The organism is Ruegeria sp. YTSA226 (genome assembly GCF_059609905.1).
In genome coordinates, this window is sequence record NZ_JBXWMQ010000008.1 from 53,658 (window position 1) to 110,836 (window position 57,179).

General features: G+C 57.4%; 54 protein-coding genes (2 of these 54 cut by a window edge). 25 read left to right on the forward strand and 29 right to left on the reverse strand.

Annotated features, from left to right (window positions below; all coding sequences use genetic code 11):
- On the reverse strand, positions 1 to 276 hold the 5' end (the start) of the coding sequence (locus AC2FFF_RS12375) for a T6SS phospholipase effector Tle1-like catalytic domain-containing protein (RefSeq protein ID WP_142638056.1). 801 nt of this gene lie to the left of the window's left edge; 276 of the gene's 1,077 nt are visible here — the first part of the coding sequence; its start codon is at positions 274 to 276; the stop codon falls past the left edge of the window.
- Entirely contained in the window at positions 254 to 2,545 is a 2,292-nt protein-coding gene (locus tag AC2FFF_RS12380) for a xanthine dehydrogenase family protein molybdopterin-binding subunit (RefSeq protein WP_281973256.1), read from the reverse strand. The genes AC2FFF_RS12375 and AC2FFF_RS12380 overlap by 23 nt, the downstream gene beginning before the upstream one ends.
- Positions 2,546 to 2,687: 142 nt before the next feature.
- Between AC2FFF_RS12380 and AC2FFF_RS12385 the strand changes: the two genes are divergently transcribed.
- A complete protein-coding gene (locus tag AC2FFF_RS12385; protein WP_496710593.1) occupies positions 2,688 to 5,840 on the forward strand; it encodes a valine--tRNA ligase in 3,153 nt (1,050 codons plus the stop codon).
- A gap of 143 nt (positions 5,841 to 5,983) precedes the next feature.
- Positions 5,984 to 7,147, forward strand: coding sequence for a benzoate/H(+) symporter BenE family transporter (locus AC2FFF_RS12390; RefSeq protein ID WP_496882958.1), 1,164 nt, complete (start codon positions 5,984 to 5,986; stop codon positions 7,145 to 7,147).
- 205 nt (positions 7,148 to 7,352) lie between these two features.
- On the opposite strand, the gene AC2FFF_RS12395 is transcribed toward AC2FFF_RS12390, so the two are convergent.
- Positions 7,353 to 8,135, reverse strand: a complete 783-nt coding sequence (locus tag AC2FFF_RS12395) for a crotonase/enoyl-CoA hydratase family protein (RefSeq protein WP_281973259.1) — start codon at positions 8,133 to 8,135, stop codon at positions 7,353 to 7,355.
- A 66-nt stretch (positions 8,136 to 8,201) separates the two neighbouring features.
- Complete coding sequence (locus tag AC2FFF_RS12400; RefSeq protein WP_281973260.1) at positions 8,202 to 9,272, reverse strand: SMP-30/gluconolactonase/LRE family protein; 1,071 nt, start codon at positions 9,270 to 9,272, stop codon at positions 8,202 to 8,204.
- Between the two features lie 93 nt (positions 9,273 to 9,365).
- Here AC2FFF_RS12400 and AC2FFF_RS12405 point away from each other — a divergent pair, with 93 nt between their 5' ends.
- Positions 9,366 to 10,481, forward strand: a complete 1,116-nt coding sequence (locus AC2FFF_RS12405) for a pyridoxal phosphate-dependent aminotransferase (RefSeq protein ID WP_281973261.1) — start codon at positions 9,366 to 9,368, stop codon at positions 10,479 to 10,481.
- A 124-nt stretch (positions 10,482 to 10,605) separates the two neighbouring features.
- Here AC2FFF_RS12405 and AC2FFF_RS12410 read toward each other — a convergent pair whose 3' ends face one another.
- From AC2FFF_RS12410 to AC2FFF_RS12435, 6 genes are all read right to left on the reverse strand, one after another.
- Positions 10,606 to 11,796: a pyridoxal-phosphate-dependent aminotransferase family protein gene (locus tag AC2FFF_RS12410; protein ID WP_281973262.1), complete on the reverse strand. Its 1,191-nt coding sequence runs from the start codon at positions 11,794 to 11,796 to the stop codon at positions 10,606 to 10,608.
- Positions 11,797 to 11,846: 50 nt separating this feature from the next.
- Positions 11,847 to 12,479 (reverse strand): bifunctional 4-hydroxy-2-oxoglutarate aldolase/2-dehydro-3-deoxy-phosphogluconate aldolase, encoded by a 633-nt coding sequence (locus AC2FFF_RS12415; protein ID WP_142638043.1) that lies wholly within the window; start codon positions 12,477 to 12,479, stop codon positions 11,847 to 11,849.
- Between the two features lie 5 nt (positions 12,480 to 12,484).
- Positions 12,485 to 14,290, reverse strand: coding sequence for a phosphogluconate dehydratase (edd, locus tag AC2FFF_RS12420; protein ID WP_281973263.1), 1,806 nt, complete (start codon positions 14,288 to 14,290; stop codon positions 12,485 to 12,487).
- Positions 14,291 to 14,292: 2 nt separating this feature from the next.
- Positions 14,293 to 15,738 carry a glucose-6-phosphate dehydrogenase gene (gene zwf, locus AC2FFF_RS12425; protein WP_142638040.1) on the reverse strand — a complete coding sequence of 482 codons (1,446 nt, stop codon included), beginning with the start codon at positions 15,736 to 15,738 and terminating at the stop codon, positions 14,293 to 14,295.
- 138 nt (positions 15,739 to 15,876) lie between these two features.
- The gene (ptsP, locus tag AC2FFF_RS12430; RefSeq protein WP_496882959.1) at positions 15,877 to 18,120 is read right to left on the reverse strand and encodes a phosphoenolpyruvate--protein phosphotransferase; all 2,244 of its coding nucleotides are present in this window, start codon (positions 18,118 to 18,120) and stop codon (positions 15,877 to 15,879) included.
- A 46-nt stretch (positions 18,121 to 18,166) separates the two neighbouring features.
- Positions 18,167 to 19,405, reverse strand: a complete 1,239-nt coding sequence (locus AC2FFF_RS12435; RefSeq protein ID WP_142638035.1) for an aspartate kinase — start codon at positions 19,403 to 19,405, stop codon at positions 18,167 to 18,169.
- 164 nt (positions 19,406 to 19,569) lie between these two features.
- Between AC2FFF_RS12435 and AC2FFF_RS12440 the strand changes: the two genes are divergently transcribed.
- Positions 19,570 to 19,926: a hypothetical protein gene (locus tag AC2FFF_RS12440; protein ID WP_142638033.1), complete on the forward strand. Its 357-nt coding sequence runs from the start codon at positions 19,570 to 19,572 to the stop codon at positions 19,924 to 19,926.
- On the opposite strand, the gene AC2FFF_RS12445 is transcribed toward AC2FFF_RS12440, so the two are convergent.
- The 5 genes from AC2FFF_RS12445 to AC2FFF_RS12465 form a co-directional block, all read right to left on the reverse strand.
- A complete protein-coding gene (locus AC2FFF_RS12445; protein ID WP_281973265.1) occupies positions 19,920 to 20,558 on the reverse strand; it encodes an SDR family NAD(P)-dependent oxidoreductase in 639 nt (212 codons plus the stop codon). The genes AC2FFF_RS12440 and AC2FFF_RS12445 overlap by 7 nt on opposite strands.
- A gap of 3 nt (positions 20,559 to 20,561) precedes the next feature.
- Positions 20,562 to 21,017 (reverse strand): DUF1178 family protein, encoded by a 456-nt coding sequence (locus tag AC2FFF_RS12450; RefSeq protein WP_281973266.1) that lies wholly within the window; start codon positions 21,015 to 21,017, stop codon positions 20,562 to 20,564.
- A 70-nt stretch (positions 21,018 to 21,087) separates the two neighbouring features.
- Positions 21,088 to 21,546, reverse strand: a complete 459-nt coding sequence (locus AC2FFF_RS12455; RefSeq protein WP_271950475.1) for an NUDIX hydrolase — start codon at positions 21,544 to 21,546, stop codon at positions 21,088 to 21,090.
- 96 nt (positions 21,547 to 21,642) lie between these two features.
- Entirely contained in the window at positions 21,643 to 22,401 is a 759-nt protein-coding gene (locus AC2FFF_RS12460) for an EcsC family protein (RefSeq protein ID WP_142638025.1), read from the reverse strand.
- Positions 22,402 to 22,454: 53 nt separating this feature from the next.
- Complete coding sequence (locus AC2FFF_RS12465; protein ID WP_496882960.1) at positions 22,455 to 22,949, reverse strand: GNAT family N-acetyltransferase; 495 nt, start codon at positions 22,947 to 22,949, stop codon at positions 22,455 to 22,457.
- Between the two features lie 71 nt (positions 22,950 to 23,020).
- Here AC2FFF_RS12465 and AC2FFF_RS12470 point away from each other — a divergent pair, with 71 nt between their 5' ends.
- On the forward strand, positions 23,021 to 23,626 hold the full coding sequence (locus AC2FFF_RS12470; RefSeq protein WP_281995771.1) for a flavin reductase family protein: 606 nt from the start codon (positions 23,021 to 23,023) through the stop codon (positions 23,624 to 23,626).
- A complete protein-coding gene (locus tag AC2FFF_RS12475) occupies positions 23,626 to 24,264 on the forward strand; it encodes a CatB-related O-acetyltransferase (RefSeq protein ID WP_281995770.1) in 639 nt (212 codons plus the stop codon). The genes AC2FFF_RS12470 and AC2FFF_RS12475 overlap by 1 nt, the downstream gene beginning before the upstream one ends.
- Before the next feature lie 31 nt (positions 24,265 to 24,295).
- Here AC2FFF_RS12475 and AC2FFF_RS12480 read toward each other — a convergent pair whose 3' ends face one another.
- Entirely contained in the window at positions 24,296 to 25,930 is a 1,635-nt protein-coding gene (locus tag AC2FFF_RS12480) for a SulP family inorganic anion transporter (protein WP_281995769.1), read from the reverse strand.
- A gap of 301 nt (positions 25,931 to 26,231) precedes the next feature.
- On the opposite strand from AC2FFF_RS12480, the gene AC2FFF_RS12485 reads away from it, so the two are divergent.
- The 3 genes from AC2FFF_RS12485 (at position 26,232) to AC2FFF_RS12495 (ending at position 28,902) form a co-directional block, all read left to right on the forward strand.
- Positions 26,232 to 27,104, forward strand: coding sequence for an S-methyl-5'-thioadenosine phosphorylase (locus tag AC2FFF_RS12485; RefSeq protein WP_281973267.1), 873 nt, complete (start codon positions 26,232 to 26,234; stop codon positions 27,102 to 27,104).
- Between the two features lie 100 nt (positions 27,105 to 27,204).
- Entirely contained in the window at positions 27,205 to 28,221 is a 1,017-nt protein-coding gene (locus AC2FFF_RS12490; RefSeq protein ID WP_281973268.1) for a DUF418 domain-containing protein, read from the forward strand.
- A gap of 51 nt (positions 28,222 to 28,272) precedes the next feature.
- Complete coding sequence (locus tag AC2FFF_RS12495; RefSeq protein WP_281973269.1) at positions 28,273 to 28,902, forward strand: LysE family translocator; 630 nt, start codon at positions 28,273 to 28,275, stop codon at positions 28,900 to 28,902.
- Positions 28,903 to 28,906: 4 nt separating this feature from the next.
- Here the strand turns inward: AC2FFF_RS12495 and AC2FFF_RS12500 are convergent, their stop codons facing one another.
- On the reverse strand, positions 28,907 to 29,080 hold the full coding sequence (locus tag AC2FFF_RS12500; protein WP_185956707.1) for a hypothetical protein: 174 nt from the start codon (positions 29,078 to 29,080) through the stop codon (positions 28,907 to 28,909).
- Positions 29,081 to 29,394: 314 nt separating this feature from the next.
- On the opposite strand from AC2FFF_RS12500, the gene AC2FFF_RS12505 reads away from it, so the two are divergent.
- Positions 29,395 to 29,934, forward strand: coding sequence for an adenine phosphoribosyltransferase (locus AC2FFF_RS12505; protein WP_142638010.1), 540 nt, complete (start codon positions 29,395 to 29,397; stop codon positions 29,932 to 29,934).
- Positions 29,935 to 29,946: 12 nt separating this feature from the next.
- Here AC2FFF_RS12505 and AC2FFF_RS12510 read toward each other — a convergent pair whose 3' ends face one another.
- The 11 genes from AC2FFF_RS12510 to coxB form a co-directional block, all read right to left on the reverse strand.
- Positions 29,947 to 31,362 carry an FAD-binding oxidoreductase gene (locus AC2FFF_RS12510; RefSeq protein WP_281973270.1) on the reverse strand — a complete coding sequence of 472 codons (1,416 nt, stop codon included), beginning with the start codon at positions 31,360 to 31,362 and terminating at the stop codon, positions 29,947 to 29,949.
- Between the two features lie 38 nt (positions 31,363 to 31,400).
- Complete coding sequence (locus AC2FFF_RS12515; protein WP_281973271.1) at positions 31,401 to 32,219, reverse strand: MBL fold metallo-hydrolase; 819 nt, start codon at positions 32,217 to 32,219, stop codon at positions 31,401 to 31,403.
- A gap of 104 nt (positions 32,220 to 32,323) precedes the next feature.
- On the reverse strand, positions 32,324 to 32,908 hold the full coding sequence (locus AC2FFF_RS12520) for a GNAT family N-acetyltransferase (RefSeq protein ID WP_271950493.1): 585 nt from the start codon (positions 32,906 to 32,908) through the stop codon (positions 32,324 to 32,326).
- A complete protein-coding gene (locus AC2FFF_RS12525; RefSeq protein WP_142638002.1) occupies positions 32,908 to 34,170 on the reverse strand; it encodes a M16 family metallopeptidase in 1,263 nt (420 codons plus the stop codon). Before AC2FFF_RS12525 ends, AC2FFF_RS12520 begins: the two co-directional genes overlap by 1 nt.
- Positions 34,167 to 35,555, reverse strand: coding sequence for a threonine synthase (thrC, locus tag AC2FFF_RS12530; RefSeq protein ID WP_142638000.1), 1,389 nt, complete (start codon positions 35,553 to 35,555; stop codon positions 34,167 to 34,169). Before thrC ends, AC2FFF_RS12525 begins: the two co-directional genes overlap by 4 nt.
- Positions 35,552 to 36,229: an SURF1 family protein gene (locus tag AC2FFF_RS12535; protein ID WP_142637998.1), complete on the reverse strand. Its 678-nt coding sequence runs from the start codon at positions 36,227 to 36,229 to the stop codon at positions 35,552 to 35,554. Before AC2FFF_RS12535 ends, thrC begins: the two co-directional genes overlap by 4 nt.
- A gap of 155 nt (positions 36,230 to 36,384) precedes the next feature.
- Entirely contained in the window at positions 36,385 to 37,200 is an 816-nt protein-coding gene (locus AC2FFF_RS12540) for a cytochrome c oxidase subunit 3 (RefSeq protein WP_142637996.1), read from the reverse strand.
- A gap of 22 nt (positions 37,201 to 37,222) precedes the next feature.
- The gene (locus AC2FFF_RS12545; RefSeq protein ID WP_142637994.1) at positions 37,223 to 37,798 is read right to left on the reverse strand and encodes a cytochrome c oxidase assembly protein; all 576 of its coding nucleotides are present in this window, start codon (positions 37,796 to 37,798) and stop codon (positions 37,223 to 37,225) included.
- Positions 37,798 to 37,959 (reverse strand): cytochrome c oxidase system small membrane protein, encoded by a 162-nt coding sequence (locus tag AC2FFF_RS12550; protein ID WP_185956706.1) that lies wholly within the window; start codon positions 37,957 to 37,959, stop codon positions 37,798 to 37,800. The genes AC2FFF_RS12545 and AC2FFF_RS12550 overlap by 1 nt, the downstream gene beginning before the upstream one ends.
- A complete protein-coding gene (gene cyoE / locus AC2FFF_RS12555; protein ID WP_271950501.1) occupies positions 37,956 to 38,912 on the reverse strand; it encodes a heme o synthase in 957 nt (318 codons plus the stop codon). The genes AC2FFF_RS12550 and cyoE overlap by 4 nt, the downstream gene beginning before the upstream one ends.
- Before the next feature lie 87 nt (positions 38,913 to 38,999).
- The gene (gene coxB, locus AC2FFF_RS12560) at positions 39,000 to 39,911 is read right to left on the reverse strand and encodes a cytochrome c oxidase subunit II (protein WP_142637990.1); all 912 of its coding nucleotides are present in this window, start codon (positions 39,909 to 39,911) and stop codon (positions 39,000 to 39,002) included.
- Positions 39,912 to 40,087: 176 nt separating this feature from the next.
- On the opposite strand from coxB, the gene tldD reads away from it, so the two are divergent.
- The 5 genes from tldD (at position 40,088) to AC2FFF_RS12585 (ending at position 47,084) form a co-directional block, all read left to right on the forward strand.
- Positions 40,088 to 41,509 (forward strand): metalloprotease TldD, encoded by a 1,422-nt coding sequence (gene tldD / locus AC2FFF_RS12565; protein ID WP_142637988.1) that lies wholly within the window; start codon positions 40,088 to 40,090, stop codon positions 41,507 to 41,509.
- 238 nt (positions 41,510 to 41,747) lie between these two features.
- Positions 41,748 to 42,878, forward strand: coding sequence for a DNA-processing protein DprA (dprA, locus tag AC2FFF_RS12570; RefSeq protein WP_271950505.1), 1,131 nt, complete (start codon positions 41,748 to 41,750; stop codon positions 42,876 to 42,878).
- A 150-nt stretch (positions 42,879 to 43,028) separates the two neighbouring features.
- Positions 43,029 to 45,662, forward strand: a complete 2,634-nt coding sequence (gene topA, locus AC2FFF_RS12575; protein ID WP_281973274.1) for a type I DNA topoisomerase — start codon at positions 43,029 to 43,031, stop codon at positions 45,660 to 45,662.
- Positions 45,663 to 45,753: 91 nt separating this feature from the next.
- Entirely contained in the window at positions 45,754 to 46,458 is a 705-nt protein-coding gene (locus AC2FFF_RS12580) for a CoA transferase subunit A (RefSeq protein ID WP_281973275.1), read from the forward strand.
- Complete coding sequence (locus AC2FFF_RS12585; RefSeq protein ID WP_142637980.1) at positions 46,458 to 47,084, forward strand: 3-oxoacid CoA-transferase subunit B; 627 nt, start codon at positions 46,458 to 46,460, stop codon at positions 47,082 to 47,084. Before AC2FFF_RS12580 ends, AC2FFF_RS12585 begins: the two co-directional genes overlap by 1 nt.
- Positions 47,085 to 47,127: 43 nt before the next feature.
- Here AC2FFF_RS12585 and AC2FFF_RS12590 read toward each other — a convergent pair whose 3' ends face one another.
- On the reverse strand, positions 47,128 to 47,994 hold the full coding sequence (locus AC2FFF_RS12590; RefSeq protein ID WP_271950510.1) for a lytic transglycosylase domain-containing protein: 867 nt from the start codon (positions 47,992 to 47,994) through the stop codon (positions 47,128 to 47,130).
- A 352-nt stretch (positions 47,995 to 48,346) separates the two neighbouring features.
- Between AC2FFF_RS12590 and AC2FFF_RS12595 the strand changes: the two genes are divergently transcribed.
- From AC2FFF_RS12595 to AC2FFF_RS12640, 10 genes are all read left to right on the forward strand, one after another.
- On the forward strand, positions 48,347 to 48,553 hold the full coding sequence (locus AC2FFF_RS12595; protein WP_142637976.1) for a hypothetical protein: 207 nt from the start codon (positions 48,347 to 48,349) through the stop codon (positions 48,551 to 48,553).
- Positions 48,554 to 48,634: 81 nt separating this feature from the next.
- The gene (locus AC2FFF_RS12600; RefSeq protein WP_281973276.1) at positions 48,635 to 48,844 is read left to right on the forward strand and encodes a hypothetical protein; all 210 of its coding nucleotides are present in this window, start codon (positions 48,635 to 48,637) and stop codon (positions 48,842 to 48,844) included.
- A gap of 143 nt (positions 48,845 to 48,987) precedes the next feature.
- Positions 48,988 to 49,869, forward strand: coding sequence for a Flp pilus assembly protein CpaB (gene cpaB / locus AC2FFF_RS12605; protein WP_271950513.1), 882 nt, complete (start codon positions 48,988 to 48,990; stop codon positions 49,867 to 49,869).
- Between the two features lie 194 nt (positions 49,870 to 50,063).
- Positions 50,064 to 51,470: a type II and III secretion system protein family protein gene (locus AC2FFF_RS12610; RefSeq protein ID WP_142637970.1), complete on the forward strand. Its 1,407-nt coding sequence runs from the start codon at positions 50,064 to 50,066 to the stop codon at positions 51,468 to 51,470.
- Between the two features lie 17 nt (positions 51,471 to 51,487).
- Complete coding sequence (locus AC2FFF_RS12615) at positions 51,488 to 52,117, forward strand: OmpA family protein (protein WP_142637968.1); 630 nt, start codon at positions 51,488 to 51,490, stop codon at positions 52,115 to 52,117.
- Positions 52,118 to 52,311: 194 nt separating this feature from the next.
- Positions 52,312 to 53,547 (forward strand): CpaE/TadZ family protein, encoded by a 1,236-nt coding sequence (locus AC2FFF_RS12620; protein WP_142637966.1) that lies wholly within the window; start codon positions 52,312 to 52,314, stop codon positions 53,545 to 53,547.
- Positions 53,548 to 53,571: 24 nt separating this feature from the next.
- Positions 53,572 to 55,014, forward strand: a complete 1,443-nt coding sequence (locus tag AC2FFF_RS12625; RefSeq protein WP_142637964.1) for a TadA family conjugal transfer-associated ATPase — start codon at positions 53,572 to 53,574, stop codon at positions 55,012 to 55,014.
- Between the two features lie 11 nt (positions 55,015 to 55,025).
- The gene (locus AC2FFF_RS12630; protein ID WP_142637962.1) at positions 55,026 to 55,994 is read left to right on the forward strand and encodes a type II secretion system F family protein; all 969 of its coding nucleotides are present in this window, start codon (positions 55,026 to 55,028) and stop codon (positions 55,992 to 55,994) included.
- A 10-nt stretch (positions 55,995 to 56,004) separates the two neighbouring features.
- Positions 56,005 to 56,982, forward strand: coding sequence for a type II secretion system F family protein (locus AC2FFF_RS12635; RefSeq protein WP_142637960.1), 978 nt, complete (start codon positions 56,005 to 56,007; stop codon positions 56,980 to 56,982).
- A gap of 6 nt (positions 56,983 to 56,988) precedes the next feature.
- Positions 56,989 to 57,179 carry the 5' end (the start) of a tetratricopeptide repeat protein gene (locus AC2FFF_RS12640; RefSeq protein WP_185956705.1) on the forward strand. The gene runs 391 nt beyond the window's last position, so the window shows 191 of its 582 coding nt (coding positions 1-191); the start codon lies at positions 56,989 to 56,991; its stop codon lies off the right edge, out of view.

The window sequence follows — 57,179 nt, forward strand, 5'->3', positions numbered from 1 at the left end:
GATCCCCCGCCCCATCATCACATCCAACGAGGACTTCCAGCTTTCCCATTGCACGCCGGCCTCATAGAAGACGGATACCTTGCTTCCCATCTCGCAGCACAGCCGCAGCGCCTGCCCCGCATGAGTTTCATATCCGGGCTCAAGCGTCGACATGGTGCCGTCTAGAATGATGACATGGCTGACAGGTTCACGATGGCGCGTTTCGGCCGAATGCTCGGATCGCAGCGGCCGTCCAAGCCACCCCAGTACCTTTCTACTCAGCCGCGACAGTTGCATCGTTCAGCAGTTCCCATACTTTGTGCGGCGTAAAAGGCATATCGGCCTGCCGCACCCCGTGATCCCAGAGCGCATCCTGAACCGCATTTGCCACTGCAGCCAGCGCGCCCACGGTGCCGGCCTCTCCGCATCCTTTCATTCCCAACGGGTTAGAGGTTGACGGTACCGGCGCCGAGGTAAACTTAATCATGGGTATCTCGGCTGCGCGGGGCAAGGCGTAATCCATCAACGATGCCGTGAGCAGTTGCCCCTGCGCATCATGGACAACATGTTCGGACAGCGCCTGACCGATGCCTTGTGCGACACCACCATGAACTTGCCCCTCGGCCAGCATCGGATTGATAAGATTACCGAAATCATCGACCACAGTATAGCGGTCTACCCATGTTTCGCCGGTACAAGGGTCAATCACGATTTCGACAACATGTGCCCCGTTGGGATAGCTACGGTCGTCCAGCGTGATGCTTGCCTGATGCTGCAACAAATCAACGCGCCCGTCGGCACGGGCCATATCCGCGGCCTCGGTCAAAGTGGGCGTCAGGTTTGATCCCGGCGCGCGGAAGGTTTCAAAATCAAAGCGCACGTCGCTTTCCTCCACCCCCATCTTATCTGCGAGATAGGGCGTGAATGCGGCAACCATGACGTCGATCGTGGCAAGCGTCGCTGTACTTTGCACCGTAACTGATCGCGATCCCCCGGTTCCCCCACCATTCGGAAGCTGGTCGCTGTCACCTTGATCTACGGTGATGCAATCCAGGGGAACCCCGGTTTGGTCAGACAGGAACTGAGCATAGACCGTTTCGTGCCCCTGCCCGTTGGATTGGGTTCCGACAAAAAGTTTCAAGGTGCCATCCTCAACGAACTCGATCTTTGCGTTCTCGGAAGGGTCGCCCAAAATACTTTCGATATAGTAACAAATCCCCTGCCCCCGGAACAAACCGCGTTCAGCATCGGCGATCTTGCGGGCGGCAAATCCGCTGGACTGTATTTGGCTTTGGGACAGAACCATGTCGAAATCGCCGACATCATACGTTTCGCCGGTCGCGGTCTTGTAAGGAAAGGCCTCGGGCCGGATGAAGTTCTTGCGCCTCAGATCCCAGGGATCGACGCCCAGCTCTCGGGCCGCGCGGTCGATGGCGCGTTCAAGGACATATATCGCCTCGGGTCGACCTGCGCCGCGATAAGCGTCAACCTGCGTTGTATTGGTAAAGAACCCCTCGACCCGCAGATAGGTGGTTTGTACATCATAGGCGCCCATCAACACTTTGCTGAAAAGATTGGTTTGTATCGCCTGGCCGAAATGGCTGTTATAGGCCCCGAGATTTACCTTGCTGTGCACTCGATAGGCGGTGATCCGGTGATCGCTGTCAAATGCCAGCTCGGCCAGCGAAGACAGGTCGCGGCCATGGTGATCGGACAACATTGCCTCGGAACGGTCAGACATCCAGTGAACAGGCTGGCCCAACTTCATCGCAGCTACGGCCACACAGAAATATTCGGGATAGGGCATGACCTTCATGCCGAACCCGCCACCGACATCCGGGGTCGTGACGCGGATATCTTCGGGGTTGAGTCGCAACTTTTGCGCCAGCTGACCACGCATGGCCCAAACCCCCTGCCCGCCATAGGAAAAGTGCAACCGCCCATCAACCCAATGCGCCTGACAGCCCCGCGGTTCAATCGACGTGATGATCACTCGATTGTCTTCCACATTCAGTGCAACGGTATGAGCCGCCTGCTGAAACGCAGCAATAGTTGCCGCCTCATCGCCCAGCGCCCAGTCAAATGCCCGATTATCCGGAGTTTCCGCGTGCAGCGTTTCTCCGCCCGCACAAACGTCCAGTTTTACGGGCAAGTCTGAGGTTTCGACCCAGATCAGCTCGGCCGCATCGCGGGCCTGTAAGGCGGTGTCGGCAATGACTACAGCGACGGGTTCTCCGACAAACCGTATGCGATCCGCGGCCAGCATATGCCGGTCCGGCGCAGCGGCTTTCGAACCGTCTCGGTTATTCAGGATGGCCGCATTCATACACGTGTCGATCCCGGCGGCCTTCAGGTCGTCCAGCGTCATGATGAGCCGCACCCCTTCGGCCGCGCGCGCGTCATCCAGATCCAGCGCCCCAATCACCCCATGCGCCACCTGGGATCGCACGAATACCGCATGCAAAGCCCCGTGCGGCAGGACATCGTCCATATATTGCCCCTGCCCGGTCAGAAACCGCTGGTCCTCGGTCCGTTTGACGGGCTGGCTTTTGCCAAACTTTTCCACCGCGCGCTCCTGTCTCTGCCTCTAGGCGACATTAGGCTGCGATGCATCATTGTCCATAGCCCCGGCGCTTGGCCCTTTCCCTTTTGCTATCCTTTCGATATTGCAAGCGCTAACCCGAATTTGTTGACGCAGGACGCATCCAATGGCGATGGAAAAGACATTCAACGCGGCCGAGGCCGAGGCCCGCATTTACGAGGCCTGGGAACAGGCCGGAGCCTTCAAGGCGGGCGCGAACAGATCGCGCGATGAAAGCTTTACCATCATGATCCCGCCACCCAACGTGACGGGGGCGCTGCATGTGGGACACGCGTTCAATAACACGCTGCAGGATATCCTGACCCGCTGGCACCGCATGCGCGGGTTCGACACGCTGTGGCAACCCGGTCAGGACCACGCGGGCATCGCCACGCAGATGCAGGTTGAAAAGATGCTGGCGGCGCAGGGCAACGAAGGGCGGCGTGAACTCGGGCGCGAGAAGTTCCTTGAGAAAGTCTGGGAATGGAAGGGTGAATACGGCGGCACGATCATTGAACAGCTCAAGCGTCTTGGCGCCAGCTGCGATTGGTCGCGCAACGCGTTTACCATGGCAGGTGCACCGGGTGACCCGCGCACAGGGCATGAGAATTCTGCAAATTTCCACGATGCCGTCATCAAGGTCTTCGTAGAAATGTACGAAAAGGGCCTGATCTATCGCGGCAAGCGTCTGGTCAACTGGGACCCGCATTTTGAGACCGCAATCTCGGATCTTGAGGTCGAGAATATCGAAGTCGCGGGCCATATGTGGCACTTCAAGTACCCATTGGCGGGCGGTGAGACCTATACGTATGTCGAAAAGGATGAGGACGGGAATATCGTGCTTGAGGAACAGCGCGACTATATCTCAATCGCCACGACACGGCCCGAAACAATGCTGGGCGACGGCGCGGTTGCGGTTCATCCGTCAGATGAGCGGTATGCGCCAATCATCGGCAAACTCTGTGAAATTCCCGTTGGACCGAAAGAGCATCGTCGCCAGATTCCGATCATTACTGATGACTATCCCGATCCCGATTTCGGCTCGGGCGCGGTGAAGATCACCGGCGCGCATGATTTCAACGACAACATGGTCGCCAAGCGTGGCGGTATTCCGATGTACCGTCTGATGGATACGCGTGGCGCAATGCGGGCCGATGGCGCGCCCTATGCCGAAGAGGCCGGCAAGGCGCAGGAATACGCGCGCGGCAAGGAGTTCACCGAGAATGAGATCGACGCAATCAACCTGATCCCCGATCACCTGCGCGGGCTTGACCGGTTCGAGGCGCGCGCCAAGGTGGTCGAAGAGATCACCAACGACGGTCTGGCCGTCATGACCCGTGCCGACAACCCGGTTCTGGGCACAAAGCTGGGTGAGGACGACGACCCGGCTGCACTCGTCCCGCTGGTCGAGAGCAAACCGATCATGCAGCCCTTTGGCGACCGCTCGAAGGTCGTGATCGAACCGATGTTCACCGACCAGTGGTTCGTGGATGCCGAAAAAGTCGTCGGCCCCGCGCTGGACGCGGTCAAGGACGGCACGGTCAAGATCATCCCCGAATCGGGCGAGAAGACCTATTACCACTGGCTGGAAAACATCGAGCCCTGGTGTATCTCGCGCCAGTTGTGGTGGGGGCATCAGATTCCGGTTTGGTATGGCCTCGACCTGTCGGCCGAAAACTTCAAAGATGACGAGAACGACGGCAACCTTGATCTGGTCGAATTGGGTCGTTTGCTGAACGAAGGTGGTATGTTGCACCGTGGCAATGTCATGGAATGCGCGTCGAGTCTGGAGGCAGTGACTGAAAAATTCCTGGACGATAATGCAAACATTCCCAGCCCGCTAAGCCACGCAACTGTAATCGAAGTTGCCGATAAGCAAGAAGCGATCCATCAATTCGCCGAAAGCCTTGCTCAGTATGCAGTTGAACAAGACCCGACGAAGCTCGTTTATCCGGTTTGGCGTGACCCCGACGTTCTCGACACCTGGTTCTCCTCCGGCCTCTGGCCCATCGGCACGCTGGGCTGGCCCGAGCAGACCGAGGAGCTGGAACGCTACTTCCCCACGGACGTTCTGATCACCGGCTTTGACATCCTGTTCTTCTGGGTCGCCCGGATGATGATGATGCAACTGGCGGTGGTCGATCAGATCCCGTTCCACACCGTCTACCTGCACCAGCTCGTCCGCGACGAGAAGGGCAAGAAGATGTCCAAGACCACCGGCAACGTCATCGACCCGTTGGAGATCGTGGACGAGTTCGGCGCCGACGCGCTGCGCTTTACCAATGCCTCGATGGCGGCGATTGGTGGCGTGTTGAAACTGTCTCGCGAACGCATCACCGGCTATCGCAACTTTGGTACAAAACTTTGGAACGCTGTTCGCTTTGCCGAGATGAACGAGGTCTTCACCGACGCCGTACCGCAACTAGACGTCGCTGATCTGAAACCCAAGGCCGCCGTAAACCGTTGGATCATAGGCGAAACTGCCCGCGTACGGGCCGAGGTCGACGCCGCACTGGAAAGCTATCGTTTCAACGATGCGGCCAACGGGCTTTACGCCTTTGTCTGGGGTAAGGTCTGCGACTGGTACGTTGAACTCTCCAAACCGCTGCTACAGGGTGACGATGCCGAAGCACAGGCCGAGACCCGCGCTACCATGCGCTGGGTTCTGGACCAGTGCATGGTCTTGCTGCACCCAATCATGCCCTTCGTTACCGAGGAACTGTGGGGCCTGACAGGCACGCGCGCCAAGATGGTCGTGCACGCCGACTGGCCGACTTACGGCACCGAACTGGTCGACCCAGAGGCGGACCGCGAAATGAACTGGGTGATCTCGGTGATCGAGAACACGCGCTCAGCTCGTGCGCAGATGCGGGTTCCGGCGGGCCTTTATGTACCGATGCTGGTGACAGAGATTGACGCGCATGGCCAAGCTGCATGGGACCGTAACGAGGCGCTGATCAAGCGGCTGGCGCGGATCGACAGCCTGACCAAAGTGGATGCATTTCCCAAGGGAACGATCTCGATTGCCGCGCCGGGTGCGACGTTCGGTTTGCCGCTGGCAGATATCATCGATATCGGCGCCGAAAAGGAACGACTGGAAAAGGCCAAGGGCAAACTTGCCAAGGAATTGGGTGGTTTGCGCGGTCGTCTGAACAATCCGAAATTTGTGGCCTCGGCCCCGGAAGAGGTTGTCGCCGAAGCCAAAGCCAACCTCGCCGCCCGTGAAGAGGAAGAGGTGAAACTGAACGAGGCGCTGGCACGTCTGGCCGAAATCGCCTGATCTTCGTCTGCTCCAAACCGTTCGAGATACCAGACCCCGCCACGCCCGCGTTGGCGGGGTTTTCGTTCCCCGGTCCGGATTTCGCCCTGTTCACCTCCGCTTACGATTGCTAGCAAGTGCAGGTTGATAACGCTGAGGGCAGAATGACACGCGCATTTCCACCAATGCAGACCATCTCAACCGGATTGGTTGTGGCCATCGTCGGCTTTTTCAGCTCATTCCCCATTGTATTGCAGGGGCTGGATGCGATGGGTGCGTCACCGGAGGAGGCCGCATCGGGCCTGATGACCGCCGCCATCGCCATGGGGCTGGCCGCCATCGCGCTGAGCTTGCGCTACAAGTTGCCGATCAGTGTCGCCTGGTCCACGCCGGGTGTCGCGCTGTTGGCTGTATCCGCCACACCTGTCGAGGGATTCTCAGGAGCTATCGGTGCGTTCCTGTGCGCTGGCGCTTTGACGGTTGTGGCTGGGTTGTGGAAGCCGCTGGGAAGGTTGGCAGCTGCAATCCCGACCACGTTAGCGCAGGCAATGCTTTCCGGGGTTCTGATGCCTCTATGTATCCTCCCGTTCAAGGCGGCCGTCGAGATTCCGTGGCAGGCGCTACCCGTAATCCTGACATGGTTCATCGCGGGGCGGTTCAACCGGCTGTTTGCGGTTCCCGCGGCAGTGATCGCAGCAGCCATTATAGTCATCCTGAACGCCGGAGATACAACGATCATGCCCGAGCGTCTGATTGCGGCACCGATCTGGGCCATGCCTACATTCTCGCTGGCCTCGGCCATAGGGATCGGAATGCCGCTGTTCATCGTCACCATGGCGACACAGAACATCCCCGGCATCGCGGTGATGCGCAGCTTTGGCTTTACGCCCGTGCCGGGCAAACTGTTCTCGGCCGTCGGAGGGGCCAGCCTGTTGTCCGCCCCGTTCGGAGCCCCCGCCACCTGCCTTGCCGCCATCACCGCCGCGATGTGCTCAAATCAGGACAGTCATCCCGATCCTGCGCTGCGCTATTGGTCGGCCATCATGGGTGGCGTATTCTATTGCCTGTTTGGTGTTTTTGCCATGGCCATCACCGGATTTGCCGCCCATGCCGATCCGTTGCTGATGGGGACGCTGGCCGGGGTCGCACTGATCGGTGTGCTGGCAAATGCGATCCACGCTGCGCTGGAGGTTGTGGCCGAGCGTGAGGCGGCGATCCTGACTTTTGCTATCACTGCGTCCGGTATCACAGTCTTCGGGCTGGGGGCCGCGGTCTGGGGTTTGCTGGCTGGTGGCATTGCCTATCTGGTGACTAACTGGCTGCGATAGCCGCTTTGCCTTGAGGCCACAGCCAAAGTAAAACCGGCCAAAATTTGGATCATTGGGAACTCTGGTGGTACGCCGGATCAAGAAAGCACAGACCTAGGTCCAACCCAGAGAATTCATTTCAAGTAACGCTGGATCAGATGCGCAAAGCCTACACCCCACTGCCTGACGTGCAGGACCGCGATGCGCATCGGGATTCATGTGGTGACTACTTGAACTTGGGCTTACGGCCCTGCATCTGCGCCATGACAACCTCCATCTGATCGGGTTTGCCGATCAGCTCCACCTGTTCGGCAGATTCGGCCAGCAGAACGTCGGCTCGCGAACGGTTTTCGGCCACGTCGATCAGGCGCTTGGCGGCACGGATGGCTGAAGGGCTTTGGCCTGCGATGTCTTCAGCCAGAGCCAGCGCCTCGGTCAGAGGATCGTCCGAGAGTTTCGTGACCAGCCCCCAATCAGCCGCCTGCGGCGCGCCTATTGGACGTGCAGTATACGTCAGCAAGCGCAGCACGTCCGAGCGGACAAGCTCGGGCAGCAGAACCATGCCGCCCATGTCGGGAATGATACCCCATTTCATCTCCATCACCGCCAATTTCGCCTCGGGGTGGGCAATGCGGATATCCGCGCCCAGTGCGATTTGCAGACCACCACCATAGGCCACACCCTGAATGGCACAGATGACTGGAACGGGGACACGGCGCCAGATCAAGGCAAGCTCCTGCATTTCGTTGGCGTCGTCATGGCTGCGGTTCATCAGCCATTCGGTCGGGTCCTTGTGGGCCATGCTGGCGAAACTGGCCATGTCGAGACCAGCGCAGAAGCTTTTACCCTCACCCGACAGCACCACGGCGCGGGCGTCGGAGACCGCCACCTCTTGCCCGGCGGACAGGATCGCCTTGATCATGGCTTCGTCCAGCGCGTTCATCTTGTCGCCACGGGTTAGCGTGACATGGGCGATATGGTCTTTGTATTCGATGGAAACGCGAGACATTGGTCCCTCCGGAAATCAGTGTTGCGTCAACCATGCCAGCAAGACGAGGACAGTGCCACCACGACGTCAGGGCAAATCAGCGACGGGCATCCGGCCATACCACGGCGAATCCAGCGTCATGACATAGAACAGGTCACCAACGACCTGACCCGCCGTGGTGATGCCCAGCCGCCCACCGGGGTCCTGCAAGGTTTGCAGGATTGTGCCATCCCCGTCGAATTGGACGATCATGCCGCGATGAATCGGCGCCGGTCGCACCAAAGGACCCAGCCGCCAGATCACCTTGCGCAAAAAGGGATAGGGCATCAAAGCTTCACTCGGCACCCGCGGGCTGGCGAAGGCCATCCAATAAGTGCCGTCGCCCTGCGCCGTGAGGTTATCGGGGTATCCCGGCAGGTTTTCCATCAACACCTCGCGCTGCCCAGCACTCGGCCCAGTTAGCCAGAGCTTGTGCACCCGCGCACGGCCAGTTTCGGCGATCAGCAGAAAATCCGTCTGCGGGGAAAGCGCTACACCATTGGTATAGACAAAGCCCTCGGCCACCTTTTTTGTTGTGCCATCAGGGGAATAGCGGGCCACGTATCCCGTATCCGACTGCTCCCAGATGGTCAGGATCGAGGTGGCTTTGGTACCGCCCATGGTTTCGGGATCGAACCGATCAGACGAGTTCGAGAAATAGACCGTACCGTCCGGAGCCACGTCCAACTGATTGGCATAGACCACCGGAGACCCGCCAATCTCGGACACAAGGGATACCAGCGTGCCAGGCCCGGTCCAGCGCATCAGCCCCCGGTAGCTATCTGCGATATATAGCGCGCCGTCCGGCCCAGCTTGCAGACCCAAAGGGCGCCCACCCAGGTCGTCGATCTTGACCGGGCTGTCGCCGTCGATCCGATAAAGCGCGCCGGACATGGATGTCGTGTAGATCGTGCCATCCGGCATGATCGCGATGTCTTCCGGGCCTTCCTCGCCATCCGGCAAAGAGACTAGTTCGAGGCTGTCCAAAGCGTTGTTCTCGGCAAACACGCCGGTAAAGCCCGGAGCTTCGGGCGGCTCCCAGGCCACTGGGTCCACGTCAACAGGCCAAAATATCAAATAGGCAAGCCCCACTAAAGCCAAACCAATCGCGATGCGCATGGACACTCCTTTGTTTTTGTTGGTGCCAGACTGTGGGCACTGTGCAGGCAAAGCAAGGTTGCCTGTCGGATGACCTTGCGTTTATCTGGTTGCATGACCAATCCACGCTATACCCCGCTTGCCCAATCTCTTCCTGCTTCTGTGCCTTTTGTCGGCCCTGAAACACAGGAACGACAGCGCGGTGCACCATTTGTGGCCCGGCTGGGTGCGAATGAGAATGTCTTTGGCCCTTCGCCACGCGCTATCGAGGCCATGCGGGGGGCAACTGGCGATATCTGGATGTATGGCGATCCGGAAAACCACAACCTGCGCCACGCCCTGGCTGAGTACCACTCCGTCTCACCCGAAAATATCGTGGTTGGCGAAGGCATTGATGGGTTGCTGGGCTATCTGGTGCGCTTGCTGGTTGGGCAAGGAGATACGGTTGTGACCTCGGACGGGGCCTACCCGACCTTCAACTATCACGTCGCCGGGTTTGGCGGGGTGATACACACGGTTCCCTATCGCGACGACCACGAAGACCCTCAAGCACTCTTTACCAAGGCCGCTGAGGTCGAGGCTAAGCTGGTCTATCTGGCCAATCCTGACAACCCTATGGGCAGCTGGCATTCGGGCACTGATATCGTGGCTGTATTGGATGCGCTGCCCGATGGCTGTCTGCTGGTTCTGGACGAGGCATATGTGGAATGCGCCCCCGACGGGACTGCAGCGCCAGTTGCCGCAGATGACCCGCGTGTGATCCGGATGCGCACGTTTTCCAAAGTATACGGAATGGCCGGCGCGCGTGTCGGCTATGCCATTGGGGCGCCAGGCCTGATCTCGGCGTTTAACAAGGTGCGCAACCATTTCGGTATGAACAAGGCTGCACAAGCAGGCGCGTTGGCTGCGCTGCAGGATGAGGTTTGGCTGTTACAAATCCGTGCCCGCATCTCAGATGCGCGCAAGCGGATCAACGCGATTGCGTTGGAGAACGGACTGCTCCCTTTACCCTCAGCCACCAATTTCGTGGCCATTGATTGCGGTCAGGATGGGGTGTTTGCCAAGGCTGTTCTGGAGTCGCTGGTGGCGCAGGGGGTTTTCGTTCGGATGCCCTTTGCCGCGCCTCAGAACAGGTGCATTCGAGTGAGCTGCGGCGATGCCTCAAATCTAGGGGCTTTTGCCGCCTCTTTGCCAAAAGCGCTTGCTGACGCCCGGGCGCTGAACGTCTGAAGCTCTCGCTTATGGCCATCGGGACGGGGGCTGTCTGCCCCCATCGCGCAGTTTGCGCGATTCCCCCCAAAAGTATTTTGAGCCAGATGGAGATACAGATTTGCACTGAGATCGGGGGCTGGTCTCAGGTCACAAGCGCGGTGGCGGCGGCTTCTAACGCACCCTTGCCGCGCGGAATATCAAGGGCGGCCATGGCAGTTTCCACGCCGCCAAGCATCGCCATGACCATCTGTGCATTGATGTGTCCCATATGGCCCAGGCGAAAACAGCCGTCCCAATCTTCCATCCCGAGGCCTATTCCCAAAGTCAGGCCCAGCGATTGTTCGGTATAGGACCGCAATGGGGTTCCGAGCCCTCCACTCAGGCACAGCGCGGTGACCGCATGACTTCGGTCTGCGCGGTCAGCTACGTTCAACGACAGCGCACCGCCCTGTGCCCAGATTTCGCAGGCGGTCCAGATTGCCTGAGCGAGGCGTTGATGGCGCGCCCAGACATTTTCGATCCCTTCCGCGTGGATCAGGTCGAGCGCGGCCCGCAGCCCATAGAGATGATGGGTCGGTGCGGTACCATCGAAGTATTGGTAGAATAGCTCGGGATTGGCTCGTGGCTGCCAGTCCCAATACCGGGAAACACGCGGCATTGCTGCCCGTTTTGCCTGCGCCTTGTCGTTGAAGAATACAAACCCCATGCCCGGTGGGGTCATCAGCCCTTTTTGACAGGCGGTAACAGTCACGTCGACACCCCAGGCATCCATCTCGAATTGCTCACATCCCAGCGAGGCGATGCAGTCCGCCATCACCAGTGCCGGGTGACCCAGATCATCCAGCAACGCGCGCAGCGCCGGGAGGTTGTTGCGAATTGAGCTCGAGGTATCCACGTGAACTGCAAGTATAGCCTTGATATCATGCGATGAATCAGCACGTAGCACCTCGGCAATGCGATCGAAATCCCAGACCGAGCTGGTTCCGAAATCGATCACATCCACCTTGGCGCCGATCCCTTCGGCCATTTCGGCCCATCCATGGGTAAACCGCCCCGATGCGGGGGCAAGCACTGTCTCACCGGGCGCGATGGTGTTCGACAGTGCCGCCTCCCACGTGCCATGGCCGTTGGCAATGTAGATGGCCACGTTATGGGCCGTGCGGGCAACGCGACGCAGATCGCGGATCAGATCGGGCATCATCTCGATCAATTCGCCATCGTAGATATTAGGTGACGGTCGGTGCATTGCCTGCAGCACAGCGTCAGGCATGACCGAGGGGCCTGGAATGGCCAGATACTCGCGCCCACGCGCGAGGGAGATTGGATGTGTCATGGGATCAACCTGTTTGAATTGGCCCTACCCTAACGTGGCCAATTCCGGCGTCAATCCATCAGCTTGGCGGCATCCCGGGCAAGCGTTTCGATCCCGGACCAGTTGCCTTCTGCGACCATCTGTTTGGGTGCTACCCAGCTGCCGCCCGCACAGATCACGTTGGACAAAGACAGGTAATCTCGGGCATTTGAAGGCGATACACCGCCCGTTGGGCAGAAGGTGATTTGCGGCAAGGGCGCGCCGATAGCCTTGAGCGCAGGCGCCCCGCCCGAGGCCTCGGCCGGGAAGAATTTCAGCATGTCATAGCCTTTTTCCAGCAGGGCCATCGCCTCGGTGGCGGTTGCGGCGCCGGGCAGCAGGGGCAGGTCTTGGGCTTCACATGCGGCGATCAGGGCGTCGGTGGCACCGGGCGAGACGCCAAACTGCGCGCCAGCCTCTTTCGCGGCGCGCACGTCATCCGGCGTGATCAATGTACCCGCCCCGACGACGCCACCGGGAACCTGCGCCATCGCCCGGATCGCATCGAGCGCAGCCGGGGTGCGCAAGGTCACTTCGAGCGCAGGAAGACCGCCCGCGACCAGAGCTTCGGCCAGAGGTCGTGCGCTGGCGGCGTCGTCAATTACAAGAACCGGGACAATCGGGGCAAGGGCACAGATTTCACGGGTGCGTTGTGTCTTGGACATAGGTCTTACACTCCGAAGATGCTGGCGCCGGTATCCGCGGTGCCTACAGCGTTGCGAAACGCGCCGAACAGATCGCGCCCGACACCATGTTGGTTGGCAGAAAGGTCAGCCGTGGCCGGAGTGCGGTCAAGCACACCTGGGGTGAGGATTTCGAGCGCGCCGTTTACGGCATCCACGCGCAGAATGTCGCCGTCCTGCAAATAGGCGATCGCGCCGCCATCCAGAGCCTCGGGGCAGATATGAATGGCAGCGGGAACCTTGCCGGAGGCGCCGGACATACGGCCATCGGTCACCAGCGCCACCTTTTGCCCCCGGCCCTGAAGGATCGACAGCATCGGCGTCAATGAATGCAATTCGGGCATGCCATTCGCTTTGGGTCCCTGAAAGCGCACAACGACGATGACGTCATCCGTAAACTCTCCGGCTTTGAACGCCGCCTTGACCGCATCCTGAGTTTGGAACACCCGTACCGGGGCCTCGACCACCTGATGCTCGGGGGCAACCGCCGAAACCTTCATCACTCCGGTACCCAGATTGCCGCTGAGCCGCGAGAGACCTCCTGTAGGTTGGAACGGGTCTTTGGCGGGGCGCAATATCTTGTCATTCAGGCTGTGGCCTGCGCCGTCCTCCCAGGTCAGATCGCCGTCTTTCAGCTTGGGTTCTTTGGTATAATTGTGCAGCCCCTGCCCCGCGACGGTCAGCGTGTCGGGGTGCAGCAACCCGTCTTCGAGCAGCGTGCCAATGCAATAGCCCAGCCCGCCCGCGGCGTGGAAATGGTTCACATCAGCCAGTCCGTTGGGGTAGACCCGCGCAACCAAAGGCACCACGGCGGAGATTTCGGAAAAATCCTGCCAATCCAGCACGATGCCGCCCGCGCGCGCCATCGCGATCAGGTGGATCAGCAGGTTTGTCGACCCGCCCGTGGCCATCAGACCGACGATGCCGTTCACAAAGGCACGTTCGTCAAGTATCTGGCAGACCGGCGCATAGTTGTTGCCCAGCGCACTGAGCGACAGAGCACGGCGCGCACCTTCTTCAGTCAGCGCATCGCGCAGCGGTGTGTTTGGATTAACAAAGCTGGATCCCGGAAGGTGCAGGCCCATGAACTCCATCAGCATCTGGTTGGTATTGGCGGTGCCATAAAAGGTGCAGGTGCCGGGGCCATGATAGGCGGCCATCTCGGCGGCCATGAGCTCGGCGCGGTTGATCTCTCCGGCGGCAAATTTCTGGCGGATCTTGGCCTTTTCGTCATTTGGCAAACCGCTGGTCATCGGGCCTGCGGGCAGGAATACAGCTGGCAGATGGCCGAACGCCTGCGCGCCGATCACAAGGCCGGGCACGATCTTGTCGCAGACCCCCAGAAACACGGCAGCGTCATAAGTGTTGTGGCTCAGCGCCACCCCTGTGGCCAGCGCGATCACGTCACGTGAGAACAGCGACAGTTCCATCCCCGCCTCGCCCTGCGTGACGCCGTCACACATTGCCGGTACGCCACCTGCCACCTGTGCGGTTCCACCTGCGGCGCGGATCGCATCGCGGATCAAGCCGGGATAGCGCTCGAACGGCTGATGGGCCGACAGCATGTCGTTATAGGCAGTAACTATGCCCAGATTGCCCGCCGTACCAGTGGCCATCGATTGTTGGTCATCGCCTGCGCCGGCATAGGCGTGGGCCTGACCGCTGCAGGACAGATGCGCCCGCGCCGGGCCTTTGGACCGGGCCTGTTCCATCCGCTCAAGATGCGGGCCACGCAAATCGGTGCTGCGCGCTATAATCCGTTGCGTGACGTCGGTGATAACTGAATTAACCATGTCTAACCTCCGATCTGACGCCAGCGGCGCCCGTCGCGATGCATCAGCATCAGAGCTTCTTCAGGCCCGGAACTGCCTTGATCATATTTCGATGGCCGGTCGCCCCGGTTTTCCCAACCCTGAATAATAGGGTCAACCCAAGCCCAGGCGGCTTCGGCCTCGTCGCCACGCATGAACAGGGTCTGGTCACCGCGGATCACATCCATCACCAGCCGTTCATAAGCGTCCTGAGCCCGCGCATCTGCGCCCAACGCCTCGGCAAAGCTCATATCCAGCGACACATCCGACAGGCGGAACCCGCCCGGACCGGGATCTTTGATGGTGGTGCGCAGGGTGATCCCTTCGTCCGGTTGCAGACGGATCACCAGCACATTTCCATGCAATGGCCCTACATTGGGGAAGATAGTGTGTGGAGGATCCTTGAAGTAGACGGCGATTTCCGACTCGCGCGCACGCAAACGTTTTCCGGTGCGCAGATAAAAAGGCACCCCAGCCCAACGCCAGTTACCCAAATGAACCTTTAGCGCAATATAGCTTTCTGTCCGGCTTGCAGGGTTGCCGACATGGTCCAGATACCCGTCACCGCCCTCGCCCGTGCGGTATTGACCGCGGGCGATATCCGCAGGCATCACCGGCTCAAGCGCCTCGATCACTTTGACCTTTTCATCGCGAACCGCGTTGGGAGAGAACTTGGACGGCGGCTCCATCGCTGTCAGGCACAGCAGCTGTACCAAGTGGTTCTGGATCATATCCCGCATTGCACCCGACTGATCGTAATAGGCCCCGCGCCCCTCGACGCCGACGGTTTCAGCCACTGTGATCTGGACGTGGTCGACATGTGTTGCGTTCCACAACGGCTCGAACAGGGAATTGGCAAAGCGCAGGGCCATCAGGTTCTGCACGGTCTCTTTGCCCAAATAGTGGTCGATCCTATAGATCTGATGTTCTTCGAAACAGGCGCGCAGCCCTTCGTTCAGCGCCTTGGCCGAGGCCAGATCATGACCAAACGGCTTTTCCACAACGATACGACTGTCAGGCGTTGCAAGATCGTGATCGTTCAGCCGTTTCGCAATGCCCGAGAACAAGCTTGGGCCGACAGAAAGGTAAAACGCTCGCACAACGTCTGGGCGCAATGACTTGGCCAGATTGTCCCAGCCCGCATCACCCAAGGCATCAACCTGTACATATTCCACGCGTGACAGAAAGCGGTCCAGAACGTCTTTTTTGAATTCCGGCGCGAACTCTTTCATCGAGGCGCGTATCTGATCCCGAAACGCGTCGCTATCAATGGCGGATCGGGCAGACCCGATAATCCGGGCTTCGTCTGGCATCTGGCCGACTTCAAAACGATGACACAAACCCGGCAGAATTTTTCGCTGCGCCAGATCACCGGTCGCGCCAAACAGCACCAGATCGAACGGGTTAACGGGAATTACGCGTGAAACCATCGTCGGGCTCCTTCAATCCTCTGCTGAACCACAATAGCACTTAAAGCTAACAGCGCCGGTGAATAGAAAATGTTATCGCTAACATTCACCATTTCCTTAGGCAAAGCGAGAAAAGAAAGCAAGGGTGGATTTGACGCACTACCCCTGGCTGCGCAACCATTCCATCACAGCTGGTCGCACGGATTGCTCTCCGCGATGACGAGCGTCCGATATGATCTTGCGCACTGCTTGCAGATCTGCACGCAACAATACGCTTTTGACCGGCCCAATCGACGCCGGGCGCATCGACAACGTCCGGATTCCCATCGCGGCCAGACACAGCGCCTCGACCGGGCGTCCTGCGTCTTCACCGCAGAAGCTGAGTGGCGTATCCGAGATGTTGCAGCGTTCTACGATCCGTTCGATAAAAGTCAGGAAACTGACATTCAGCGAGTCATAGCGGCGGCGGACCAACTCGTTTTCACGGTCGGCAGCAAAGAAGAACTGTTTCAGATCATTGCCACCAATCGAAATGAAATCGACTTCGTCAAAAAACTTCTGCGGTGCAAAAGCGAGCGAGGGTGTTTCCAACATCGCTCCGACTTCAATATTTTCAGGCAGGGCATGGCCCAGACGTTTCTCGCGGTCGATGGTCTTATTCACTTCCCATCGCGCTTCATAATACTCTTCGGCTTGTGCCACGAATGGGAACATGACTGTCAACGGACGACCATTGGCGGCCCGGATCAGAGCCTGCAGCTGCATCCGCATCACGCCGCGTTTATCCAGGCCAACCCGAATTGCGCGCCAGCCTAAGGCCGGGTTCGGCTCCTCGATATGTTTCATGTAGGGCAGAACTTTGTCGGACCCGATATCCAGCGTGCGAAATACCACGCGCTTTTTATCGGCCGCATCCAGAACCCGCTGATATTGCGTCACAAGCTCGGAACGCTTGGGCATCTTATTCCGGATCAGGAACTGCAGCTCGGTACGAAACAGGCCCACGCCTTCGGCACCGGAATTGTTCAGCGAAGGCAGGTCCGCCATCAGACCCGCGTTCATCACCAGATTGATCCGCTCTCCATCCCGCGTCACCGTTGGCGTTTCGCGGATCGAGGCATAGCGTTCCTGCGCCTTGGCCTGCATCGCGACCTTATCACGGAACGCGCTGACCACGGTATCTTCTGGTCTGAGCTGCACAGTGCCCTGATCGCCATCAACTAGGATATGGTCTCCGTTCAGGGCCTCGGTCGTAATGCGCCCAACATGGACCACCAGTGGTATGGCCAAAGCACGGGCAACAATGGTGGCATGGCTTCCGACCGAGCCCTCTTCGAGCACGATGCCTTTCAAGGACCGGCCATATTCCAGCAGGTCACCTGGACCGATATTCCGGGCAACCAGGATTGGGTCCGGTGGCAGGTCGGCACTGTTTGTCTGCCCTTGCCCGGTCAAAATGCGCAGCAGACGGTTGCTGAGATCGTCCAAATCCGCCAATCGCTCGCGCAGATAGGGGTCGGAGACTTGGCTCATGCGCGCGCGCGCCTGGGATTGTTCCTTTTCCACCGCAGCTTCGGCGCTAAGCCCAAGTGCAATGTCCTCTTCCATCCGGCGCATCCAGCCTTTGGAGTTGGCGAACATGCGATAGGCTTCCAGAACCTGTAGCTGTTCCTTGTCGCCGTTCTTGGATATCTCGAGCATCTTGTCGACACCGACGCGCAATTCTTCGACCGCCTCGGTCAGACGCTCCTGTTCGCGGTGCGGGTCATCGGCAATCGGGTTGGTAACAACAACGCGCGGTTCGTGCAGCCAGACATGGCCTTCGGCCGAGCCCTCTTGTGCAGGGCCGCCTGTAAACTGAACCGGTTGCTGGTGGCGTGGCGACAGGGCCGCGCCCTCGCCAACGAATGCTCCCAGTTCAGCCATTTCGGCCAGAACCATTGCAACCACTTCCAGCGCATAAACTTCATCCGCAGAATATTCGCGCGCGTTGCGGGACTGAACAACCAGAACGCCAAGCTTTTCACCCAGCCGCTGAATCGGCACACCCAGAAAAGACGAGAATCGCTCCTCGCCCGTTTCCGGCATATAGCGAAAGCCCTTGGCTGACGGCGCATCGGGCGTATTCACGATTTTGCCGGATTTCGCGACGCGCCCCACCAGTCCTTCGCCCATGCGCATACGGGTCTTATGAACAGCCTCGGGCGACAGGCCTTCGGTCGCACAAAGTTCCAGGGTTTCTTCGTCGCGGAACAGATAGATCGAGCAGACTTCGGCCCGGATACTGTCTGCGATCAGGTGAGTGATCCGGTCAAGACGTTCCTGACCGGCAGCTTCGCTCGCCATCTCTTCACGCAGCCGCCCCAGCAGCTTACGGGATTCTGTTTCTGTGCCGTCTGCCATAGCCCAACCAGTCTAAGGTTTCAGGCGTGACCCTTGGCTGAATTGCTCAGGCCGCCTTGTCCAATTCAAAGGCATCATGCAGTGCCTGAACCGCAAGTTCCATGTATTTCCTGTCTACCAAGACGGAAATTTTTATCTCAGAGGTTGTAATGACCTTGATGTTGATACCCTCATCCGAGAGTATCTTGAACATTTTGGCCGCAACACCCGATTGCGAACGCATTCCAATCCCGACCACAGAAACCTTGCAGACATCATTATCTGCGACCAGGTCGGCATAGTTCAGCTCTCCCCGGTCTTTCACAGCCAACAGCGCCTTTTCGGCGCGCGTCACCTGATCCGTGGGGCAGGAAAAGGTCATATCCGTGCGCCCTTCGTCCGAGATGTTCTGAACGATCATATCCACATTCACGCCCGCGTCGCTAAGCGCCGTAAAGATGATCGAGGCGATACCGGGGCGGTCCGCCACGGAAACGACGGTCATCTTGGCCTCGTCACGAGAATAGGCCACACCGGCCACAACATTGGATTCCATGATATCCTCCTCGTCGCAGACCAGCGTACCGGCCTCGTCGGATTGTTCTTCAAAACTTGAGAGAACGCGCAATTTCACTTTATATCGCATCGCCAGCTCAACCGAGCGGGTTTGCAGCACCTTAGCCCCAAGCGAGGCCAGTTCCAGCATTTCTTCGAATGAGATCCGATCCAGCTTACGCGCTTTTTGGCAGATGCGCGGGTCGGTCGTGTAAACGCCGTCTACATCGGTATAGATGTCGCAGCGCTCGGCCCCGAATGCGGCAGCAAAGGCCACCGCAGTGGTATCCGACCCGCCACGGCCCAGTGTCGTGATACGGCCTTCAGGGCTGAGACCCTGGAAACCCGCGACAACGGCCACTTTCATGCCCTCGCCGAATTTCTGGTTCAGGTTGTCGGTCGGAATATCCTCGATCCGGGCCTGGCTGTGGGCGCTGGTGGTCAGCAACGGCACCTGCCAGCCCTGCCAACTGCGGGCTGGTACGTCCATCTCTTGCAATGTCAGCGCCATAAGGCCGGCGGTGACGTTTTCCCCCGAAGACACCACGGCGTCATATTCGCGCGCATCAAACAGTGGCGAGGTTTCGTTGACCCAGCCCACCAGCTCGTTGGTCTTGCCCGACATGGCCGAGACGATGACGATCACGTCATAACCCTTGGCCACCTCAACGCCGATGCGCTTTGCAGCACGGCGGATACGGTCCAGATTTGCGACGGATGTGCCGCCGAATTTCATCACGAGTACGGGCATGGGGGCTGATGTCTCCGCGCCTTGGAATTCAGATCCCGTGCGTCTTATGCGAGGGGGGCCGCAAGAGCAAGAGTGCAATACCGCATCAGTCGGGGCCTAGCATCGCTTTACAACCGCGTATGACGGTGTAAGCCTGACGCATCAAATTCACTACGAGGTATTCAATGCACCGTCTTGCCCTTGTCCTTGCCCTATTTTCCACACCTGCGGCGGCGCAAGTCGCCTCGCTGACCGGCACCGACGGTCAAAACGCCTTGGGGAAGGTGCCCTGTGCGACCAGCCCAGGCGAGGCGATGCGCACTTGCAACGCCGAAATGCGGCGCCGTGACGACGGCAGCTCTACGCTTGCGGTTGCGATGGGAAATGGCGAAGTCCGCAACATCTATTTCACCGATGGCATCCCGGATTCAACAAATTCGGCAGCTAAGATCACCTATGAAAACCGAGGCGATGTTATGGTGATTTTCGTTGATCCCGGTGAGGTATATGAGATCCCTAAAGTCGCTCTTGCCCGTCAGTAAGGGTGCGACTGGCCTTCATAGGTTTCAAAGCACCCGGTACTTTCAAGTGACAGAGTATCGAAACGGTTGATTAGGCCCTGAACAGCCTTATCAACCGTGATATCAGCCCCGGTCCCACCCATATCCGTCTGAACCCAGCCGGGATGGTAAATGCCTACTGAAATGCCGTCGCCGCGCAGGTCCACAGCAAGATTGCGCCCCAGGTTCAGAACCGCCGCCTTGGACGAGCGGTAGATATAGCTGCCACCAGGCGCCCGCGTGTGCGAGGCCATCTGCGAGGATAAAATCGCAATCTTTCCCTGTGCCGCGCGCAGATTGGGCAACAAGGCCTGAACTGTCAGAAAGACCCCCGTCACATTGGCAGCGAAACTCTGCGCCCACATTTCGGCGGGGTAGCCATCGATGGTTTGGGATTTATCCAGATATACACCGGCATTGCAGACCAGCAGATCAACAGGGCGCATTGCCAGTTTTTCCGCCATCGCTTTATGTTGTTTTGGGTCTGTTACATCCAGCGCCACCTCCGCGCTGCCATCCCGAGCCGTGCCCGTTACATCGCATCCTTGCGCCCGATACCTGTCCGCCAGAACCTTTCCGATCCCCCGCCCAGCACCGGTGATAACAACATGCATGGGCTAGTTCGTCTTGCGCGAAGGTACGAAAGGCAGCGGCGCAACAGGAACGCCGTCATCGATCAATGCCCTGGCTTCTTCTGGCTTGGCCTCGCCATAGATCGCACGTTCCGGCGCGTCGCCCAAATGTATCTTACGGGCCTCTTTGGCAAAATCCTTGCCAACATAATCCGAGTTGTCCTCGACTTTGCGCCGCAGCTCAGAAAGGGCTTTCTCGACATCAACGCTTGGCGTAGCCATGTTGACGACCTCATCCCGAGATGTCGGAACCGTGGCACGAGATTCGACCGTACGTCCGGGGCGGACACGCGGGGTCATGATTGCTTTTTCAACTTGCGGATCACCGCACACAGCGCATGTCACCATGCCCGCGGCGGCAAGTTTGTCGTAAGCGGCGGCTGATTGAAACCAACTGTCAAAGCTGTGACCGCTATTACATTTCAACGCATATTGAATCATGTTCTGTCCAGATGTCGGATGCCAAATAGATACCAACCACTATTGCAATGGCAAGCCCCTGAGGGGGACATCAGTGATACAAATGCTCTACATTGCGTAACAATGATGCAAGATCGGGCGAATTAACCCGAGAGGCGGCATGTCCCAGCGAAAACCACCTGCGCTTGCGCTCTTGCCATTCAGGGTATCGCGCGGCCAGGGATTTGACCACCAGCGGATAGACATCGACCAGATAAACCGCTGATCCTTTCTTGTACCTCCGCTTGTAATGCAGGAACTGCCCAAAGGCATTTGGAGTGCAAGTACCGGTCACACCCGCCTCTTCCCAGGCTTCTTGACTGGCTGTCCCGGAGGGTGAGAGGCCTTCGATCAAATTCCCCTTGGGTATTATCCAACGACCGGAACCACGCGTTGTAATGAGCAACACCTGAGGCGTGCCGCGTTGGACACGATAGCACAGAGCTGCCGATTGCCGTACGACTCGCACAGTGCCCGCTTGATGCAGGTTGAGTTGCCTTTGCTCGATCACGTCCTGCTGCCTCTCCAGGGAACGTTTTATCCGCCTGCCCGGTGCGCTTTTGCGCTTATTTATCGGACCTGCGCCTGAAGAATGCCATATGAAGCGTTATTTTTCAATCCCTTGCATCCGCGCCTCAAGTTTGCGGATCAGAACCTCATGCGGAATATCGGCATCTACTGACAGCCGCCTCAGGCCAAAATGGACGCGGGCGATCTGTTGGTAATAGCGTGTATAGACATAATTCGTACCGCCGCCGGCTATGGCGCCCAACACAGGCACAGATTGCGCAGCCAGTTTTTGCCCCAAAACCACCGCCAGTTTCGGGGCAACGGCAGATATCAGCTTTTGCAAAGCTGGGCCTGTCAGGGTCAGGCGCGCCGAAAAGAAACCCAGATCCGCGCCGTCATCGAAAGACATCGGACCAGCGGCTGACAATACCCGGACACAGTCGAATTTGACACCATCCTCAGAAGGGTCAAACCCTTCGCGCGCCGCAGCGCCCTGAATTGAACGCAGCAGCATAGTCGTGGTTGCTGGTAACTCCATCAATGCGGTCGGAACGCCACCGATACCGCCTGCAGCTCCCATGGCTGTCGTCAGGGCCGTATTGACCCATGGCAACTGATCGGGCACCGCCCTACGCGACCCTTCAGCCGCGTTCATCGCAATCCAAAGCGCCTTTTCTGTCGCCCCGGTTAGGACTTCGCGCACAGATGGCGGCAGCTGTTCAAGCAATGACTCTGCCGAGCCACCGACACTGTTCAACAACTTGACGCCCGGCCCTCCGGCGGATTGGTAAAATCCGGCCAAACGGTCCAGTTCCGCTTCGGCATTGAGTTTTCCGACAAGAACCATGTCCTGCATAAGTACCCTCCTGCCCCCAGAACATCGGCACTTACCGCAACGGTTTCAATAGCTCAGCGGTTCCAGCGGGTTACCGGACCAGTTATTCCGTCCCATCCGCCGGGTATCAGGTCCACGCCCAGAACCCGATCCGGGTTGGTTGGCGGGGGCATCTCGACCCCGGTCAGACGGGTGAAACCAAACCGAGCATAATAGGGTGCATCCCCGACCAACATGACCCTGTCCCAACCCTTGGTTCGCCCGGCCCGCAATCCTTCATGGATCAAAAATCCACCCAGTCCTTCACCTTGATGGGTCGGGTGGACGGCCACAGGGCCCAAAAGCAGCGCGTCCTGATCGCCAACATGCACGGGCCAGAATCTTATTGCACCGGCCAGGATATCCTGCCCGTCCCGCACCACTTGTGACAAGCCTGACATTGGCGGAACATCATCGCGCAGGCGATACGAAGACAGCGCTTCGCGCCCGGGCGCAAAGCACAAATCGTACAAAGCCTCGACTTCCCACCAATCGTCCGGCTCCTCCGGCCTGATCACGAATTGCTGCACCCTGCCCTCTTTTCCTAGCTGGAATTCGCCCTAGCACTTCGTTACGCCTTGGGCAAACGCTTGGAGACCTTATGTTCTATCGCCCAGAAGACGGCCATGGCCTGCCACACAATCCGTTCAACGCCATCATCACCCCCCGCCCGATCGGCTGGATATCAACCCGTGGCGCGGATGGGACCAACAACCTCGCGCCCTATTCGTTCTTTAATGGTGTGGCCTACACACCTCCGCAGGTCATGTTTGCCTCGACCGGAACCAAGGCCGATCAGGACGGTGGAAAGGACAGCATCACCAATATCGAGGCAACAAGCGTATTCTGCGTGAACGTTGTCGCCCACGCCCACCGCGACGCAATGAACGCCAGTTCAGCCGCGCTGCCCAAACATGTCGACGAGTTCAAACACGCCGGCCTTACTGCAATCGAATGCGAGACCATCCCCTGCGCCCGTGTCGAAGGTGCCCCAGCCGCATTGGAATGCAAGCTCACGCAGATCGTGACCCTGCCCGGACAGGCGAACCGGGTTGTGTTTGGCGAAGTGACAGGAGTGCATCTGAACGACGACCATATGCGGGATGGCAAATTCGATGTGACGTCTTTCAAACCACTGGCACGGCTTGGCTACCGGGATTATTCGGTTGCGTCCGAGCTGTTCAGCCTTTCAAGACCGGATGACTAATGCCTTTACCTGACGCATCGCGCCGATACCCAATCACATTGCCTGACGGCTCGGACCACCCGGGAACGGTCTTACTGTCTCAGGCTATCGACCACCCCAGAATAGAAGCCGGTGAATACAGCTATGCGTCGGATTTCGACGCACCAGAGGATTGGGCGCAACGCCTTGCCCCTTATCTATTCCCGTTTTCCCGCGAAAAACTTGTCTTGGGTAGATTCTGTCAAATCGCCCACGGCGTCCGGTTCATCACTTCATCGGCCAATCACGCCATGAGCGGGGCGACATGCTATCCTTTTCCCGTTTTCGATCCCGAAAAGCTGTTGGAATATCAACCTGACAGGCGCGATACCGTGATCGGAAATGACGTTTGGATCGCATACGGTGCCTTGATCATGCCTGGCGCTGAAATCGGAGATGGCGCCATTATCGGTGCAGGATCCGTCGTGCGCGGAACAGTACCGCCTTATGCAATCGTGACAGGCAATCCTGCAGAAGTACGACGGTATCGGTTTGAGGCCGGTACAATCGACCGGCTGCTTGCTTTGAAGTGGTGGGATTGGCCAACTGATCTGATTACCGAAGCCAAAAGTGCTCTGCTGTCCGGAAACGTCGATATGCTGGAGCGTTTAGCCCCCTAAAAAAGGCGGCCCATTTGGCCGCCTTTCACAATCAGTGCCCACCCAGAATGCCGGTGCGAACAGAATAATCGACCGCCAGCGCGTAATCGGGGTCATCGTCGCTGTCGACCATCAAATGGCCTGCCTTGTTCAGCAGTTTGTGACAGTCACGACTGAGGTGACGGAGCATGACGCGCTTTCCTGCGGCTTCATATTTCGAAGCGATGTTCTCGATGGCCTGCAATGCCGACTGATCCACCACACGGCTTTCGGCAAAATCGACAATCACGGTTTCCGGGTCGTTTGAAACGTCGAATATCTCAACAAATCCCTCGGACGAACCAAAGAACAGCGGCCCTTGAATCTCGTAGACCTTTGCGCCTTTTTCCGTCAGTGAATCGCGGGTGATTGCATGGATACGCTTGGCGTTATTCCAAGCATAAGCCAGGGCCGAGACGATCACACCAACAACAACCGCTACCGCCAGGTCCTCCATCACAGTCACGACTGTCACCAGCACGATGACAAACGCGTCCATCAAAGGCACTTTGCGCATGATCTTGAACGAATTCCAGGCGAAGGTCCCGATCACCACCATGAACATGACCCCGACCAAAGCGGCCAATGGAATCTGCTCAATCAGCGGGGAGGCGAACAGGATGAATACCAACAGGAACAGCGCCGCTGCGATACCGGCAATGCGCGTACGCCCACCTGATTTCACGTTGATCATGGACTGACCTATCATGGCACAGCCGCCCATGCCTCCGAAAAAGCCAGTGGCCACATTGGCAAACCCTTGGGCGATACATTCTTGCGAGGCACCGCCACGTTTGCTGGTGATTTCGCCAACAAGGTTCAGCGTCAGAAGCGACTCGATCAGGCCAATCGCTGCCAATATTACGGCGTATGGCAGGATGATCTCAAACGTCTCCCAGTTCAGCGGCACCATCGGGATGTGGAACGGCGGCAAGCCACCTTCGATCGAGGCAAGATCGCCCACCCGTGGGACGTCCAGTCCAAAACCAATCACCAATGCTGCGACGACCATGATCCCTGCCAAAGGCGCCGGGACAATGCGTGTAATGCGCGGCACGATAAGGATCACCGCCATAGTCAGGCCGACCAGACCCAACATGGTAAAAAGCTGAATACCGGAAAGCCATTCGCCACCGCTCATGCCATGGCCCGTGTTTTCCATGCTGCCGGGAACTTTGAACTGGCCCATCTGGGCCAGAAAAATCACGATGGCCAATCCGTTCACAAACCCCAGCATCACTGGATGCGGTACCAGCCTGATAAAACGCCCCCAGTGCATCGCCCCTGCGATCAGCTGCAGTATTCCCATCAAAACCACTGTAGCGAAGAGGTATTCGACCCCATGTTCTGCCACCAAGGCAACCATCACCACGGCCAGCGCCCCGGTTGCGCCCGAAATCATACCCGGACGTCCACCGATCAGTGCAGTGATCAGCCCCACCATGAACGCAGCATACAAACCAACCAGAGGATGCACGCCCGCGACAAACGCAAAGGCCACCGCCTCAGGGACCAAAGCAAGTGCAACCGTCAGGCCGGACAGCAGCTCGATCCGAAGGCGCGAGACGGTCAGGCCCTCATCCGGAACCCAACGAAGATCAGGTTTGGCGATACGATTGGCAAAGCTTGCCAGCATAGCTCGGGGCATAGGGCGTCCTGTTGGTTTATGGGTTCGCGCGAAAAAGGGACTTCTATCTGTGAACCGGTTTTTGAGCCACCGCATCAGGCGGGAGGCTGATATGCGCAGCACGCATAGCACATATCTCGCGAATAGGTGAATTGATGTCGGTTCGTTGCCGTCACACCTTGGCTTGATGCTCTGCCTGGCTCGGATAGCAACGACCCAAACCCCTGCGAAAAAGTGATAGAACCACTGGGCGTTCACCCTTGTCAAACCAGGCAGCCCAGCGCACAAATCATTGAACAAGCACCGTAATCGGAGAAAACCAGTGACCCAGACCAAGATTGCCGTCATCGGCGGATCAGGCATTTACGACATCGACGGATTGGAGAATGCGCAATGGGTCTCGGTTGAAACGCCTTGGGGTAAACCTTCGGACCAAATACTGACCGGCGCGCTGAACGGGATCGAGATGGCGTTCCTGCCTCGCCACGGGCGTGGCCACATTCATTCGCCGACGGACGTGCCCTATCGCGCCAATATTGACGCGCTGAAACGTCTGGGGATCACGGATGTGATCTCGATCTCGGCCTGCGGATCATTCCGCGAGCATATGGCGCCCGGAGATTTTGTTGTCGTCGACCAGTTCATCGATCGCACCTTTGCGCGGGACAAAAGCTTTTTTGGCTCTGGCTGCGTGGCCCATGTCAGCGTTGCACACCCAACCTGCCCGCGCTTGTCAGATGCTTGTGAGACTGCTGGCAAGGCCGCCGGCATCACCGTTCATCGCGACGGCACCTATCTGGCGATGGAGGGGCCGCAGTTCTCGACACTGGCAGAATCCAAAATGTACCGCGAGCATTGGGGCTGCGATGTGATCGGAATGACCAACATGCCCGAGGCTAAACTCGCCCGAGAAGCCGAGCTTTGTTATGCTTCGATCGCGATGGTCACCGACTATGACAGTTGGCACCCGGACCATGGCGAGGTCGACGTGACCGCCATTATCGCCACCCTGTCCGGGAACGCCGAAAAAGGCAGGGCGCTGGTCAAGGGCTTGCCAGAGTTGCTGGGGGCAGAGCGCCTGCCCTGCCCGCACGGGTGTGACCGGGCGCTGGAATACGCGATCCTGACCGCGCCAGAAAAGCGTGATCCGGCGCTGCTGGCGAAATTGGACGCAGTCGCGGGGCGGGTGCTCTAGCGATTGGTATCAGCGCCTATTCCGGTCGGCCGCATCAGTACTTAACCGAAAGGCAGCCTTTTAAGTTCGGTACGGGCGGCAGGGAACGAAGAGGATAGGAATGAAACGGCTCGAGGCCCTGGACGCCGCACGCTTTCTGGCATTTTGCGGCATGGTGCTGGTGAACTTTCGCATCGCGGCGCAGGTCAAACCGGTAGATGACTGGGCATCGGCGCTTGTCGATGCACTGGAAGGTCGTGCTGCTGCATTGTTTGTCATTCTGGCCGGGATCGGTATTGGCCTGTCCAGCCCTTCTGCTGGAATTCTGTTACGACGGGCTGCATTTCTGTTCGTACTTGGCCTGATCAACATGACCATGTTTGAGGCCGATATCCTGCATTTCTATGCATTGTATTTTGTTGTCGGCGCGGCGTTTCTGTCCTCGTCCATCTTTGGTTTGTGGCTTGGGGCATGCAGTGTCGTTGTCCTGGCTGTTCTCGCCAATCTTATCTTTGACTACAATCAGGGATGGGATTGGGTTTCCCTGACCCATACCGACCTGTGGACGATACAGGGCTTTGTACGAAACTTGCTGTTCAATGGTTGGCACCCCGTTCTACCTTGGGCAGCGTTCTTGCTGATCGGTATGGCGATTGGGCGATCGCAACTACAGACGGTCTGTGTTCAGCACCGGTTGATCATGTGGGGATTTGGCGCAGCGGTTCTGGCCCTGTTTCCGCAAAAGCTGACAACCGATCCTGACCTGGCCGCCTATCTGGGCACTCAATCCATCCCTCCGGGGCCGATTTACATTTTGGCCGGGGCTGGAACCGCCTGTGTGGTGATCGGCCTGTTGCTAAAGCTCTGGCCGCGGATTCAAGGGCTGGGCGCCGCGATGGCGCTGACTGCGCCTGGGCGGCAAAGCCTGACGCTGTATATCGCACATATCGTGATTGGGATGGGCATTCTGGACGAGTCCGACCTGCTGGACGGATCGCTCAGCGCACCACAGATCGCTGGCTACGCCTTGGGTTTCTGCGTGCTGTCCTCAGGATTTGCGCTGCTATGGTTTCTGCGCTTCAGACGCGGACCACTTGAGGCGTTGATGCACCGCGTGACCCGGCCCTCAGGGGCTTGACCTTTGCCCATCACCAAAGCTTGATACTGGCGTATCTTAATCAGAGATCACATGCCCTTTGACATCTGGCTGGCCTTTGTGGCCGCATCCACCGCTTTGCTGCTGATCCCCGGCCCCACTGTTCTGCTGGTGCTCAGCTATGCGCTGTCCAAAGGCCGCAGCGTTGCCGTAGCCTCGGCCACCGGGGTGGCGGTTGGCGATTTGGTGGCCATGACAGCCTCATTGCTGGGATTGGGGGCGTTGGTGCTGGCCTCAGCTACGTTGTTTTCTGTCCTAAAGTGGGTCGGCGCGGCCTATCTGGTCTGGCTGGGCATCAAGTTACTGCGCAGCGCCCCATCGGCGGGGCTGCAAGCGGTTGAACCTGACGCAGATATCACTGCGCGAGGCGTCTTTGGTCACGCGGCCGCTGTAACCGCCCTGAACCCCAAATCGATTGCGTTCTTTATCGCCTTCGTGCCGCAATTCCTGCGCCCTGCCGAACCTATGGGCCCTCAATTCGCGATCCTGATAGGCACCTTCGTCGGGCTGGCCTGGTTGAACGCATTGGCCTATGCCCTTTTGGCAGATCGGCTGCGCCATATGATCGGCCGCGCAAGCACCATTCGCGCATTGACGCGTTTCGGGGGGCTGACCCTGATCGGTATGGGGATCGCCACGTCAATCCTGCGTCGCCCGGCCTGAGGGCCTAATCTACAGCGTGATCCTTCATAAATCCGCGAATAAACCGCCTGATTTCCCGCGCCGCCGACGTGTCGAGTTCCCTGCACAGCTCTACAAAAGCATCGCGCTCGCCACGATCCAGCCGCAGAACCAGCTGGCTGTCCTTTTTGACTGAAATCTTACGATCTGTCCCTGACATGCACTTTGTCTCCAAAAGACTTCAGAAGAAATAAAACGTATATACTTAGTATATATATAAAACATATGATGGGCAGCTAACAACCTTGCGGAATCTTTGCAAGTAGCCTGTGTTCAATTCAGGTAATTCTTTTTCGGAACCAACGCATTGGCTAAAAAAGACGACGTCTCGGAAAACCTATCTGGTTTTTTCGGTGAGATAGGCAATCGCACGTTCTAGGAAGATTGCAAGCCAGCACGTTCATTCTGTTCTTGCATGACCGTCCCCGATGGGCCAAACAACCCAGCGTGTTTTGACGCCAGAAGGGGTTGGTCATGTCAAGAAACAAGTCGGTCAAGGATTACATCCGAACCATCGTCGATTTTCCGCACGAAGGGATCATGTTTCGGGATGTCACCACCTTGTTTGCGGACCCGCGCGGGTTTCGCATGGCGATTGACCAGATGTTGCACCCCTATGCTGGCGAACAGATCGACAAGGTCGTGGGGCTTGAGGCGCGCGGTTTCATTTTGGGCGGCGCCATCGCTCATCAGCTGAGCGTCGGTTTCGTCCCCATCCGCAAAAAGGGCAAGCTGCCCGGCACAACAATCAGCCAAGATTACACGCTGGAATATGGCGAGGCTATCGTCGAGATTCACGATGACGCCATCCAACCGGGTGAGAAAATTCTGGTCGTGGATGACCTGCTAGCCACCGGAGGCACCGCCGCCGCCGGGATCAAACTGATCGAACGGCTGGGCGGCGAGATCGTGTCATGTTCCTTCATCATTGACCTGCCAGAACTGGGCGGGCGCAAGGTTCTGGAAGAGATGGGCATGGATGTTCATGTCCTGTGCGAATTCGAAGGACTCTGACGGATCCCGCACTTACAGCCGCAGGACCGCGCCGGGATTCATGATCCCTTTGGGGTCCAACGCCGATTTGATCGCCCGCATCGCGCTCAGTTTGACCGGATCGCCATATCGCTCCAGATCTTCGGTCTTCAATCGCCCGATACCGTGCTCTGCGCTGACAGAGCCCTGGAACTCATGCACAAGGTCATGAACGGCCCTTTTTACCTTTGCACTTTCGGCGTCATACTCTGACCGGGAATGCCCGTTTGGCGGAAACACATTGTAATGTAGGTTCCCGTCGCCCAGATGCCCGAAACAGTTCACCCGATACGGACCAAGCGCGGCCACAACATCTGCACCACGCCGGATAAATTCTGGGATGGCCGAGATCGGCACCGAGATATCGTGGCTTGAGACCGACCCGATCAGCCGGTTTGCATCCGGAATACGCTCGCGCACGGCCCAAATATCCCGGCGCTGCGCCTCACTTTGTGCAATCACCGCATCCGTGACCAGCCCACGTGCCTCAGCGGCCTCGTACAGCACCTCAAACGCGGTTTCAGGTGATTGGCCCATCGACAAGCCAATCTCGATCAGTACAGACCATTCGGGCGGCTCGGCAAAGGCCTGCCGCGTGTCTGGCAGAACCTCACTCAGGAACAAAAGACCCTGTTGGTGAAGCAATTCAAATGCACTGACGCTGTCCCCCATGAGGTCCCGCGCCAGCGCCAGCAAATCAACCGCCGCTTCGGCAGAGGTGACCTGAACCATGGCCGTTCCAACCGCCTCAGGGCGGGGAAACAGCTTGAGTGCCGCCGCAGTGATGATCCCTAGCGTCCCTTCGGCTCCGATCAAAAGATTGCGCAGATCATACCCGGTATTGTCCTTTCGCAACCGGCTGAGCCCATGCCAGATTTCGCCACTTGGTAGAACCGCCTCAAGGCCCAGACACAGGTCACGGGCGTTTCCATAGCGCAACACGTTAACCCCCCCTGCATTTGTCGACAGGTTCCCTCCGATCCTACATGACCCCTGTGAGGCAAGGGAAAGTGGAAATAACCGGTTCGCGCCTTCGGCAGCCGCCTGCACATCTGCAAGGATCACACCACCTTCTGCAATCATCACATTCTCTGTCGGATAGACAGCCCGGATGGCTGTCATCCGCTCTAGCGAGATCAGCAAAGGCGCAGGCCCGTCCGACGTCACCTGACCGCCAACCACACCGGTGCCGCCCCCATATGGCACCACCGGGACCGATGCCTCGGCAGCCAATCGGATCAGAACCGCCACCTCCTCGGCCGTTCTGGGCACCGCAAGCACCCCCGCCTGCCCGGAAATCCGACGGCGCGGCTCCTCGAGATATCGCGCGGTGACCGGTCGCAGCACTTCATCCGGCAAGGCGGCGCGAATTGATTGGGCGAATTGATCGTCTGCGGGATTCAGGGTCATGCCCATTCCTTGCCCAAGGCAACAGGTCCCGACAAGCCCTATTCCAACTCGATCAGGTATTGCGGCTCTAACACAACCACCGTTGGCCGGTCCGGAAGTGAGCGCAGGGATACGGTGATTTCCGACACGCCATCGCGCTCAACCGGGAAATCGCCCCTGACATCCGCCAGAAACCGATCCAGCGAATAGTCTGAAAACCAATGCATCGGAATGATGACCGAACTCTTCAACCGTTTCAGAACTGTAATCATTTCGGGCAGCGGCATGGTCGTTCCACCATCCACCGCTGCCATAACAACATCCAACCGTCCAAGGGCCGCAAATTGCGCGTCCGATGGGACGTGGTGCAGATGACCCAGATGCCCGATACACAAGCCCGCCACCTCAAACACAAAGATCGAATTGCCACGTTCTTCGACCCCGCCATAGACGGACCGGATATCGGTCGAGACATTGCGCACCAACATCTCTTCCAGATCCAGGTGATGTTCGATCCCCTGCCCGAATACACCCCAACCCGGCAGCACATGCGGGATGGCTGGATCGGGATGCGCGGTCCAATGCGTGCCATGGGCGTGGTTCATCGTCACCACATCGGGAATCAAGCTGGCCCCGCCGATAAAGCCGGTAAAATCCGTCACAGCGTTCAACCCGCCCGGTGTCTGGATCAGGAATGACGCATGCGCGACATAGCTGATCCGGACGGAATACTCCGGCACCGGATCTTGCCACCCCGCTTTATGCAGGTATTCGATCCCTGGTGCCGCATCCGCAATGGCGATGCAATGGCTTGGCCGCCACTCCTGTGCCACAGCCCCGCCCGAGATCACCAAAAATGAAAAAACCACCCAGCGCATAACGTGATTGTAGCGCAAGTGCCCGCCAAGTCATGCCCCTAGTTCATCTGGCCTAAAATACCTCGGGGTTTGGGGCAGAGCCCCAATGGCCTCACCGAGGCCACCTACCCGGCTTCGGTCTTCCCGCGCCGGTCTGAGCGCAGGCAGGCATATAACACATGCGTTCGCCAGCGCCCGTCAATCTGCAGATAGGACTGCGCCACGCCTTCGTATTTAAAGCCCGAGCTTTCCAGCAACCCACGCGAAGGTTTGTTTTCGGGCAAACACGCCGCCTCGATCCGACTCAGGTCCAACCGCGTGAAGGCATGATGGACCACCGCGCCAATAGCTTCGCGCATATAGCCGTTGCGGGCAAAAGCCTGACCGGTCCAATAGCCCAGGGTCCCCGCCTGTGCCGGGCCACGGCGCACATTGTCCAGCGTGATCGCACCAACCAGCAGGTCATCAGAGCGCCGGAACAGGAACAACGGAATCGCCGTCCCGCTCGCAACAGATCGCTGCGCCCAGTAGACCCGGTTGGTAAAGGACTTCCGGCTCAGATGATCCGAAGCCCAGATCGGCTCCCACTGGGTCAGAAAATCTCTGGACGAGCGCCGCAGCGCTGCCCAGTCATTAAAGTCGGAGTGCACGGGCGGGCGCAAGCTGAGCCGCTCGGTTTCAAGTTTCAGCTTGCGTCTGCCCAGAAGCATCACGCCGCGCGCCTCTCCTGCAAGTCCGCGAGTGTGGGTGCACCTGATACCGGACCATACAGCGCCAGCGCCGCTGGCGCTTGTGCTGCTATCTGCTCGGCAAAGCTGCGGACATCTTCGGTGCTGACCGCGTCAATCTTGGCAACAGTATCCTCAAGCGACGGCACCCGTCCCCAGATCTGCACCAGACGCGCCAGACGCTCGGCCCGGTTCGAGGGGCTTTCCAGCCCCATCAGCATTCCGGCCTTCATTTGCGCACGAGCACGCGCGACCTCTTCGGGGCTCATATCCTCGGCGGCACGTTTCATTTCGTCAATGGTGATCGTCGCCAACTCACCGATCTGATCCGCAGATGTCCCCGCGTAGATCGTAGTAGTGCCGGTGTCGGCATAGGCGCCAGCCTGGGCAAAGATCGTATAGCAAAGCCCGCGCGTTTCCCGCACTTCCTGAAACAAGCGCGAAGACATACCCCCGCCCAGCGCGGTCGAATAAATCTGCGCGGTATAGATCGCGTCGTCGCGATAGCCGGGGCTTTCCAGCGCCAAAGCGAAATGAGCTTGCTCCAGTTCTTTCTCCTGCCGCGCCTCACCACCGGTAAATCGGGCCACTTCAGGGATCAAACCCTTGCGTGGTTGCAGGTGACCAAACATCTCTTCGGCCGTTTTCATCAGTGCATCGTGATCCACCGCACCAGCAGCGGATAGGATCATCTGTTCAGGGCCATAATGCTCGGCCACGAAACCCGACAGATCCTCGCGCGAGAATGCGCTGACGCGTTCAGTGGGGCCAAGTATGGTCCGGCCCAGGGGCTGATCGTGATAGCTCTGCTCTTGCAGCCAGTCAAAGATTACATCGTCGGGCGTGTCATAGGCCTGACCGATTTCCTGTAGGATCACACCGCGTTCGACCTCAATCTCGCGCGGATCGAAGATCGGGTTCAGGACGATGTCACCGATGACATCCATCGCCAGCGCCACATCGTCTTTTAGAACGCGCGCGTAATATGCCGTCACCTCGCGCGAAGTATAGGCGTTGATATACCCGCCCACATCCTCGATCGCTTCGGCAATTTGCAGCGCGGATCGCCGTTTGGTTCCCTTGAACGCCATATGCTCAAGGAAATGGGCTATGCCATTCTGTTCGATCCGCTCATTGCGCGCACCGGCGGTTACCCAGATGCCTATGGCCGCAGATTGCAGCCCCGGCATATGTTCACTGACGATACGGAAGCCGTTCTTCAGTTGGTCTTGTCTGACAGTCACTCGGCGATATGCCCTTTGATATGATCCTCAAGGGCGCCCAGATCATTGGCGATGCGGGTCACCCGTTCCGGACGTTCATACAGATCAGACATGCGAGAGGGAAGAGGCGGATGTACGCCACTCGCATTCTCGACCGCAGCCGGGAACTTGGCCGGGTGTGCAGTCGCCAAAGTGATCATCGGGACGTTCGCGTCGCGGTGCTCCTCGGCAACTTTGATACCCACGGCAGTATGGGGGCAGACCAGTTCGGTGCTGTGGGCCAGCGTGGCTGTGATCGTCGCCAGTGTTTCCTCTTCGGACACGCGGCCCGAGTCGAAGCTTTCGCGCAACGCTTCCATCGCGCCTTGGCTGACATTGAAGCCGCCCGTCTTCAGCTCGTCCATCAGCTGAGCCACAGAATTGCCATCCTCGTCATAGGCATAATACAGCGCCCGTTCAAAGTTCGAGCTGACCTGAATATCCATCGAAGGACTGATCGAAGGGATCGTGTCTCCCTTGAAATACCCTTCGCCTGCCAGACACCGATGCAGAATGTCATTCTGGTTGGTCGCCACTACCAAGCGGTCAATCGGCAATCCCATGCGTTTGGCCAGATAGCCCGCAAAGATGTCCCCGAAATTACCCGTAGGCACGGTAAAGCTGACCTTGCGATGTGGCGCGCCAAGGCTGACCGCAGCTGAGAAGTAATAGACGATCTGTGCCAGCACGCGGGCGAAGTTGATCGAGTTCACCCCCGCCAGTTTCACACCGTCACGGAAGTCGAAATCGTTGAACATATCTTTCAGCGCGGCCTGACAGTCGTCAAAGTCCCCGTCGACGGCCAGAGCATGCACATTGCTGTCCGAAGGTGTGGTCATCTGACGACGCTGCACCTCCGAAACGCGGCCATGCGGATACAGGATAAACACGTCTACCGCATCCAGCCCCCGGAACGCCTCAATCGCGGCCGAACCGGTATCACCGCTGGTCGCGCCCACGATAGTCACCCGATCCCCGCGACGCTTCAGCGCTACCTGGAACAACTGACCGATTAGCTGCATGGCGAAGTCTTTGAAGGCCAGTGTCGGGCCGTGAAACAACTCCAGCAGGAAGTGGTTCTCGTTCAACTGCTTCAACGGTGCGCGGGCGTCATGGCCGAACCCTTTATAGGCGCGGGCAATGATCTGTTTGAACTCATCTTCCCCAAATGATCCGCTGACATAGGGCCACATCACACGAAAGGCGATCTCCTCATAGGACAGGCCGGCCAAAGCAGCGATGTCATCCTGGCTCATCACCGGGATCTCGGCGGGCAGATACAGGCCGCCGTCGCGGGCCAGCCCGGTCAGCATCGCCTCTTCAAAACTCAGTTCGGGCGCCTGCCCGCGGGTTGAGACATATTTCATTGCGCTTCACTTTCTGATGGGGCGCGACCGCGCCACAGGAAATAACCAGTCATCGCAGCCCAGACCAAAGCCAGGCCAAACCATGTGATCGCGTATCCCAGATGATCATTCGGGATGCCCGCAGTGTCCACTGGCAGAGGGGTCACATTCGGATCGGTTTGGGACCGTGCGATCAGCAGAACCGGGTCGGTTCCCAGAGCTGCGGCAAGAGCGGGAACATCGCGGGCAAACCAGATATTAGCAGACAAATCGGGTTCGGGCGTATAGCCGTCGATCTCATCCGGCCAGTGCAGATTGCCCGTCAGTTCGATCTGCCCGGTATGTCTTTCAACCTGTTTGGCAGTGGTTGGGATAAAACCGCGATCGACCAGAATAGTCCGGTCGCCAGTATCGAAAGCTTGGATAACTCGATAGCCAGCGCCTACTTGTTTCACCGAAACCAGAACATGGATTTCACCCGGCTGCATCTCACCCTGGACGAAAACCGGTAAGTACTTGTCCCGTGTCTCGGAAGGCTGCTGCGGCAGGGAAACAGGTTCGGCGGAGATCCGGTCGTTAATCTCGGCCAACACGTCTTGTTTCCACCCAAGCCGCTGTACCTGCCAGACGCCCAGCGACACAAGTACGCCCAGACCGGCGAGCCCGAAGATCAGCAGGAAAGTTATGCGGCGCATGGCGGGGTCAAACCTTGTTGCAGAAACCGGCGTCTTGTTAAGGGCGGTGTGAACTGAATTGCAACCACCCATTTGTATCGGGTGCAATCTTGCACCCTGATAGAGAAAAAGCCGCCCGTGGGGGCGGCTTTTGCAATTTTTTTACCGGTCCGGCGTCAGATCAAAGGGGCTTGTCCCCAGATATAGACTGCGAAGAACAGGAACAGCCAGACAACGTCAACAAAGTGCCAGTACCAGGCCGCGGCCTCGAAACCGACGTGCTTTTCCGGCGTGAAATCACCCTTCAGTGCCCGGATCAAACAGACCGACAAGAAGATGGTGCCGATAATCACGTGAAAGCCGTGAAAGCCGGTTGCCATGAAGAAGTTCGAATAGAACTGATCACCACCGAATTTCCAGCCCTCATGAGCCAGCAATTCGTAGTACTCAAAGCCCTGCAGAGCGGTAAAGGCGATGCCCAAAACGATACCAATAGCTAGGCCGTTGATCAGCGCCTTGCGGTCATTGTCATGCACCAGCGCGTGGTGCGCCCAGGTGATGGCACAGCCCGAAAGCAGCAGGACCAGCGTGTTGATCAGCGGCAAGTGGAACGGGTCAACCGCGTGGATATCCGGCTGGATGTACTCGGTGCCCGCATAGTCGTACATCGGGTACATACGGTGTTTGAAGAACGACCAGAACCAGGCGAAGAAGAACATCACCTCGGACATCACGAACAGGATGAACCCATAGCGCAGGCCAATGCGCACGACCGGCGTGTGATCGCCCACACGGCTTTCGGCCACCACTTCGGACCACCAGGCGAACATGGTGTAAAGAACCGCAACAAGACCGGCCCAGAACATGTAGGAGGTGACGCCGTGCATCCAGAGGACGGCCCCGAACAACATTACAAAGCCGCCCGCGGCGCCGATCAGTGGCCAGATCGAAGGGGTCAGAATGTGGTAATCATGATTTTTTGCGTGTGCCATCAGCGTCCCTCACCTACAGGCGTTAGTTCTTGTTTGTATCAGCCTGAACATCAAGGGCGGCATAGCCCTCGGGCAGGTCAATTTCGTAGAATGTATACGACAGAGTGATCGTATGCACATATTTGGCTTCCAGATCCTCGACCATTTCGGGATCGACGAAAAAGCTCACCGGCATCTGAACCCGTTCTCCGGGTTGCAACACCTGTTCTTCAAAACAGAAACAGGCGATCTTCTGGAAATACCCACCGGCCGAATAAGGCGCAACGTTGTAAGAAGCCTGACCGGCAATCGGGCGGTCCGTGGGGTTATATGCCTCATAGAAGGCCAGGCCCGTTTCACCGATGCGGATTTCCATCTGGCGCTCGACCGGCTTAAATTCCCAGGCCATGTCTTTCGCCTTTGAGGCGTCAAAGCGAACGGTAACAGTGCGCTCAAGGATGTCCTCTGGCGCGGCTTCAGCCACTCCGGTTGTGCCGCCATACCCGGTGACCCGGCAAAACCAGTCGTAAAACGGTACCGAAGCCCAGGCGAGGCTGCCCATCAGAACAACAACGCCGACGGTTTGCACGACGGTTTTTTGCGGCCCCGTGAGCGCCATCAGTTCTGCACCTCTTGCATGGCCCTGTTAAAATCGGTCCCTGAGACTTTGACGATCGTCAGCCCAAAGATCAGCACGATGAATGCAGCAAGCGTCAGGCCAACGCCCAGATTTCGGCTGAACCGACGTTGATGCAACTCATGGCTTTTGCGCAGGCTCATGCCCAGCCTCCCAGCCCGTAAGGCCTCAGCAGTGCTTCGGCAAGGATCGCGCCGAAATGCAGGAAAAGATACAGCAGCGAGAGCTTGAAAAAGCCACGCTCAACTTTGAAGTTATCAGCCTCGGAGTCATCCTCGGTCCGACGCGAGATTGCCCATGCTCCGCGCAGGAACAACGCGTTCAGTACAATAGCGACGGTCAGATAGATCGGGCCGCCGATTGCCGAAAAGCCGGTTCCAATCGCAAGCACTGCCAGCAGAACGGTGTAGACCAGAATATGCCAGCGCGTCGCCCGCCGACCATGGGTTACCGTCAACATCGGCACACCCGCATCGTCGTAATCCGACCGCATAAACAGGGCCAGCGCCCAGAAATGCGGCGGCGTCCACATGAAGGTAAGGGCAAACATCAGCCAAGGTTCGACGGACATGGATCCGGTTGCAGCGACCCAGCCGATGACCGGCGGGAAAGCCCCAGCTGCGCCGCCAATCACGATGTTCTGTGGCGTCGAGCGCTTGAGCCACATCGTGTAGACAACGACATAGAAGAAGATGGTGAAGCCCAGAAAGGCTCCGGCGAACCAGTTGGTTGCAAGACCCAGCATGATCACCGACAGGCCGGACAGTGCCAGGCCCAAGGCCATCGCTTCGCCCTCTTGTACCTTGCCCGACGGTATGGGGCGACCTTTGGTGCGCTTCATAACGCGGTCGATATCTGCATCCCACCACATGTTCAGCGCGCCGGATGCGCCACCTCCGATGGCAATGAACAATATCGCGCAGAACCCAACGAACGGATGTACCGGTACCGGCGCTGCCAGCAGACCAACAAGCGCCGTGAATACAACCAGCGACATCACGCGCGGCTTCAGCAGGGCGAAGTAATCGCCAAAGCTGGCCTCATTCGCATACGCTTGGGCGGTCGTTTGGCTTGCATTGATGCTTGCGTCGCTCATCTCGGGTCCTTTTGGGGCGAAGGCTGTGCGATCTCTCGCACAGCCTGCATCTAGTAGCAGGCGGGACGCATCCCACCCTTACTGAAATCAGTTCGAAGCGACCTGATAGTTCTGCGGCAGGCCCGCATACTCGTCGATCGCACCTTTCAGCCAAGCGTCATACGCCTCTTGGCTGACAACTTTGACAGTGATCGGCATATAGGCATGGTCCTTGCCGCACAGTTCCGAACACTGGCCGAAATAGATGCCTTCCTTTTCGGCCTCAAACCACAGCTCAGCCAGGCGTCCGGGTACACCGTCCTGCTTCACACCGAAGGACGGAATGGTCCAGGAATGGATCACGTCGGACGCAGTAACTTGCATCACGATGACCTTGCCAACCGGGACAACAACCGCTGTGTCGGTGGCCAGCAGCCACTCATCGTCGCTATACCCTGCGTCTGCCAGCTTGGCCCGCATCGCGTCATCCAGGACAAACGCCGTCACGTCCGCATCGGCGGGGCGGGTACCTTCGTCCAACGTGGCCGGATGGCCGAGCAGATAGCTGTCGAATGCAAAATCGTGATCGACATACTCATATGTCCAATACCACTGGTTGCCGACAACCTTGATAACGACATCACCTTCGGGAATTTCCTGCTGCTTGAACAGAACCGGCAGAGAGAAAGCACCGATGAATACCAGAATCAGAATCGGACCCAACGTCCAGACGATCTCGACCGGAGTATAGTGCGAGAATCGCGCCGGGGTCGGGTTGACGCGTTGGTTATAACGCATGATGCAGTAAACCAACAGGCCCGCAACGAATATGCAGATCGCGGTAATAATCACCAGAATCATATTATCCAGGCGATGAATCCCCTCGGCAAGGCTAGTGGCTGCAGGCTGGAATCCTATGCCGCCGTCAACCGGCTGACCAATAATCTCAAGCTCCTGAGCCATGGCGGGAAGGCTGGAGAGGGCTGTCATAAGCCCCGAAAGCTTCAAAGCGTTCTTCATTTTCTGTCCTGATCGTTTGATCTTTGCGTCCCTGGCGAAAAGGTGTGAATCGGCCACACCTCACCCGTTGTCTTTGGCCGCGTTAAAAACCATATTCCTGCGGGTAGATAAAGCAAAATGCTTGCGTCAAACAGACGCTATTTTTGATCTGGATCAAACTCGAAAGGTCCCAAGAGATGCCCAACGACCCGTTTCGCCCGTTTGAAAGCGCTCTTCCACATGACGAAGCGCTTGCGGTACTGCAATCCGCCACCGCCGGGGCCGAGGACGGAGAACTGTACGTTGAACGCCGGAAATCCGAGTCTCTGGTCTTTGATGACGGGCGCTTGCGGACCGCTTCTTATGACGCGTCCGAAGGTTTCGGCCTGCGCGCCGTACAGGGCGAAGTGGCAGGCTATGCGCATTCAACGGACGTCTCGATTCCTGCCCTGAAACGGGCCGCCGAGACCGCGCGGCTGGCGGTCGGTGATGGTGGCGGAACGCTAGCTGATGCCCCCCGGGCCACCAACAAGCGCCTTTATACAGACGAAGACCCTATCGAATCTGCCAGTTTCCCCGTCAAAATCGAAACATTGCGCGAGATTGACGCCTTTGCCCGTGATCTTGATCCGCGTGTAGTACAGGTCAGCGCCACTATTGCTGCTGCGGTGCAGGAAGTTGAGATTCTGCGCCCTGACGGCATTCTGGTCCGCGATGTCCGCCCCATGACCCGGTTGAATATCTCGGTCATCGTGGAACAGAACGGCCGTCGTGAGAGCGGCTCGACCGGTGGAGGTGGCCGGATCGGCCTGGACGGGCTGATCGACCCAACCGACTGGCAGGATAAAGCCCGCGAGGCCCTTCGCATCGCCATGGTCAACCTCGAGGCTGTTCCCGCCCCTGCGGGCGTGATGGAGGTCGCACTGGGCCCTGGCTGGCCTGGCATCTTGCTGCACGAAGCAATTGGCCACGGCCTTGAAGGGGATTTCAACCGCAAGGGCAGTTCCGCCTTTGCCGGGCTGATGGGTCAACAGATCGCCTCCAAAGGCGTCACGGTCGTTGATGACGGCACAATCGCCGACCGGCGCGGATCAATCAGCGTCGATGATGAGGGCACACCCAGTTCGCGCACGGTGCTGATCGAAGACGGCATCCTGACCGGATATATGCAGGATCGCCAGAACGCCCGTCTGATGGGTGTTGCGCCAACCGGGAATGGGCGGCGTCAAAGCTATGCCCATAAACCAATGCCACGGATGACAAATACAATCATGCTGGGTGGCGATGCCGATCCCGCCGCTTTGGTAGCCGATATAAAGGATGGCATCTGGGCCGTAGGCTTTGGCGGCGGTCAGGTGGATATCACCAACGGCAAATTTGTGTTTTCCTGTACCGAGGCATACCGGGTTGAAAACGGCAAAATCGGCGCGCCGGTCAAAGGGGCAACATTGATTGGCGATGGCCCCTCTGCCCTCAAACGCGTTCGCGGGTTGGGCAACGACATGGCCTTGGATCCGGGAATGGGCACTTGCGGCAAGGATGGTCAATGGGTGCCTGTGGGCGTTGGCCAACCTACGGTCCTGATGGATGGGCTGACGATTGGCGGATCGGCGGCCTAATTAGAATCGGTCACTGCTTCCAAAGCGCAGGGTTAACGCCCGCTTTGGATATGCATTGATACTTTGCGGAGAGGTGTTTTCCGACTTCCGACTCGGCTGTATTTTTTGCCGTTGATTTTCAACAACCTACGCAACTGAGACACCCGAGCCTCGAAATATATCCGGAAAATTTGACGGGATTCACACGCTGTTAACCCTGGCAGCCGTAAACCAGTTCTGCAATCAGACGGAGCAACGGATGACCGAAGAGCAGCTTTCTTCCAATCACCCCACACTCCCACCCACCACGGAAGAGGATCGGTTTTCCTGGCTTCGTCTGTTGCGTTCTCGCAAAGTGGGCCCGGCGACGTTTCGGCGGCTGCTTCGCGAACATGGCTCGGCGCAGAATGCGCTGGCCGCGCTGCCGGAAATGGCACGCGCTGCCGGAATAGAAGGGTATGAAATCTGCCCGCCCGGCGTGATTGAGGCGGAACTCAAGGCCGCAAAAGCTGCCAATGCGCGGCTTTTGTGCCTAGGGTCCGCCGATTTCCCATCCGCTTTACATGATCTGAATGATGCTCCGCCAATGTTGTGGGCAATCGGTGACACCTCTCTTTTACAGCGCCCCTCGGTCGCTATGGTCGGTGCCCGCAACTGCTCATCTCTGGGCGCGCGAATGGCGCGCGGATTGGCGACCGATCTGGGAAAACAGGGTTATGTGATCGTTTCTGGCCTGGCCCGCGGGATTGATACCGCGGCGCACCTAGCCACGGTTGAAACAGGCACCATCGCCGTTATGGCGGGGGGGGTCGACGTGGTTTACCCTGCTGAAAATACCGATCTTGCCGCTGAAATCGCAGGTTCCGGGCTGCGCGTCTCGGAGCAACCCATGGGCGTCACGCCACAGGCGCGCCATTTCCCGCGTCGCAACCGGATCATCTCGGGCCTGGCAAAGGCCGTTATTGTGGTCGAAGCCGCCGCCAAATCCGGCAGCCTGATTACAGCGCGCGACGCCTTGGACCAGGGGCGCGATGTTCTGGCTGTGCCCGGACACCCGTTTGACGCACGCGCGGCTGGCTGCAACCTGCTGATCCGCGACGGTGCTACTTTGATAAGGTCTGCAGAAGATGTGATCGAAGCGCTACCGCAGCAAGCGAACCTATTCGAACCCCAGCAAATGCTCCAAAAGAATTTACCCCGCACACCATGCTCAACCAATGACCTGGAACGCCTAATTCTGACCCGGCTCGGCCCCTCTCCTATCGCCGAAGACCAGTTGATCCGCGATGTTGAGGCAACGGCGGGTGAAATTGCCCCGGTTTTGGTCGATCTGGAACTGGACGGACGTATTCAACGCCAACCCGGGGGTCTTCTGTCATTGACCGCCTGAGTGTTGGATATCCAATCTTACACATGTATCCCATTGAAATCGCCTATAAATCCTTGCTTTCAAAGGAACGCATTGACAATTCGCTCTTGCCCTACACATCTTGCACACTCATAGAAGGCGCCAATTCCGTCGAGCGAGGTTTCCCCTTAAATGCCTGTAGTTGTTGTAGAATCCCCTGCCAAGGCCAAAACAATCAATAAATATCTTGGCCCGGACTACACGGTTCTGGCGTCTTACGGCCATGTTCGAGATCTGCCGCCCAAAGATGGCTCGGTCGATACCGAGGATGAGTTTGCGATGAAATGGGAGGTCGGAAACGACAGCCGCAAACATGTCAAAGCCATCGCCGACGCGCTGAAAGAAGACAACGCCCTGATCCTCGCCACCGACCCCGATCGTGAGGGTGAAGCGATCAGTTGGCATTTGCAGGAAGCACTGACCAAACGCCGGTCGATCAAAAAGGATACGCCTGTCAGCCGGGTGACCTTCAACGCCATCACTAAGGACGCAGTGACCGAGGCGATGCGAAACCCCCGTCAGGTGGACATGCCACTTGTCGAGGCCTATCTGGCCCGCCGTGCGCTGGATTATCTTGTGGGGTTCAACCTGTCGCCCGTCTTGTGGCGCAAACTGCCTGGTGCAAAATCCGCAGGCCGCGTGCAGTCTGTCTGCCTGCGCCTGATCGTCGAGAGAGAGATGGAAATCGAGGCGTTCAAACCGGTGGAATACTGGTCGGTGCGCGCCCTGTTCGAAACACCCCGTGGTCAGACCTATGAGGCACGCCTAGTCACACTGGCCGGTAAAAAGCTGGACAAGCACGATCTGTCCAACTCAACCCAGGCCGAACTGGCGGTGCAGGCGATCACCAGCCGCGCGCTCAGTGTCACTTCGGTCGAGGCGAAACCCGCCGCTCGAAATCCCAGCGCACCCTTCATGACCTCGACCCTGCAGCAAGAGGCCAGCCGCAAGTTCGGCATGGGTGCGCGTCACGCGATGCAAGTGGCACAGCGCTTGTATGAGGCCGGCTACATTACCTATATGCGAACCGATGGCATCGACATGGCCCCCGAGGCCGTGGCGGCTACGCGCGAGACCATCGCCGACCGCTATGGCGCGGAATATGTGCCGGACAGCCCTCGCATTTATAAGAACAAGGCAAAGAACGCGCAGGAAGCCCACGAATGCATCCGGCCTACGGATATGACCCGCGATACCAAAGCGCTGAAGGTAACGGACGACGATCAGCGCAAGCTCTATGACCTGATCTGGAAACGCACCATTGCCTGCCAGATGGCTGCTGCCCGGCTGGAACGCACAACTGTCGAAATCGGCAGCGAAGATGGGCAGGTTGGCCTGCGCGCGACCGGTCAGGTGGTGATGTTTGACGGGTTCATGCGTGTCTATGAAGAAGGCCGCGATGATGTCGCCGATGAGGATGACAAACGCCTGCCCCAGATCATGCAGGACGACCCTGCACGGTTCTCTAAAACCACGTTGCGGGATCAGTTCACCAAAGCGACAAGCGATGGCACGGACCGGGCCGCGAAAGAGGCTATTCTGTCAGACAATGAATCAGTTCTGGCGCTGCAACATCACACTCAACCGCCCCCGCGCTATACCGAGGCGACGCTGGTCAAGCGGATGGAAGAGCTGGGGATCGGGCGACCGTCGACCTATGCCTCGATTGTCACAACGATTCAGGACCGGGAATATGTACGCAAGGACAAGAACCGGCTGATCCCCGAAGAAAAGGGGCGGATCGTCACGATTTTTCTGCTGAACTTCTTCCGTCAGTATGTCGGTTATGAATTCACCGCCAATCTGGAAGAACAGCTGGACGATGTGAGTGCAGGTGATCGGGACTATAAGGATCTGCTGAGCAAATTCTGGCGCGACTTCTCGGCCGCGATTGGCGAGACATCGGAACTGCGCATTTCCGAAGTGCTGGACAAACTGGACGAAGCACTGGCACCGCAGCTCTATCCGCCACGCGAGGATGGATCTGACCCGCGTGTCTGTCCGAAATGCGGCGCGGGCCAGTTGCACCTGAAAACTTCACGCACTGGCGGGTTCGTCGGCTGTGGCAACTATCCCGAATGCACCTATACCCGTCCTATCGCCGGTGAAGGTGCCGAGGGTGAAGAGCGCCTGCTGGGTGAAGATTCAGGTGATGATATCTGGCTGAAGACCGGTCGGTTCGGACCTTATGTTCAACGTGGAGAGCCAACGCCTGAGAACAAGAAACCTCCGCGCGCCTCGCTGCCACGTGGCTGGAGCAAGGATGATATAGATCTGGACAAGGCGCTGACATTGCTATCCCTGCCCCGCCAGATTGGTGAGCACCCCGAGGGCGGTATGATCAGCTCGAATTTCGGGCGGTTCGGACCATATCTGATGCACCAGCTGGCGGATGAGGCCAAACCGGTTTATGCAAACCTCAAAGACCCCAATGACGTGTTCGAGATCGGTATGAACCGCGCGGTCGAATTGCTTGCTGAAAAGCGCTCCAATCCGGGGCGCGGACGCCGGGCTGCGGCCAAAGCGCTGAAAGAACTGGGGGAACATCCCGATGGTGGCGCAATGCAGGTTCTGGATGGGCGGTATGGTCCATATGTGAAGTGGGAAAAGGTCAACGCGACCATTCCCAAGGACATCAAACCCGAGGACGTAACGCAGGAAATGGCCATCGAACTGGTCAATGAGCGCGCGGCCCTGAAAGGGACCAAGAAAAAGGCGGCGCCCAAGAAAAAAGCCGCCAAGAAGACAACCAAGAAGGCCGGTTAGGTAGAAATACCACCCTTCGCCCGGTTTCATTGACTTCCCCGTGACGTGACGGCACAACCTGCCCAACACCATCTCATTGGGGGAGTTTTCCATGAAGAAAATCTATGCCAATGCCAACGAAGCGCTCGATGGCGTGCTTTCGGATGGCATGTTGATCGCCGCTGGCGGGTTTGGCCTGTGCGGGATTCCCGAGCTTCTGCTTGAGGCAATCAAGACCTCGGGTGCCAAAGACCTGACCTTTGCCTCGAACAATGCGGGCGTGGACGATTTCGGTATCGGTATCCTGCTGCAAACGAAGCAGGTCAAAAAGATGATCAGTTCATATGTGGGCGAAAACGCCGAATTCATGCGTCAGTACCTCAGCGGTGAGCTTGAACTGGAATTCAACCCTCAAGGCACCCTGGCCGAACGGATGCGCGCAGGTGGTGCCGGGATCCCGGGTTTCTACACAAAAACGGGCGTAGGCACTGTTATTGCCGATGGGAAAGAACACAAAGACTTCAACGACGAGACCTATATTCTCGAAGAAGGTATTTTTGCAGATCTGGCGATTATCAAGGCGTGGAAAGCCGACGACACCGGCAATCTGGTGTTCCGCAAGACCGCCCGAAACTTCAACGTGCCCGCCGCCACTTGCGGTAAGATCTGTGTGGTCGAAGTTGAAGAGATCGTGCCCCGTGGCTCTCTGGACCCTGACATGATCCACCTACCTGGAATTTACGTGCATCGTATCATTCAGGGCAATCACGAAAAGCGCATCGAACAGCGCACCACCCGCAAGAAGGAGGACGCATAATGCCCTGGGACCGGAATCAGATGGCCGCCCGCGCAGCGCAAGAGCTCGAAGACGGCATGTATGTAAACCTCGGCATCGGTATCCCGACGCTGGTGGCAAATTATGTTGGCGACAAGGATATCACCCTGCAATCTGAAAACGGAATGCTTGGTATGGGTCCCTTTCCTTTCGAGGGCGACGAAGACCCGGACCTGATCAACGCAGGCAAGCAGACGATCACCGAACTGTCTCGGACTGCTTATTTCGACAGCGCTACGTCTTTCGCCATGATCCGGGGCGGCAAAATCGCCGCGGCAATCCTGGGTGCCATGGAAGTGGATGAAAAAGGCGATCTGGCCAACTGGATGATTCCCGGCAAGCTGGTCAAAGGCATGGGCGGCGCGATGGATTTGGTTGCAGGTGTCGGACGTGTGATCGTGGTTATGGATCACACCAACAAACACGGTGAATCGAAAGTGCTGAAAGAGTGCACCCTGCCGCTGACCGGCAAGGGTGTTGTGGATCGCATCATCACCAATTTTGGAGTTCTGGATGTAGTCGATGGCGGCCTGAAGATCGTAGAGCTCGCAGATGGTGTCAGCGAAGATGAGATGCGCGCCGCGACACAGGCGACGATTGTCGACTGATCAATTCACCTAATGGCAAGGCCCACTTCAGTGTGAGCCTTGGTCAATTAAGAGCCTGAAACACGCACCCGTCAGAAATCAACTCGGGCGGTGTCGAACACAGCGCTCGCGCCACCTGAAAAGCCGCGAGAACCTTGGGCACATAGTCCCGTGTTTCCGCATAAGGCGGTACACCACCATGTTTGCGAACCGCACCCTCGCCCGCATTATATCCGGCCAGGACCAGGATCGGGTCGTTTCCAAACTCTTCCATCAGCCAGTTCAGGTATTTCACTCCGCCCGAGATGTTCTGCCCCGGGTGAAGGCTGTCCTCGACCCCAAATCGTTTCGCGGTCGCGGGCATAAGCTGCATCAGCCCCTGCGCCCCGGCCGAACTTTCCGCCTTCTCCCGGCCTGCCGATTCAACCGAGATGACGGCCAGCACCAACGCAGGCGACACATTTGTCCCTACGGTCGAGCGTAAAATGTCGATCCCCTGCCGCTGAGCAATATTCTGAAGCGTCTGCAATCGGGGCGAGGCTACGTTTATGGCGGCTAGCGCATTTATCGAATCCTGCAAACGACCCGAACTGGCTTCATCTATCCCGGGTGAGATCCTGTCCCAGAACGCTTTATAAGACCCGACGGGTTTGTTTTGCGGCGAAATTCCCGGAAGCCCCGGAGGCGTAACACGTGTCCTCGCGATAATCTCAGGAACTACGATCTCAGCCCCTGTGCTGGGCGCCGAAGGTGCTGAGGCATGTTCTGTAGGCGATATCTGAACGGTAATGCGCGGGCGTTGACCGGGCTTGGCTGCTTTGATCCGTTTATATACGCCACGCGGTTCGACTTCGTTGGCGGGGACAGACACAGGTGCGGACACCACTGCCAGCGCCAAGCCGGCGCAAGTTATTGCGTTCCGGAGATTCATTTGCCTGCCTCATGTTCTCTTTTGCGTCGATTTGAACCCCGAATCTGTCTGTAAGGCCAGAAAAACAATGTGAATTGGGGCAATTTCGCCTCATTTGGCGCCATTTTGCATCGGGTTTTATCGGTACTCGTACGAAGGGATTATTTTTATTTCTTTAATTTCAATTAGTTAATTGGAAAGCTACCAAAAAGTTAAGCTGAGGCACAAAAATTTGGGGTTTGGCCCAATTCCTGCCACGCCCAACAGGCAAACATAATGCCATACCGAGACGATCGGGAGCGGACTGAGAGACGAAGCTCTGGAAGACGCCGAGGTTCATTAGACTTATTAGATCCTTTAGGAGGGACGTAACATGATCAAGTTCATCAAGAACTTCACCACTGACGAAGACGGCGCCGTAACAGTAGACTGGGTCGTTCTGACCGCAGCTGTTGTTGGCCTGGCCGCTGTTGCTTGGACACAGGTTAGCGACGGTGTCGACGATCTGGCTGGCGACATTGACACCGCCCTGACGGGTGTTGTTGTTACTGCACCTAACGCGGGCCCAACAACCCCGTAATTATTTAGATAGAATTTTGAAGGGGGCTGCGCTCGTCAGATCGCGGCCCCCTTTTTTATAGAAAAAAGACGAGGTCCTGCGATGAAGGGTATTTCAAAATTCTTATCCGGGGAACATGGCGCAATCACCGTTGATTGGGTGGTGCTTACTGCTGCGCTGGTCGGCCTTGGACTTGTCACCGTATTCAATTTGACGGGCGGGGTACAACACGTCGATACCGAGACGGGTCACGCACTTCGCGGTATAGAGGTCTATTCTGCGAATCAGGAACAGGCATCGGAATCAGATTGATCAATCTGGCACTAAGGACACGGGCGTCAAAAAAATACTTCATTGTCCCCCTTTTCGACACAATTCTCCTGTAACCAATAGTCAGTTGAAGTCGTATTCCCTATGACGACTGACATCGCATACAAATAAATGAGGGAACGCGCATGCGTGCAGTATTTGGACTTGTCCTGATTGTTGGGGTGGCTCTGGCAGGAGGAGCTGTTTATATGGCGCGGGACTATATTTCTCAGTATCAGGCGGAATTGGCTAGAGAACGTTTGGCGGCTCAGGAAGCATTGGCAAATGTTAAGTCCGTCCCGACGGTGGACGTTCTGGTTTCGAACCGTGCTCTTAAATATGGTGAGCGTCTGGTCGCCGAAGATGTGCGGATCGTGAAATGGCCTGAGGATGCAATTCCCGAAGGAAGCTTCCTTGAAATGGCCGTCCTGTTTCCAGAGGACGCCAGTGGCGACCGCTTCGTTCTGAGGACCATGGAAAAAGACGAAGCCCTGATGGAGGTCAAAGTAACCAAACCAGGCGAGGCAGCGGGTCTGACATCACGAATCGCGAAAGGTAAGCGCGCATTTGCAATCAGCGTGGACGTTGCCTCGGGCGTATCCGGCTTCCTTCGCCCTGGTGACAGTATCGATGTCTATTGGACCGGTTCATATGGTGGCGGAATCGATGGGTCGCGCGGCGAAATCACCCGCCTGATTCAAACCAGCATTGAGTTGATCGCTGTTGACCAGAGCGCCGGGTCCGATCTGACCGGAGCCACGATCGCGCGCACCGTTACGGTCGCTGCTACTCCGGAACAAATCGCGGCACTGGCTCAGGCTCAGAACACCGGCCGCCTGTCTTTGGCGCTGGTTGGCGTGCAAGACGACACAATCGCAAGCGCGGTCGAAGTTGACCAAAGAAAACTTCTGGGCATTAAAGATGTCGTCCCCGTGGCACCCAAAATCGCGGAAGAGGTCTGTACGGTCAAGACGCGCCGCGGTGCCGAGATCGTCGACACGGGAATAGTAACACCCTGCACAAATTAACAGAAAATCAGTGCGTTACATGACCGGGGCCGCGCGAATTGCGCGGCCCTAATTTGTTCGCATGTTGCGCATTGTCCACATAAGGAAAATTCCAGAAACCATTGATTATTGCAATAAATTCTCAATTCGCGCAGTGTTATCAGACATAAGGCAGTAGCCGCAAAAAACGAGGCGTGATCGGAGAGGCAGGTCACATGAAAAGAAGTTCCTGGATAAGCGCAGCCCTATTGGGCTTGGCGCTCGTAGTTGGCCCAGTCGGCAATGCTGCCTGGGCTGAAACACTTCGCGTGGTAAAGAAGGGTACAGCGGAAACGCTTGATGTGCCAATGAACCGCGCAATAGTTGTAGAAAGTGAGCAACCGTTTGCCGAACTCAGCATCGCCAATGCAGGCATCGCTGATATTTCGTCGCTTTCGGATCGTACTATCTATGTTTTGGGTAAGGCTCCTGGCCTGACGACCCTGACATTGTTCGACGGCGCAGGTAATCTACTTGCTAATGTTCGGGTCCGTGTGGCACCGGATGTTACCGAGTTTAAAGAACGTCTGCGCCAGATTTTGCCAACCGAGCCTATCGAAGTTCGCACCGCCAATGACGGTATCGTTCTTTCTGGCACAATTTCTAGCGCTGCCAAGTTGGCGCGGGCATTGGAGCTGGCAGAGCGCTATGCACCGGAGCGCGTATCGAACCTGATGTCGGTTGGCGGCGTTCAGCAGGTCATGCTGAAAGTGCGCTTTGCCGAGATGAATCGGTCGGTGGCTAAAAGCCTGACTGCATCGCTTGGATTCGGCGGCAGTGATGTGACTGGCGGTATCAACACGCTGAACAATGCTGGTGCTTTGGCAAATGCCCTGAACAACAACATTCCGGCGGTACAGACGAATACCGGCGCAATTCTGTTCGGCTTTGGCGCAGGCTCCACACAGGTTCGTCTGCTGCTGGAGGCACTCGAGTCCAAAGGACTGGCGCGCAGCCTTGCAGAGCCTAACCTATCCGCACTTTCGGGTCAGGAAGCGACGTTCCTTGCAGGTGGTGAAGTTCCTATTCCGGTACCGCAGGACGACGGCGTAATTGCGATTGAATACAAAGCCTTCGGTGTTGAAATCGACTTTATCCCCCGCGTTGTGGATGGTGATCTGATCAACCTTGAAATGGCTGCTGCCGTGTCAGCTATCGATGGTTCGTCGAACTTCACCATTCAAGGTGATAATGTTCCATCTTTCATCACACGCCAGACCAGCACAACGGTTGAGCTGCGCGATGGTGAAAGCTTTGCGATCGCTGGCTTGATCCAGGATGATTTCACCGACCTGAACAGCCAGATTCCTTGGTTGGGTGACGTCCCGGTTCTTGGCGCCCTCTTCCGCAGCGCGGAATATCAGCGTCAGCAAAGTGAACTGGTGATCATCATCACAGCCCACCTTGTGTCGCCGACACGTGGTGAGGCACTGGCTCTGCCTACGGATCGGGTCAAACCGCCCAGCGAATTTGATCTGTTCGTCAATGGCAAAGTCGGTCGGACTGAACGTCTAGGTGCCGGTGCAGCTTCGGAAGTCGCGAATCAGGACTTCGGTAGCTCGTACGGCTACGTCCTGGATTGATTAGGAGGATAGGACCAATGCAGAAGTGGATCATCACACTGGGTCTTTCGGTCGCTGTCGCCGCATGTACGCGTGAGGCCGGATACGAAGCCGATCAAGGCGCGTTCGGGAATGCGACACTGAACAACATTCAAGTAATGAATGGCGAACTGACATATGCCCAGATCCTGGGCCAACGGTTCGCAGCCGAAGTGCCGACACAGATCAACTTTGATTTCAACAGCGCTCAACTGGACGAAACAGCTCGGCGAGTACTCTTGCGTCAGGCGAACTGGATCAAACAGTTCCCCGAGGCACGGTTCCGGGTCTATGGCCATACGGATGCTGTTGGATCAACGGCATATAACCAAAGCCTGGGCCAGCGGCGCGCGAATGCGGCTGTTGCGTTCCTTACGCAGCAGGGTATCTCTCGCTCGCGGTTGGAGGCGGTTGTTTCATTCGGTAAGTCTCGACCTCTCGTGGCTACGCCGGATCGAGACCGTCGCAACAGGCGCACCGTGACCGAAGTATCAGGCTTCGTTGATCGTGCACCCCAGCTACTCGATGGCAAATACGCCGCTATCGTCAATCGTGAGTACGTGGAAAGCGCGGTTTATGAATCCCAGCTGCGCCGCGAAACCGCTATTGGCGATACAAGCGAACAATAAACTGTGATTGGGCGGCATCGTCGCCCAATTCCCTACAATTGGTTCTTTTGCGCCTAATTCTTGCCTAAGTTCCAAGCCACATTTTCAACAATTGGGTGACCTGCGTCCGAAAATGGCCGCAATAGGGTGACAGCAAGCCAATCCTGTCCTCTGGGCCAGGATGGTTCGCCTACCCTTCGACGAGGATTGTGTTAATGACAAGCGCCACGCCGCAAAACGAAGAGACCGCAATTCTGGCCTGCACGATCAGCCGTGATGTCCAGAATTTCGATCTGCTTATAGAAGATATGGAAGGCGCTTTGGGTGAGCGTTGGGGTGATCTCGGCTTTGCCGAAGCCCTGACATTTTTCAACCAACCCGAGGCGAATTCACTGCAATTTGTCGCGTTGGCCATTGATGGCGAGGATGAAGACAACCTGTCACTGATGGGTGAAATCATCACACAGGCAAAAGACAAAAATATCAAAATAGTTCTGATCGCCGAGGACGTGACCCCGGCTTCGCTGCATCAGTTGTTGCGCAAGGGCGCGGATGAATTCGTCCCCTACCCTCTTCCAGAAGGTGAATTGCAAGAAGCAATCGACCGGATGAACAAACCCGAACCCGTCGCCGTTGCCCCCGGATCAGATGCCGCACGTGCAGCTGGCGACTCTAAAGAGGGTGCTTTGTTTGTGGTTCAAGGACTTGCCGGTGGGGTCGGGTCGACGACTATGGCCGTCAACCTAGCTTGGGAACTGGCAACGGTCTCTGACAAAGAGGCCCCTTCGGTTTGTTTGATTGACCTGGACCTGCAATACGGAACGGTTTCGACATATCTGGATCTTCCCCGTCGAGAAACTGTATTCGAGATGCTGTCTGATACGGCGGCAATGGATGATGACCTCTTTACCCAGGCGCTTCAGTCCTATGAGGACAAGCTGCAGGTGCTAACTGCGCCGTCGGATATGGTGCCTTTGGATCTGATTACGCAAGAAGATATCGAACGGGTGATCGAAAAGGCACGAAAGCACTTCGATTATGTGATCGTCGACATGCCAACGACATTGGTTCACTGGTCGGAAACTGTACTGCAGGCCGCCCATGTTTACTTTGCCCTGATAGAACTGGACATGCGTTCGGCTCAGAACGCATTGCGCCTCAAGCGCGCTTTACAGGCCGAGGAACTACCCTTCAATAAGTTGCGTTTCGCTCTCAATCGCGCCCCGAAATTTACCGATCTGAATGGTAAGGGCCGGGTCAAGCGCATGGGTGAAAGCCTGGGTATCTCTATTGATCTTCAACTGCCGGATGGCGGCAAACCGGTGATGCAAAGCGGTGATCACGGTCTGCCATTGGCCAACGCTGCGGCCAAGAACCCACTGCGCAAGGAAATCGCAAAGCTTGCGAAGTCGCTGCACAGCCTGGGCAGCAGTAGCGCCGAAGCCGCATAACACAATCCCACAGGGAGAGCCGCCGTGTTTTCAAGATATAAAAAACCCGAAGCACAACCGGTCCAGGCACCGGCTAAATCGCCCGAGGCCACACCTGCACCTGCAGCGGAGCAAGCATCAACCGCTACTGCTGTTGCCCGGCGACCCACCCCCAAAAAGGCGGTCGAGGTTGTAGGGGCGGACAAGGAACGCAAGCGCAAAGAGCGTCTGGGCGAAATCAAGATCGAACTCCACCGCGAGCTTCTTGAAAACCTGAACCTTGCGGCCCTTGAGAAAGCTGGAGAATCCGAGCTGCGCTCGGAAATCAGTGCGATTGCCAGTGAGGTTCTGGAATCCCGCAACATCGTTCTAAACCGCGACGACCGGCAACAGCTGAACAAGGAACTGTATGACGAAGTAACCGGTCTTGGCCCGCTCGAGACCTTGCTTCAGGACGACTCTGTCAGCGATATTCTGGTCAACGGCCCGCAGCAAATTTTTGTTGAACGGTTCGGTAAGCTAGAAATTAGCGACGTTACCTTTAAAGACGAAAAGCACCTGATGCGGATCATCGACAAGATCGTATCCGCCGTGGGCCGCCGTGTTGACGAATCCAACCCCTATGTGGACGCCCGTCTGGCGGATGGCTCGCGTTTCAACGCCATGGTGCCACCGATTGCCGTTGACGGCTCGCTGGTATCCATTCGTAAGTTCAAAAAAGATAAGCTGGCCATTGATGATCTGGTGAATTTTGGTGCCTTCACCGAAGAAATGGCCGCCTATCTGCAGGCTGCTGTATCTACACGCCTGAATGTGATCGTTTCGGGCGGTACCGGTTCCGGTAAAACAACCACGCTAAACGCATTGTCCAGCTTTATCGACGACGCCGAGCGTATTCTGACCATCGAGGATACAGCGGAACTCCAGCTGCAACAGTCTCATGTTGGCCGGATGGAAAGCCGCCCGCCTAACGTCGAAGGCAAGGGTGAAGTCAGCCCCCGCGACTGTCTGAAAAACGCCCTTCGTATGCGTCCCGACCGTATCATCGTGGGTGAGACACGGGGCTCGGAGGTTATCGACATGCTACAGGCCATGAACACTGGCCATGATGGCTCGATGACAACGATCCACGCGAACTCGGCCCGAGACGGGATTTCGCGCCTTGAAAACATGATCGCGATGGCCGGGATCGAAATGCCGATCAAGGCCGTCCGTAGCCAGATCTCCAGTGCTGTGAACCTGATCGTTCAGGCAAGCCGCCTGCAGGACGGCTCGCGGCGTATGACTTCGATCACCGAAATCACTGGTATGGAAGGCGATGTGATTTCCATGCAGGAAATCTTTCGTTTTCAACGCGTTGGATTAACGCCCGACAACAAGATCATTGGCCATTTTACCGCGACAGGCGTTCGCAGCCACTACTCCGAACGCTTCCGTCTGTGGGGCTATGATCTGCCCCCTTCGATTTACGAACCAACGACTATGTAGGAGATCTTGAAATGCAACTGCCTATGGAGGCACTGATCTACGTCGCGATCTTCGTAGGCGTACTTGCGTTGGTGGAAGGAATCTATCTGGTTGCCTTCGGAAAATCTATCAGTCTGAACAGCCGCGTGAACCGCCGTCTGGACATGCTGGATAAAGGCGTCGGGCGCGAACAAGTTCTGGAACAGCTGCGCAAGGAAATGCAGCAGCATATGAAGTCCCAGAGTATTCCGCTCTATTCCCTATTGGCGGACAAGGCTCAGAAGGCCGCCATCGCCTTCACACCCCGTCAGTTGATCCTGATTATGGTGTTGGTGACAGGCTTTGCCTTCATGGGGCTCAGCATTGCAACGGGAACGGAAACCATAATGCGGGCCGCAATTTCGGTCGCAATCGGTGTTGGTGGTGTCTATGCGTGGGTAAACAACAAGGCCAAAAAGCGTATGGCAATGCTGGAAGAACAGTTGCCAGATGCTGTGGAATTGATGGTTCGGTCGCTTCGCGTCGGGAACCCTTTTGTGTCCACCATTCAAATCGTCGCAAATGAAGTCCAGGATCCACTCGCCACTGAATTCGGAGTTATCGCTGATGAATGTGCCTATGGCCGTGACGTCGGTGAATCTCTCAAAGATCTGGCACAACGACTGGATATGCAGGATCTACGGTTTTTGGCAGTGGCCGTCGGCATCCAACAGCAATCCGGTGGTAACCTGGCCGAAATTCTGGCCGGTCTGGCCAAGGTGATCCGGGCCCGTTTTCGACTTTTCCGGCGCGTCAACGCTATCACAGCCGAGGCAAAATGGTCAGGAAAATTCCTATCTGGATTTCCACTGTTCTGCCTGGGATTCATTTTGGTGAACGACCCCGGGTACTATGACGAAGTTATGGATCACCCATGGTTCATTCCTGCCTGTTTCTTTGTCGGCATCATGCTGACACTGAACCTGATCGTCATGCGCATTCTAACCGACATCAAGGTCTGAGGACACCACCATGGAAATCCTGACCCAAATAAATGACTTTCTAACCGAGCTCCTTGGCCCCTTCGGTCCACTGATCGTGGTTGGTGTACTTGGACTGTTCATGATCTTGATCACAGTCCCCTTGATCCTGAGCCAGCCAGAAGATCCCCTGAAGAAACTGCAGCGTTCTAATGCAGCCCCTCGACAGGATAAGAAGGTCAAAAAGGACAAGCTCAGAACCAGCGGGCGAAACGAGCAGCTTGAGAAGTTTGCCAACTTCCTTGAGCCACAGAATAAGGAAGAACTGTCTGCCATGCAGCTGAAACTGCGGCAGGCGGGGTATCAATCAAAGGACGCAGTTCGGTTCTTCCACTTCGCTCAATTTTCCTTGGGCATCATCGGAATTGTGATTGGTGTTTTGCTGGTCACTGTCCTTTCCGACGGTCAGGAATTTACCGCGCAGCAGATGATAATACGAGTTCTTGTCCCGTCGGCCGCCGGGTATTTTCTGCCACGCTATTGGATCACCCGAAGGGTCGCAGAACGGCAAGAAGCGATCACCGCAGGCTTTCCCGATACTCTTGACCTGATGCTGGTCTGTGTCGAGGCTGGCCAGTCGCTGGACCAGGCCATCGTTCGCGTCGCACGCGAAATGAAAGCTTCCTACCCTGAGATTTCGCTTGAATTCGAAGTCGTCGCCCACGAATTGAAGGCCGGTAAGGACAAGGATACGGTTCTTCGCGATTTTGGTACGCGCTGTGGCGTTCAGGATGTTAACTCATTTGTGACGGTGATGATCCAATCGGCAACATTCGGTACATCCATCGCCGAAGCTTTGCGGGTTTACGCTGGCGAGATGCGAGATAAGCGCGTGATGCGCGCCGAAGAGGCCGCTAACAAGTTGCCAACCAAAATGACACTCGCCACTATGATGCTGACGGTGCCACCGTTGCTGGTCATTCTGGTTGGACCCTCGGCCAAAGGCATCGCTGAATTCGGCGGAGGCTAATAGCCTATGAAATTGAAACCCAGGTGCATCCAAACGGGGATACGCCGCGTGTTACAGGCCACCGTGGTTCTTGCCACGGTGGCTTCTTGCACGGAAACGGGGTCCTCCGGGGATCTGGATGCACCTGGCATTGATCGTAAAGCCCCGGCCGAGGATCAGATCGCAGTTGGCAACCGGCTGATGGCTTCGGGTGAATA

What these genes read in the sequence shown, in the direction of transcription:
- AC2FFF_RS12385 (WP_496710593.1), top strand. Translation starts at nt 2,688, where the DNA reads ATGGCGATGGAAAAGACATTCAACGCGGCCGAGGCCGAGGCCCGCATT.
- AC2FFF_RS12390 (WP_496882958.1), top strand. Translation starts at nt 5,984, where the DNA reads ATGACACGCGCATTTCCACCAATGCAGACCATCTCAACCGGATTGGTT.
- AC2FFF_RS12395 (WP_281973259.1), bottom strand. Translation starts at nt 8,135, where the DNA reads ATGTCTCGCGTTTCCATCGAATACAAAGACCATATCGCCCATGTCACG.
- AC2FFF_RS12400 (WP_281973260.1), bottom strand. Translation starts at nt 9,272, where the DNA reads ATGCGCATCGCGATTGGTTTGGCTTTAGTGGGGCTTGCCTATTTGATA.
- AC2FFF_RS12405 (WP_281973261.1), top strand. Translation starts at nt 9,366, where the DNA reads ATGACCAATCCACGCTATACCCCGCTTGCCCAATCTCTTCCTGCTTCT.
- AC2FFF_RS12410 (WP_281973262.1), bottom strand. Translation starts at nt 11,796, where the DNA reads ATGACACATCCAATCTCCCTCGCGCGTGGGCGCGAGTATCTGGCCATT.
- AC2FFF_RS12415 (WP_142638043.1), bottom strand. Translation starts at nt 12,479, where the DNA reads ATGTCCAAGACACAACGCACCCGTGAAATCTGTGCCCTTGCCCCGATT.
- edd (WP_281973263.1), bottom strand. Translation starts at nt 14,290, where the DNA reads ATGGTTAATTCAGTTATCACCGACGTCACGCAACGGATTATAGCGCGC.
- zwf (WP_142638040.1), bottom strand. Translation starts at nt 15,738, where the DNA reads ATGGTTTCACGCGTAATTCCCGTTAACCCGTTCGATCTGGTGCTGTTT.
- ptsP (WP_496882959.1), bottom strand. Translation starts at nt 18,120, where the DNA reads ATGGCAGACGGCACAGAAACAGAATCCCGTAAGCTGCTGGGGCGGCTG.
- AC2FFF_RS12435 (WP_142638035.1), bottom strand. Translation starts at nt 19,405, where the DNA reads ATGCCCGTACTCGTGATGAAATTCGGCGGCACATCCGTCGCAAATCTG.
- AC2FFF_RS12440 (WP_142638033.1), top strand. Translation starts at nt 19,570, where the DNA reads ATGCACCGTCTTGCCCTTGTCCTTGCCCTATTTTCCACACCTGCGGCG.
- AC2FFF_RS12445 (WP_281973265.1), bottom strand. Translation starts at nt 20,558, where the DNA reads ATGCATGTTGTTATCACCGGTGCTGGGCGGGGGATCGGAAAGGTTCTG.
- AC2FFF_RS12450 (WP_281973266.1), bottom strand. Translation starts at nt 21,017, where the DNA reads ATGATTCAATATGCGTTGAAATGTAATAGCGGTCACAGCTTTGACAGT.
- AC2FFF_RS12460 (WP_142638025.1), bottom strand. Translation starts at nt 22,401, where the DNA reads ATGCAGGACATGGTTCTTGTCGGAAAACTCAATGCCGAAGCGGAACTG.
- AC2FFF_RS12470 (WP_281995771.1), top strand. Translation starts at nt 23,021, where the DNA reads ATGTTCTATCGCCCAGAAGACGGCCATGGCCTGCCACACAATCCGTTC.
- AC2FFF_RS12475 (WP_281995770.1), top strand. Translation starts at nt 23,626, where the DNA reads ATGCCTTTACCTGACGCATCGCGCCGATACCCAATCACATTGCCTGAC.
- AC2FFF_RS12480 (WP_281995769.1), bottom strand. Translation starts at nt 25,930, where the DNA reads ATGCCCCGAGCTATGCTGGCAAGCTTTGCCAATCGTATCGCCAAACCT.
- AC2FFF_RS12490 (WP_281973268.1), top strand. Translation starts at nt 27,205, where the DNA reads ATGAAACGGCTCGAGGCCCTGGACGCCGCACGCTTTCTGGCATTTTGC.
- AC2FFF_RS12495 (WP_281973269.1), top strand. Translation starts at nt 28,273, where the DNA reads ATGCCCTTTGACATCTGGCTGGCCTTTGTGGCCGCATCCACCGCTTTG.
- AC2FFF_RS12500 (WP_185956707.1), bottom strand. Translation starts at nt 29,080, where the DNA reads ATGTCAGGGACAGATCGTAAGATTTCAGTCAAAAAGGACAGCCAGCTG.
- AC2FFF_RS12505 (WP_142638010.1), top strand. Translation starts at nt 29,395, where the DNA reads ATGTCAAGAAACAAGTCGGTCAAGGATTACATCCGAACCATCGTCGAT.
- AC2FFF_RS12510 (WP_281973270.1), bottom strand. Translation starts at nt 31,362, where the DNA reads ATGACCCTGAATCCCGCAGACGATCAATTCGCCCAATCAATTCGCGCC.
- AC2FFF_RS12515 (WP_281973271.1), bottom strand. Translation starts at nt 32,219, where the DNA reads ATGCGCTGGGTGGTTTTTTCATTTTTGGTGATCTCGGGCGGGGCTGTG.
- AC2FFF_RS12520 (WP_271950493.1), bottom strand. Translation starts at nt 32,908, where the DNA reads ATGCTTCTGGGCAGACGCAAGCTGAAACTTGAAACCGAGCGGCTCAGC.
- thrC (WP_142638000.1), bottom strand. Translation starts at nt 35,555, where the DNA reads ATGAAATATGTCTCAACCCGCGGGCAGGCGCCCGAACTGAGTTTTGAA.
- AC2FFF_RS12535 (WP_142637998.1), bottom strand. Translation starts at nt 36,229, where the DNA reads ATGCGCCGCATAACTTTCCTGCTGATCTTCGGGCTCGCCGGTCTGGGC.
- AC2FFF_RS12540 (WP_142637996.1), bottom strand. Translation starts at nt 37,200, where the DNA reads ATGGCACACGCAAAAAATCATGATTACCACATTCTGACCCCTTCGATC.
- AC2FFF_RS12545 (WP_142637994.1), bottom strand. Translation starts at nt 37,798, where the DNA reads ATGGCGCTCACGGGGCCGCAAAAAACCGTCGTGCAAACCGTCGGCGTT.
- AC2FFF_RS12550 (WP_185956706.1), bottom strand. Translation starts at nt 37,959, where the DNA reads ATGAGCCTGCGCAAAAGCCATGAGTTGCATCAACGTCGGTTCAGCCGA.
- cyoE (WP_271950501.1), bottom strand. Translation starts at nt 38,912, where the DNA reads ATGAGCGACGCAAGCATCAATGCAAGCCAAACGACCGCCCAAGCGTAT.
- coxB (WP_142637990.1), bottom strand. Translation starts at nt 39,911, where the DNA reads ATGAAGAACGCTTTGAAGCTTTCGGGGCTTATGACAGCCCTCTCCAGC.
- tldD (WP_142637988.1), top strand. Translation starts at nt 40,088, where the DNA reads ATGCCCAACGACCCGTTTCGCCCGTTTGAAAGCGCTCTTCCACATGAC.
- dprA (WP_271950505.1), top strand. Translation starts at nt 41,748, where the DNA reads ATGACCGAAGAGCAGCTTTCTTCCAATCACCCCACACTCCCACCCACC.
- topA (WP_281973274.1), top strand. Translation starts at nt 43,029, where the DNA reads ATGCCTGTAGTTGTTGTAGAATCCCCTGCCAAGGCCAAAACAATCAAT.
- AC2FFF_RS12580 (WP_281973275.1), top strand. Translation starts at nt 45,754, where the DNA reads ATGAAGAAAATCTATGCCAATGCCAACGAAGCGCTCGATGGCGTGCTT.
- AC2FFF_RS12585 (WP_142637980.1), top strand. Translation starts at nt 46,458, where the DNA reads ATGCCCTGGGACCGGAATCAGATGGCCGCCCGCGCAGCGCAAGAGCTC.
- AC2FFF_RS12590 (WP_271950510.1), bottom strand. Translation starts at nt 47,994, where the DNA reads ATGAATCTCCGGAACGCAATAACTTGCGCCGGCTTGGCGCTGGCAGTG.
- AC2FFF_RS12595 (WP_142637976.1), top strand. Translation starts at nt 48,347, where the DNA reads ATGATCAAGTTCATCAAGAACTTCACCACTGACGAAGACGGCGCCGTA.
- AC2FFF_RS12600 (WP_281973276.1), top strand. Translation starts at nt 48,635, where the DNA reads ATGAAGGGTATTTCAAAATTCTTATCCGGGGAACATGGCGCAATCACC.
- cpaB (WP_271950513.1), top strand. Translation starts at nt 48,988, where the DNA reads ATGCGTGCAGTATTTGGACTTGTCCTGATTGTTGGGGTGGCTCTGGCA.
- AC2FFF_RS12610 (WP_142637970.1), top strand. Translation starts at nt 50,064, where the DNA reads ATGAAAAGAAGTTCCTGGATAAGCGCAGCCCTATTGGGCTTGGCGCTC.
- AC2FFF_RS12615 (WP_142637968.1), top strand. Translation starts at nt 51,488, where the DNA reads ATGCAGAAGTGGATCATCACACTGGGTCTTTCGGTCGCTGTCGCCGCA.
- AC2FFF_RS12620 (WP_142637966.1), top strand. Translation starts at nt 52,312, where the DNA reads ATGACAAGCGCCACGCCGCAAAACGAAGAGACCGCAATTCTGGCCTGC.
- AC2FFF_RS12630 (WP_142637962.1), top strand. Translation starts at nt 55,026, where the DNA reads ATGCAACTGCCTATGGAGGCACTGATCTACGTCGCGATCTTCGTAGGC.
- AC2FFF_RS12635 (WP_142637960.1), top strand. Translation starts at nt 56,005, where the DNA reads ATGGAAATCCTGACCCAAATAAATGACTTTCTAACCGAGCTCCTTGGC.